Origin of the sequence: Mesorhizobium sp. LMG17149, from assembly GCF_024518695.1 — a bacterium.
In the GTDB taxonomy this organism is placed as follows: domain Bacteria; phylum Pseudomonadota; class Alphaproteobacteria; order Rhizobiales; family Rhizobiaceae; genus Mesorhizobium.
This window is the reverse complement of record NZ_JANIFL010000002.1, coordinates 109,513-166,003: the sequence shown is the minus strand read 5'-3', so window position 1 is coordinate 166,003 and position 56,491 is coordinate 109,513. Positions and strand designations below refer to the sequence as shown.

The window sequence follows — 56,491 nt, the reverse complement described above, 5'->3', positions numbered from 1 at the left end:
GAAGGGTTGTGTCGAGGCGCGGCCAGGCGCTTACAATATCTCCGACACGCCACCCGACACGGCCAAGCCCGACACGCTGTTCGTGCCGTACTTTGCGCCGGATGATCCCGAAGACGCCCAAAAACCGTCTGGCTCCTATGGCAATTCGGATAAATACTACAACAACTCCTATCTCAACGATGTCAGCGACAAAACCAGGCTTGCCCAGTCGGGCATCAACATCCTGGGCATCGATCTCAGCAACCTGCTCGGCAATCTCATCGAACTTCTGTCGCCCGATGACAGGGCTGCCAGGGAAAAGATTGCCAAATATGTTGCGCCCGCCAAGGAACTCATAACCGAGATCGGCTCTCCCATCACTATCGGTCCGAACCGTGCGTGTCCGACCCCGGTGGTCCCCCTGACCGACGATTTCGACAAGCTGCGCAAGGCTGCCAGTCAGATGACCGAGTGGAACGGTTCGGGCACCAATGTCTCCGAGGGCCTGTCATGGGGTATGCGGGTGCTGTCGCCCGCCGAGCCCTACACCGATGGAGCGCCGTGGAAGACGCCAGGCATCAGCAAGATCGTGCTGTTGCTCACCGACGGCGAGAACGTCGTCTATGGCGCCAGCCAACAGCCGACGAAATCTGACTACACATCGTATGGTTATCTGGCCGGCGGCCGTTTCGGATCAGATAACCAGACGACCGCTGCGCGCAATGTCGACGGCTGGACCAAGAACGTTTGCACGCAATTGAAGAACGAGGGTGTGCAAATCTACACCATGGTGCTGCAATCCGACACCGCAGCCAACCGCGCGCTTTACAGCGCCTGCGCTTCTGATCCGAGCGGCTATTATGCAGTCAACGATCCGACCAAATTGCCGGACGTTTTCCAGCAGATCGCCAACAAGTTCTCGAAGCTGCAATTGACGAACTGAACGCGCGATCCGACACAGACGAGCCTGAGGGATCGTTGGGCTCAACTCGTATGGGCGACAACTTTGTCCTTGTCGACCGTTTCGGGGAAGAAGTCAGGCGCTGCCTGACGCTTGCCGAACATCATATCGTACTGCAGCAGGCGGAAATCGCGGATCGCCGGATCGATCTCCTTCTGCCGCGCCCAATCGGGGGTGGCTTCGCCAGCCGGCGTCAGCAGAAGATTGCGGTCGACGACACGGTAGCGTTCGCTCATCTCGCCCAGGAAGCCGGTGTAGTAGGGATGGCTGATTCCGGCCGTTTTCAGGATATGATAGGGCAGGAAGGCTGGGCTGACGGCACCCATCTGCTCAGCCGGCCCGGTGCGGTTTGACCAGATGACCAGCGGCGTCTCGTGATGCTCGAGAGCAGCCTCGGGCGACGCTTCCTTGCGCGGCGCGACATTGTCCTTGAGGAAGCCGGTTTCGACATAGACCGGCCCCAGCGGCGGCAGATGGTCGCCGAAGAAGGCGATTACGGTGGGGCGGGAGCGTTTCTTGGCCCATTCGACGAGGCGTTCGAGGCCGCGATCGGCATCGGCTGAGCCCTCGGCGTAGCTGAGTAGCGATTCGCGCGCCCACTGGCTGATCGGCGCCTGCACCCTATGCGTGGGATTGTAATAGCGGTTCGGCTCGTAGGGACCGTGGTTTTGCAGGCTGACCGCAAAGAAGAACACCGGCTCGTCGCTGGCGTCGGCCTCGCTGATGATCTCGTCGGTCATCGCCGCATCCGATGCCAGTGGCCCGCGCTTTTGCATTGGCGGCAGCGTCTCTTCCGACTTGAAATCGTTGAAGCCGAAATCGGCATAGACCGCGCCACGGTTCCAGAACCAGTTGGTGCCGGGATGGATGGCGCGCGCCCGGTAACCCTGGCTCTTCAGGAAGGTCGCGAGCGAAGGCGTCGGCGTGCGCACATATTGCTGATAGGGGATGCTGCCTGCCGGCAGGAACGCGTTGGAGAAGCCGGTCAGCGCCTCGAACTCGATATTGGCGGTCATGCCGCCGAACTCCGGCGAGAACATCGAGCCCGAGCGCAGCGCCCGCACATTGGGGATTGGATCTGGCGTGATGGTGACGCCAGGCAACTTGGTCGGATCCCAGAAGGATTCGCTCATGACGATGATGATGTCCGGCTTCTCGGCCGGCACCGAGGCGGTCACATCAGGCCTGGCTATCGCTGCGATCGCCTTGTCGGAATAGCCCGGCGGCGCCGAGACATGCGCCATTGGCACGTTGAGGGCAAAGGCCAGCGCAAAGCCGTTGGAGGCATAGTTTTCCTTCTGGTCCCACATGATCGGGATGATCTGCAGCCGATCCCTGGTCCAGGAGAAGGTGGCGTAGTCCATGATCGAAACGAAGAAGGCGAGTAGCGGCACTGCCAGCGTCAGCCGCGCAAGGCGCCCCTTGCGGCTGAGTGCGGGAACCTTGCGGCGCCATAGCCGCCAGCCGTAGACGAGCAGCGACAGGCCGGCGACGATGCCGACGACCATGGCAAGCGCGGTCATCGGCCGTTCGCGTACCAAAAGCGGCAGCAGCGCGAAGATCTGGCGGGCATAGAGGAAATCGGTCGGATAGAGCGGATCGCCGAGATAGTGCGACTTCTGGTGACCGACGAAAGCAAGCGACAAGGTCAGCGGCGCGACGATCATCAGGCTCTGGTGGCTGCGGCCGAGCACCGCATCGAAGCCGATCAGGAGCAGCGCAAACACGACGATGGTGGTCCAGCCCGGCTTGAACGGCTGCAGGAAGAAGGAGATGGTTCCGGCAAAGTCGCCGCGCACGATCAGTTCGATGGCAAACACCAGGATAGCGGCAATCGCCAGGCTGATCAGCCCATAGCGCACGACCGGCCATCTCCTGCCCGGCAGATAGCCGGTGGAAGGGTCGTCTTCCAGGAACTGTGGCGCGGCCTTGCCGGTGCGTTTGTAACTCTTTGCCACTTTAACTTCCCCACCCAGCGACAAGCACGTCACTCGATTGTCATGGAATTGTCACGCAAAGCTAGCGCCTGTAACGGAAATAAGAAGAGCCAGCAAACGAATCGTGAGCGGTTTTCATCAGGAGTGATCGCCAAAAACCCTTTCGCAACAGGCACTCGGCGGACGAGGCTGCCCTCGGGCAGGGTCGAACCGGGCTTGACTTGGCGCCCCGCCATGCGTCACAGGCAGGAAAAACCCGTCTTCAGGCAAGCAAAACCAGCCCTTGGGAGCCCTCGCATGGCCGTTGCATTCACCTTTCCCGGACAAGGCAGCCAGGCGGTCGGCATGGGCAAGGATCTCGCCGACGCCTTCCCCGAAGCGCGCAGGGTCTTCCAGGAAGTCGACGATGCGCTCGGCGAAAATCTGTCGAAGCTGATCTGGGAAGGGCCGGAAGAGACGTTGACGCTGACCGCCAACGCGCAGCCGGCGCTGATGGCGGTGTCGCTGGCCGCGATCCGGGCGCTGGAATCGCGCGGCTTCTCGCTGAAAGGCAAGATCGCCTATGTCGCCGGTCATTCGCTAGGCGAATATTCGGCGTTGGCCGCTGCCGGCTTCGTTTCGGTTGCCGATGCCGCCCGGTTGCTGCGCATACGCGGCAATGCCATGCAGGCGGCGGTGCCGGCCGGCGAGGGCGCCATGGCGGCGATCATCGGATTGGAACAGGCCGATGTCGAAGCCGCTTGCGCGGAAGCCGCCAAAGGCTCTGTCTGCCAGATCGCCAACGACAATGGCGGTGGCCAACTGGTCATCTCCGGCGCCAAGGCCGCGGTCGAACTGGCCGCGAAACTGTGCACCGAGAAAGGCGCCAAACGCGCGCTGATGCTGCAGGTGTCCGCGCCCTTCCATTCCGCGCTGATGGCGCCGGCCGCGAACGTCATGCGCGAAGCCCTGGCCGGCGTGGCAAAGAACGCGCCGGTGGTTCCCGTCCTCTCCAATGTTACGGTCAGCCCGACCAGCGATCCAGACGAGATCGCCCGCCGCCTGGTCGAACAGATAACCGGCCGCGTGCGTTGGCGCGAGACGGTGGAATGGTTCGGCGCAAACGGCGTCACCACGCTTTACGAGATCGGCGCCGGCAAGGTGCTTTCAGGATTGGCGCGGCGCATCAACCGCGATGTCGCCACCGCGTCGGTCGGCACCGCGGCTGACGTCGAGGCGGCCATGGCGGCGCTTGCATAAAGCGTCATTTGATCCCATCCCTGTAAAGGGTGTTCTCTTCTCAATCAGGAGACAAAAATGTTCGAATTGACTGGCCGCAAGGCGCTCGTCACCGGCGCATCCGGCGGCATCGGCGAGGCGATCGCCAGGATGTTGCATGCGCAGGGCGCGATCGTCGGCCTGCATGGCACCCGCGTCGAGAAACTGGAAGCGCTGGCTAGCGAGCTTGGCGACCGGGTCAAGCTGTTCCCGGCCAATTTGTCCAACCGTGAGGAGGTCAAGGCGCTCGGCCAGAAAGCCGAAGCCGATCTCGAAGGCGTCGACATCCTGGTCAACAACGCCGGCATCACCAAGGACGGCCTGTTCGTGCGCATGTCGGATGCCGACTGGGACAGCGTGCTCGAGGTCAACCTGACCGCCGTGTTCAGGCTGACCCGCGAACTCACCCACCCGATGATGCGCCGCCGCCATGGCCGCATCATCAACATCACCTCGGTGGTCGGCATCACCGGCAATCCCGGCCAGACCAATTACTGCGCCTCAAAGGCCGGCATGATCGGCTTCTCCAAATCGCTGGCACAGGAGATCGCCACCCGCAACATCACCGTCAACTGCGTCGCTCCGGGCTTCATCGAATCGGCGATGACCGACAAGCTCAACGACAAGCAGAAAGAGGCGATCATGGCGGCGATCCCGACGCGGCGCATGGGCACCAGCGTTGAAGTCGCGTCCGCCGTCGCTTATCTCGCCTCCAACGAAGCCGCCTACGTCACTGGCCAGACCATCCACGTAAATGGCGGCATGGCTATGATTTGACGAGGTTCGGCAGCAACGCCGGCGGGTTGTGAAAAGAGACCATTTCGGCTTGGACCTCAGCTATTTTTCGTGTAATGCGGCCCGCAACCCGGCGGTTCGGGCAAAAACCGGTCCGTAGTCGTTGCGTTTCCGGCAGGACCATCTTTCAGCTTGATTAGCGGCATTCTGCCCGCTAACGAAGACAGACAAACAAAAGACGAGGATGCCCAAATGAGTGACACCGCAGAGCGCGTCAAGAAGATCGTCATCGAGCACCTTGGCGTCGATGCCGACAAAGTGACGGAGCAGGCGAGCTTCATCGATGATCTGGGCGCCGACAGCCTCGACACGGTCGAACTCGTCATGGCGTTCGAAGAAGAATTCGGCGTCGAGATTCCCGACGATGCGGCTGAGACCATCCTGACCGTTGGCGATGCCGTGAAGTACATCGACAAGGCTTCGGCCTGACGCTTTCCGCAGTCATCACCGGGGAGGACCTGCGATGAGGCGTGTCGTCGTCACGGGCCTTGGGTTGCTGTCGCCGTTCGGCATGGGCTTCGAGCACAGCTGGAAGGAGCTTCTGACCGGCCGCAGCGCTGCCAAGCGCATCACTGAGTTCGAGGTGGAGGATCTTGCCTGCAAGATCGCCCACGTCATTCCGCGTGGTGACGGCAGCAATGCCACCTTCAATCCCGAGGCCGTGCTCGAGCCCAAGGAACTGCGCAAGATCGGCGACTTCATCCTTTACGGGATTGCCGCCGCCGACGAGGCGCTGAAGGATTCCGGCTGGGAACCCAAGACGCATGAAGAGCGGTGTGCCACCGGCGTCCTGATCGGCTCCGGCATCGGCGGCATCGAGGGCATCGCCGAGAACGCGATGATCCTCAAGGAGCGCGGCCCGCGCCGCATCAGCCCTTTCTTCATCCCGGGCCAGATCATCAATCTCGTCTCCGGGCAGGTTTCGATCCGGCACGGACTGAAAGGCCCGAACCATGCCGTCGTCACGGCCTGTTCGACCGGCGCGCACGCCATTGGCGATGCTGCCCGGTTGATCATGTGGGGCGATGCCGACGTGATGGTCGCCGGTGGCGCCGAAGCGCCGGTGACGCGGCTGTCGATCGCCGGCTTTGCCGCATGCCGGGCACTGTCGACGGAACGCAATGATTCGCCGCAAACGGCGTCGCGACCCTATGATCGCGACCGTGACGGCTTCGTTATGGGCGAGGGCGCCGGCGTTGTCGTGCTCGAGGAGCTCGAACATGCCAGGGCGCGCGGCGCCAAGATCTATGCCGAGGTGACGGGTTATGGTCTCACCGGCGACGCGCATCACATCACCGCGCCCGCCGAGGATGGCGATGGCGCCTTCCGTTGCATGACGGCGGCACTGAACCGGGCCAAGTTGACGCCGGCCGATGTCGACTACATCAACGCGCACGGCACCTCGACCATGGCCGACACGATCGAGCTCGGCGCGGTCGAGCGGCTTGTCGGCAATGCCGCATCGAAGATTTCGATGTCGTCGACCAAGTCGTCGATCGGCCATCTGCTTGGGGCGGCGGGTGCCGCCGAAGCGATCTTCTCGATCCTTGCCATCAGAGACAATGTCGCGCCGCCGACCATCAACCTCGACAACCCGGAACGCGAAACCGCGATCGACCTGGTGCCGAACAAGCCGCGTGCCCGCCAGATCGACGTGGCGCTGTCCAATTCCTTCGGCTTTGGCGGGACCAACGCGTCGCTGGTCTTCCAGCGCTACAATGGCTGATCGTCCGGCTGCCGGGCGGCGCTTCGGCGTGCCGTCAATTTTGCCATATTCGCCCCTACTCTGCCGCTGGGGATTCGTTGGGCGATCAAACGGTAGGGCGAAATGAACACAAATCCGGCAGGCAACGGAGAATTCGGGCAACGGCCGCCGACATCCGGCCCGATCGTGCCGAAAACGGCCAGCGAAGCGTTGCGGCCGGAGGCTGGCACGCCGCCGCCGAAGCGCTCGCGTGCGTCACGCAGCCAGGTCGTCGTGTTCATGAACTTCGTCATCTCCTCGGTGATGCTGGTGGTTCTGGCGGCCGGCGTCGCGGTCTATTTCGGCAAGCAGGAATTCACCGAACCCGGACCTTCGGCCAATGGCGACACCTTCCTGGTCAAGCCGAGCACCGGCGTCCAGGATATCGCCGACCAGCTCGAACGCCGCGGGTTGATCAGCGACGCCCGGGTATTCCGCCTTGGCGTGCGGGCCTTCGGCAATGATTCCGCGCTGAAAGCCGGCGAGTACGAGATCAAGCCCAGGGCATCCATGCGCGATATCATGGAGCTTCTGAAGAGCGGCAAGTCGGTGATGTATTCGCTGACCATTCCTGAAGGACTGACGGTCAACCAGGCATTGCAGCGCATCGCCGAGGAGAATGCCTTGAGCGGCGACATGCCGGCAACCACGCCGCCGGAGGGCAGCCTCGCCACCGACACGCTGCGCTTCACGCGCGGAGCGACACGCCAGCAGATGGTCGACAAGCTGCTGGCGGATCAGAAGAAGCTGGTCGACGATGTCTGGCAGCGGCGCGCGCCTGACCTGCCGCTGGCCAACGTCGAGGAGTTCGTCACGCTGGCCTCGATCGTCGAGAAGGAGACGGGCAAGGGTGACGAGCGTTCGCGAGTTGCCGCCGTCTTCCTGAACCGGCTTGCCAAGGGCATGCGCCTGCAATCCGATCCCACCATCATCTACGGGCTGTTCGGCGGCAAGGGAAAGCCGGCGGACCGGCCGATCTACCAGTCGGACATCCAGAAACAGACGCCCTACAACACCTATGTGATCAATGGCTTGCCGCCGACGCCGATCGCCAATCCGGGTCGTGCAGCGCTGGAGGCGGTGGCCAATCCGTCGAAGACCGCCGACCTCTATTTCGTTGCCGACGGCACCGGCGGGCACGTCTTTGCCGCGACGCTGGACGAGCACAACGAGAACGTCGCCCGCTATCGCGCGTTGCTGAAGAAGCAGGCCGATGATGCCGCCAAAGCCGCCAAGACGACTGGCACCGGCGACAGCAATGCCGTCAAACCCGCTGGCAGTGGGCCGGCTGACGGTGCCGACGACAGCGGCGGTGACGCGGGCGCTGCCCAGTAAATGAAGAAAGGCGTTGCCCGGCAGGCAACGCCCTGACATTTGGAAGAGCGCCGCGCGTCCGGTTTCGACGCGCCTGCGGCGCAGTCTTTTTCAAGCCGCACTCGCTCTGTCCGGAAAGCCGGTTCAGGGCGATGTGCCAGGGACGTGTGGGCGATATGAATTTGCAGAGCATGACCGGTTTTGCACGTGCCGTCGCCGAGCACGAAGGCACCTCGATCGCCTGGGAGGTCAAGTCCGTCAACGGCAAGAGCGTCGAGGTACGGCTGCGGCTGCCGCAAGGCTTCGAGCGGTTGGAACCTGCTGTCCGGCAAATACTTCAGAAACGTTTTGCACGCGGCAATTTCCAGGCGACGCTGACCATCGGCCGTGCCGTTGGCGCGCAGGCGCAGCCGGTCGTCAACGAAGCCTTCCTGAAGGACCTTGCTGGGCTCGCCAAGCGGCTGCAGGAGCAATTCGGCGTTGCTGCGGCGACGTCGGATGGATTGCTTTCGCTGCGCGGCGTGCTCGACATTCCTGAAACCGTCGAAACCGAGGAGGCGAGGGCCACGCTCGATGCCGCGATCATGGCCGCGCTCGAAGTGGCCTTGAACGGGCTCGAACAGGCACGGCAGGGCGAAGGAGCCGCGCTGGCTTTGCTGTTGTCGGGTCATATCGACACGATCGAGGCGCTGACGCTGCGGGCAGAAGTGGATCCATCCCGCGAGACCGCGGTGATCCGCGAACGCATCGCCGAGCAGGTCAGGCTGCTGATGGACGCTTCCGCCAATCTGGATGCCACCCGACTGCATATGGAGGCGGCGTTCCTGGCCACCAAGGCCGATATTCGCGAAGAGATCGACCGGCTGAAAACGCATGTCGCATCCGGCCGGGCACTGCTGGTGGGCGGCGGCGCGGTCGGTCGCAAGCTCGATTTTCTGGCACAGGAATTTAACCGCGAATCGAATACGCTGTGTTCCAAATCGAATGCCGCAGCCATCACCGCGATCGGCCTGGACCTGAAGGCGGTGGTCGACCAGTTTCGTGAACAGATCCAGAATCTGGAGTAGCCGATGGTTGCCAAGGATTTGGGGTCCCGCATACGCCGCCGAGGCCTGATGCTCGTCCTGTCGTCGCCGTCCGGCGCCGGCAAGTCGACGATCGCGCGCAATCTTCTGGAAAGCGATTCCAGCCTCGAACTGTCGGTCTCGGTCACCACCAGGCCGCGCCGTGGAAGCGAGATCGAAGGCGTCCACTATCATTTTCGGACGATGCGCGAATTCGAGCGGCTTCGTGATTCCGACGCGTTGCTGGAGTGGGCCGAGGTGCATGGCAATTGCTATGCGACGCCGCGCGAACCGGCCGAACTGGCGCTGTCCGAGGGGCGCGACATGCTGTTCGACATCGACTGGCAAGGCGCCCAGCAGCTCAAGGAGAAGATGCGCGCCGACATTGTCTCGATCTTCATCCTGCCGCCATCGATGAAGGAGTTGAAGGCGCGGCTGAAACGTCGCGCTGAAGACCAGGAGGCGGTGATCGAGACGCGGCTGAAAAATGCCCGCAACGAGATCGAGCACTGGAAGGAATATGATTTCGTCATCGTCAATGATGACCTTGACCGCGCCTTCGCCGAAGTGCGCGGCATCGTCGTCGCCGAGCGGCTAAGACGCGACCGCCGGCCAGGCCTGTTCGATTTCGTCTCTGGACTGTTGGACGAGAAGACGGGCTGAGACCTCTTCCTTCGCCCCGTTCACGGGGAGAAGGTGGCCCGAAGGGCCGGATGAGGGGCGGTGCTGGCATTTCAAGGTTCGTGCTGCCCCCTCATCTGCCTGCCGGCATCTTCTCCCCGTAAACGGGGAGAAGAGAGCTACACCGCATTGGTCAGCCGCACGAATTCCTCGACGCTGAGCGTCTCGGCGCGGCGTGTCGGATCGATGCCGGCGCGTTCGAGCAGGGCCTCGCCGCCGAGGCTTTTCACGCTCTGCCGCAGCATCTTGCGACGTTGGCCGAAAGCGGCTTCTGTGACGCGGCCGAGTTTCTTCACTTCGGCGGGCAGGGGCGTCGGGCGCGGCACCAGATGCACCACCGAGGAGGTGACCTTTGGCGGCGGCGTGAATGCCTGTGGCGGTACGTCGAAGGCGATCCTCGCCTCCGTCCGCCAGCCGGCAAGAACCCCCAGCCGGCCATAGCTGTCGCTGCCGGCAGGCGTGACGATGCGCTCGGCCACCTCGCGCTGGAACATCAAAGTCATCGAGGTGTAGAAAGGCGGCCAGTCGCTGACCGTCAACCAGCGCACCAGCAGCTCCGTGCCGATATTGTAGGGCAGGTTGGCCACGATCTTGACCGGGCCGCCATTGCCGGTCGCTCGACTGGCAAGGCCTGTGAAATCCGTCTTCAGCGCATCGCCGGAAACAACCTCCAGACGGCCGGGATAGTGGTCGGACACTTCGGCAAGAGCAGCCAGGCAACGTTCGTCACGCTCGATGGCGATGACGTGACGCGCGCCGTTGGAAAGCAGGGCGCGGGTCAGCCCGCCGGGACCGGGACCGACCTCGATCACGGTTGCATCGGACAAGTCGCCGGCGGTGCGCGCGATCTTGCCTGTGAGGTTGAGGTCGAGCAGGAAATTCTGGCCGAGCGCCTTCTTTGCCTGCAGCCCATGACGCTCGATCACCTCGCGCAGCGGCGGCAGCCCGTCGATGCTCATGCCCGAGATCTCATACCGCAACCGCCTTCGTGTTCGTGTCGGCCAGCCGCCGGGCAAGCTTCAGCGCCGCTATCAGGCTGTCGGGCCGCGCCACACCCTTGCCGGCGATGTCGAAGGCCGTGCCGTGGTCGGGCGAGGTGCGGATGAAGGGCAGGCCGAGCGTGACATTGACCGCCTCGTCGAAAGCCAGCGCCTTGGCCGGGATCAGCGCCTGGTCGTGATACATGCAAAGGGCCGCGTCGTAGCCCGCCCGCGCCCGGACATGGAACAACGTGTCGGCCGGCAAAGGGCCGAAAGCGTCGATGCCATCGGCACGCAGGATGTCGACCGCCGGGCGCACGATCCGCTCGTCCTCGAGGCCCATGGCGCCGCCTTCGCCGGCATGCGGGTTGAGCCCGGCAATCGCCAGCCGTGGCTTGGCGATGCCGAAGCGGCCGGTAAGGTCGGCGGCGGTGATGCGCGCGGTGGCGACGATCAGCTCGGTGGTCAGTGCCTTCGGCACCTCGGCCAGCGCGATGTGGATGGTGACGGGAACGGTGCGCAGGTCGGGTCCTGCCAGCATCATCACCGGCATCGCCTCGACGCCGCTGTGCCGGGCCGCCAGATGCGCCAGATACTCGGTGTGGCCGGGGAAGCGAAAGCCGGCGTCGTAGAGCGGCTTCTTGGCGATGGGGCAGGTGACCACGGCCGAGGCTTCGCCGGCAAGGCAATCGGCGACGGCGCGGTCGATGGCCTCGATGGTGGCAGCCGCATTGGCCGGATCCGGCCGGCCGGGACTGTCGATGCAGCGGGCAGTCAGTGGAACGATCGGCAAGGCGCGGGCAAAGACCTGCGCCGCTTGCGCTGATGTCGTTTCGACGACCGGCAGCGAAATGCCGAGCAGGCGCGCCCGGGAGGCGATCAGCGCCGGATCGGCGAGCAGGTAGAAGGGGGGCAGGGCGGCAGCTTCGCGCGCCATAAAGGCGGCGATGGCGATCTCCGGCCCAATGCCGGACGGATCGCCGGCGCTCAACGCGAGCGCAGTCACTGCGTTGCTCACGTCAGCGCTTGACGATGCGGGCTTTTGCCTTCAGCTCGTCGACATATTTCTTGCTGAGCGCGTCGGCATCCTTGTCGCCGCCGGAGCCTTCGGCCTGAAACGCCATTTGGGCGACCTTGTCGTCGGACACTTCGCGCGACGAGCAGATGCCGATGAATTCGACGCCGCGTTCGGTTTCGCGCGTGGCGGTGGCACCGCCGACTTTGGTCGCCTTGATCTGCTCGGCCCAGTCCAGCGGCAGCTGCGGCGCCAGCACCCGGCCCAGATCCCGAACGGTGACGTCGATCAGGCCCTTGGCGAATTCGCGCGTCGTTTTGCAGCCGTTGAAGCGGGCGCGCATGGCGTCGGCCTCGCGCTTGCGTTTGCCCAGCGTCGCGCTGCGTTCAGCCGCCGGAACCACGAAGATGACCTGCTGCAGCATGTATTCGGTGGCGCTCGGTTTGGCGCCGCCTTTTTCGAGCATCTTTCTCACGAGATCCTGCTCGCTGACGGCACCGGTGCCGTCGCCGGAACGGTAGCGGGCGCTCAAAGCTTGGTTCCAGGCCATCTGGGCGCGGATGAATTCCTTGAAGTGGCTCTTGGTGACGCCTGACTTCTCCATGACGCCGTCAAGCTGGCTGAGCTGCATCTTGTTGCTAGAGGCAAAGCGCTGATATGCCGCCTCGACCTGTGCGTCGCTGATGCGGATGCCAAGCCGCTTGGCCTCGGCCATACGAAGCGTCTGGTCGATCATTTCCTGGCCGGCATCGCCCTTCTTGCGCTGCAGCTTCAGGAAGGCGGCGCGATGGGCTATGTCGCCGGTGGTGACCGGAATGTTGTTGACGACGTATTTGATCTCGCTGGCGAAAGCCGGCGGCGTCATTGCAGTGATCGACACGGAGGTCGCCGCCACGAGCAACGCGAAACCTGCTGAAAAGAGGTATTTCCTCATCGTTGGTATCCCAATTCTATCCCGGTCCCGCCCAATTTCATCTTTCCAGGTGCGCGAAATCCGTGCCAGCCCTATGCGGCGAAACGATGTCGCCGATTGTTACTGGATCGTGTCGATGGCACTGGTCGACGAGCCGAATTCGCCGAGGGTGCGGAACGACAGATTGAAGCCGATGGTCTGCGACACCTCCCTGGTGTTCAGATCGCGCGACTGCGAGTAGGTCATCAGATAAGTGAAGCAGGAATCGTTGTAGGCGAAGCCGACACCGTCCTTGACCAGCAGGCTTTGCTGCAGGTCGTAGGTTCCTGTGCCGAAGACGCGCCAGTTTTCGGCCAGATGCGTGGATGCACCAAGTGTGACTTCGTGACGGTCTTCCGTGAAACCGTACAGCGGCTGGGCCTGGATGAAGGCGTATTTGGCGCTCAGCGACACAGGCAGGCCGGAATAGGCGGCCTTCACCTCGGCACGGCGGACCTCGAAACTCTGTTCGTCGAAACGGCCGCTGACCGAGGCCGCGAAGCCGTTGGGGCTGTTGATGCCGAACAGGCCGACATAGTCGGACTTGGTCGTGTCGAGGCCGGAATTGGCGCCGACATTGACCAGATCCGGCGCGGCGAAAGAGTTCTCGCCGCCGATCTGATAGGATTGGCCGAAAATGGCATTGGTACCCCAGCCATTGTTGTACGAGCCGGAATAGCGGAGGCCGACATTGGCGCGCGAACCGCCTTCGACGCGGTCGTAACCGGAGAACTTGTCGCGCTCGAACAAGGTGGTCGCGTCGAAGACCATGCTTTGGGCGTCTTCGTTGGGCACTGAGAGGCCGCCGACATATTGCTCGTTCGGGCGCATGAAGACCTGCGCCATTGGCTCGATGACATGGCTGGACCCGCTGGCCATGGAAAACAGCACCGGCCAACGCATCTCGAGGCCCGCGGTTGCCATGTAACGGGCAAATGACGAGCGCATATCGTCCTGCTCGCCCAAATGCGTTGCCATTCGGTCGATGGCGTCTAGCGAAGCCGACGATGCGTTGAGGTAGTCCACATCGCCCTGCAGCGCGAGCAACGGCGTTAGCACCAGTCCGTCATCTGTGACGAAACTCCGCTTCCACTCGGCCTCGGCGGTGAGACGGCCCGATTCGCCTTCGATGCCGCGGACGCGCTGTGTGGGAGTGAGGGCATTGTAGGGCTGGACGAAGGTCTCGTCGACATCGTCGCGGCGGATGACACGCGCGTTGACATTGAGGGACAGCTGGCCGCCGGCCACCGAGGCATCAGGAATATAGGCGTAATCGAGCGACGGCAGCACCCAGGGCTGTTGTCCGCTTCGCGCAGAGATATTGTCGTCAGGCGTATCTTCCTGCACATCGAAATGCATGGCGCGCACGTCGAAATAGTTGCGGCCGTTGAGACCCGTCAAGTAGACCGACGACTGGTGGACGCTGCTATTGTACTTGTCGATGCCGTAGGTGTTCGAGAAGTTCTTGTCGGTCTGCAGTAGCACGTCCCAGCCGAAGTTCCAGCGTGAGTTGATGGCGAACTGCCCCTGGGTACCCATCATGCCGCGGAATTTGTTGGGATCGCCGGCGCTGCCCGAATTGACGTTGTGGCCAGAGCTGGATGGGAAGGCAGTGGTGTCGAGGAAGGCGTCGGGATTCTGCTGGTGTATCCCGGCGATCTTCAAGCTGTACTCGCCATTGTCGAAGCGCTGACGCCACTCGGCCTCACCGAGGAAGCCCTGCTTGGTATAGCCGGTGCCGGTGACCGTCAGGTCGTAGGTCGGCGCCAATGCGAGATAATAGGGGACTTTCACGCCGACGCCGAGATCGCTCTTGTAGATGATGCTCGGGATCAGGAAGCCGCTCTTGCGCTTCACCGTCGGGTCGGCAATTTCGAATGCAGGCAGATAAGCAAGCGGAAAACCGAAGAACTCGAAATTCGCATTCTCGAAGCGAACCGTCTTCTTCTCGCCGTTCCAGATGATCTTCTTGGCCTTGACGCGCCAGGTCGGCGCTTTATCCGGCTTATCCTCGCACGGCTCGCAGGCGGTGTAGACGCCATTGTGGAAGGTGGTCAGCACGCCGCCCATGCGTTCTGCGCTTTCGGCGGCGAAATAGGCCTTGTCGATGGTTTCGACCCGCAACGCATTGACGAAGCCGTCGGCGAAGTCATCGGTGATGTCGATATGTTGCGAATTGATCTTGGTGCCGTCGCTGTTGATGACTTCGACGTTGCCGCTCGCGACCATCCGCTTGGTGTTGCGGTTGTATTCGACTCGCTGAGCGACAAGGCGATTGCCACCATAGTCGATCTGCACACCGCCGACGGCGGTCACGGTCTGGTTGTCGTTGTTGTAGACCAGCGTATCGGCCGCCAGCAGCATTTGCGAGCCGGCTGGAACCGATGTCGCCATGTCGCCGACGTCCTGCGCAAGCGCCGGTGCCGGAACGGCGTAGGCAAGCACGCACGCCAAGGCGGTCGCCGCATAGAGGCGCGCCAAACCGGCCTGCCTGTTGCTGGGCAAAAACGCCTCCCTCACTAGCCGTCTTCCTTGTATAGCAGGAAAGTCACCCCGAAGAACATAGCCACCATGACCGGTACCCAGGCGGCTACGACAGTCGGCACGAATCCCGCCACGCCGAATGCCTTCACCAGCACCGAAACGACATAAAGCAGAAAGCCAGCGATGATGCCACCCAGAATCATCGTCGCCGACTGTCCCATCCTAGCAAATCGCATTGAAACCGTTGCCGCGATCAGCGTCATGGCGACGAGAAGGAACGGCAACGCCACGAGCGAATCAAACTGCATGGCAAAAGCATTTGCCTTGAGGCCGAAGGAGCGGGCAACCTCGATCTTTCCGGGCAGGTCGTAGAAGGGGATGGTTTCGGGGCGCGCCAGCCGCTCTTGCACGAATTCGGGCTTTAGATTGGTCGGTACGCGATCGGTTGCCGACGCCTGGATCGTGCCGTTCTGGAATGTCTTGACGTCCTGTAATTCCCAATAGCCGTCGCGCAGGAAGGCACGGGCGGCGTCCTTGCGCTCGACGATGTTGCCTTGCGGGTCGAGAATGAAAAATACGACATCGGCCATTTCCAGGCCCTGGTTCAGGATGGCCCGCGCACCGATGATGGTGTCGCCCGAACTGGTTTTCTGCCGGATCCAGGGCGCGGCATCGGCCGAGACCGTATTCGATTTGCCGGAACGCAGCTGGGTTTCGATCTGCTCCGACCAGGAGAATGCGTGCGCGGCGAGCGGATTGATGACACCAACCGACAGGACGCCGAACAGCAAGGCTCCGATGCAGCAGGGCAAGAGGAACTGCCAGGCGGAAACACCGGCGGAACGCGCGATGACCAACTCGTAGCGCCGGTTCAGCGACACCAGCGTCGCCATCGCCGAGAAGAGACCGACGAACGGCACCGTCTGCAGCATGATCATCGGCATACGGAGGCCTGAAATGGCTACCGCCGTGCCGTAGGTGAAGCCGGGCAGGCCGGTGGTGCGGCCGGACAGCTCGGTGAAGTCGATCAGGAACACCAATGCCAGGAGGCCGATGAAGAACCAGATGGTGATCGTCACATAGCGGAAGAAGAAGTAGCGGCCCAGTGTCCAGCCCATCAGCCGACCCCTTGCCCTGATGCGCCGCGCCTGGACAAACGCAATTTGAAAGCATTCCAGCTGTCAGCGATGCGCGTGGCGAAGTTTGTCATCCAGTCCGCCCAAGTCACGGGCAGTTCCAGTGTTCGGTTGGAGACGATGAACCAGATCGCCACCGCGGAAGCCACGATCGGCACGCCATAGACCATATACGCATATTGCGGGACCTCATCCGCCTTGCTGGCGGCAAAAAAGCCCAGCCAACGCACGAACAGCGATATCGTGATCGCCGTGATCAGCGGATTGACGCGCGCCTCGCGGTGCGAGCGCGCATCCCCGGCGACCGCAAGCGCGATCAGCGCGAAAACCATGGAATAGGTCCATTCCGAGAACCGTTGGTTGACCTCGGCCCGGTATTCGTAGGGGTTCTGCTGATAGTACTTGTCGTTGGCGCCCGGGTTGAGCAGGTACTGCGTCGTCTGGTCTTTGGGCAGGAGCGTCACCGCCGAAGCCGCCGCCATGAAGGCCGACATGTCGAAGGCATAGGAGGTGAAGCGGATGACGGAGAGATCGCCGGTCAGCGTTTTGCGATGGATGACGCCGTCATTCATCATCAGCACCTTTTCACCGCCGCGTTCGACGATGCTGCCGGTCTTGGCGTAGTAGACGAGGTTGACGCCTTCCTCGCGCGAATCGGCGACGAAAATGCCACCCAGCCGATTGTCGGGAAGGCGCTCACCGATCTGCAGGAACAGCCCGTCGTCAATCTTGCGGAAGGTGCCTTCCTGGATGATCAGCGACAACAGATCCGCGCGCGACGAGGCCACCAGTGCCCGGTTCTTCTGCCGTGCGTAAGGGTCGATGCCGTTGTCGACGGCAAAGGAAAAAACGGCGGCGGCGAGCGCCAGCAACATGATCGGCCGTACGATCGTCCAGCGCGAGGCCCCCGCGGCGTTGACGACGGCGAGTTCGGAATCCGAATTCATCACACTGAGTGTCTGTGCGACTGCTACCACCAGCGCAAAAGGCACCACGATCGGGATGATGGACGGAAGGATGAGGGCGGCGACTTCGAAGAAGGTCAACGCCGACTGGCCGCTGTCTGTCACCAGATCGATCTTTGCCAGCACCTGTGTCGTCCACACGATCGCCAGCGTCCACACAAGAGCGGCCATGAAGACCACGAAAGCGCGGCGCATGATGTAGCGTTCAACGACCTTCATGAAGGCTTTTCTCGATTTTTTCGAACGGCATCATGCCACCGAACAAGGTAGCTGTCCGGCAGCGCCTGCACAACTGGCTCCATCAGATGGTCGATCCGGGTTCTGTCCTACATTACGCCCCCCGGCTGGGCGGAGTGTCGGCGGGAATGGATAAGAAAGGGCGAACATCGATGGTTAACAACAGGTTGCGGCAAAAAGCGGGGCCGTGCCGCGACGAATCGTCATCGATTCCATAGGTCATATGGGATGCCAATTCGGCAAAGTCTTGCCAAATGCCGGAAAACGACCAAATGTCGCGCATCGTTTCGAACCGCTTCCCCAAAAGTCGCGCATTCCCTGAAAGCAGGACATGATGAATCAAAGACCGTCGATCGCCTTCGCCAAATTTTCCGGGTCCCAGAGCGCGGTAAACAAGAAGGGCACTGTCTTCGTGTTCGCGGCGGATGAGGGCGGCCTGAGCGACGTCGCCAAGGCCGGCGATCCCGGCAAGACATTGGAGCGGGCCTTTCCCGTGGCTGAGTTCATGGGCAAGTTCGCCAGCACGGTGGAAGTTCTGGCGCCGCAGGGAGCGTCGCTCGACAGACTCGTGGCGATAGGCACCGGCAAGGTGTCGGGACTGGACGAATATGCGTGGCTGAAGCTTGGCGGCACCGTTGCCGCGTCGCTGCGCAAGGCGACCGAAGTGGCGGTGGTCCTCGATGTGGCCGGCGCCTCGCCGAGTGCGAAGGATGCGGCAAACCTTGCCGCGGGCATTCTCCTGCGCAGCTATTCCTTCGATAAGTACAAGACCAGGAAGGACAAGGACGACAGCAAGGCAGAGCCGAAGAAGTCGGTCAAGGTGACCATCCACACCGCCGATCCGGCCGCTGCGAAGAAGGCCTTCGCCGATGCCGAGGCGGTGATAGACGGCGTCCTGCTGGCGCGCGACCTCGTCAACGAACCGGCAAACGTGCTTGGGCCGGTCGAGTTCGCTGCCCGCGCCAAGGAACTCGAGGCGCTAGGCGTCAAGGTCGAGATATTGGCTGAGAAGGAAATGAAGAAGCTCGGCATGGGCTCGCTGCTCGGTGTCGCGCAAGGCTCGCCGCGCGGCGCCCGCATGGCGATCATGCAGTGGAACGGCGGCAAACCGAAGGACAGCCCGATCGCCTTCGTCGGCAAGGGCGTCACTTTCGACACCGGCGGCAATTCCATAAAGCCGGCCTCGGGCATGGAGGATATGAAGGGCGACATGGGCGGTGCCGCCGCCGTCACCGGCTTGATGCATGCGCTGGCGGCCCGCAAGGCGAAAGCCAATGTCGTCGGTATCATCGGACTGGTCGAAAATGCCGTCGACGGTCATGCCCAGCGTCCCGGTGATATCGTCACTTCGATGTCGGGCCAGACCATCGAGGTGCTCAATACCGATGCCGAGGGCCGCCTCGTGCTGGCCGATGCGTTGTGGTACTGCAACGACCGCTTCCAGCCGAAATTCATGGTCAATCTGGCGACGCTGACCGGCGCCATCATGGTGGCGCTCGGCCAACATTATGCCGGCCTGTTTTCCAACAATGACGAGCTGGCCGAAAAGTTGTCGGCGGCGGGGCAGGCGACGCAGGAACGGCTGTGGCGCATGCCGCTCGGTGCCGAATACGACAAGCTCATCGATTCCAAGAACGCCGACATGAAGAACATCGGCGGCCGTTTTGGCGGCGCCACCATTGCGGCGCAGTTTCTGCAGCGCTTCGTCAAGGATACGCCATGGGCTCATCTCGACATTGCCGGCACGGCGATGGGGGCGCCGTCGAACGAGATCAACCAGTCCTGGGGTTCCGGTTTCGGCGTCAGGCTGCTCGACCGGCTGGTGCGCGATAATTATGAGCAGTGAACGGGTTCAATCACTATAGGCTGAAGCATGGCCGACGTCCTGTTCTACCACCTGACCGAATCGACGCTGGAGGATGCGCTGCCGGGTCTCCTGGAGCGCAGCGTCGACCGTGGCTGGCGCGCCGTGGTGCAGACAGGCACCGAGGAACGCCGCGATGCGCTCGACCAGCATCTGTGGACCTTCCGCGACGATTCGTTCCTGGCGCACGCAACCGATCGTGAGGCTCATCCCGGTGAACAGCCGATTCTGTTGACCACCGGCGACGGCAATCCCAACGACGCCAAGATTAGGTTCCTGGTCGACGGTGCGGTGCCGCCTGACCTTGGCGGCTACGAGCGCGCGGTGTTCCTGTTCGATGGCCACGATGCCGCCCAGCTCGAGGCGGCGCGAGGGCACTGGAAGGTGATGAAGAGCGCTGGCCACGCCGTCACCTACTGGCAACAGACGCCAGATCGCCGCTGGGAGCGCAAGGCTTAAGGCAGGTCGCCTGAACGTTCAGGCGACATGCTTGACCAGTGGCGTGTCACGACAATATCTACTGCTTTGCCTCGATCCGGTTATCTACTGCTTTGCCTTGATCCGGTTCATTTTCGTTGTGACATAGTCGCCGTATTTCAATTTCATCGACTCGTCCGACCGGTTTCGACGCGGGCTCTTGAAAACGTACCATTCGCCATCAGGCGATTTACGCTTGTAGATAACCTTGCCCACTTGGCGATGCTCGAAGCAGGTCATCGAGCCCTTCACACCCCAGGAGCCATGCCATTGCGCGCGGTAGCAGAGCTTGCCGCCGCCGGGAATGAACCACATGCCGTCGCCATAGCCCGACTTGCCCTTGTCGTGAGTCCAGGCATCGAACTGCCTCTGCTTGACGGCAAAGAACCCGGCGCCCTTCTTGCCCCACAGCCACGAATGGTTCTGATAAATCTGGTAGACGCCTTCGTCAGGAACGACTGTGGCTTTTTGCGCCTGCTCGGCGATCCTTGTCGCCGTCTTGGCCGTCGCAGGAACCTGAAAGGCAAGAACAAGAACGGAGCAGGCGAATGCCGCTCCGAGATAATTTCCCATTACCCGTTTCACGAAACTTCTCCACAGACTGATTTACGCCACGCCTCAACCCTCATCCCGAACCGCTGGTTCGAGATGGATCATGATCAAACAAGGAGATTGGAAATCGATCCCGATCGTGTCGGGATCGATCAGCACGATGCGTCTACGGCAGGACGTGCTGGGTCACCCTCCAGTCGGGCAGACCATAGCCACCCAGCCACGGCCACACTTCCTTCTGGTTGAAGTAGACGACCGAAGTCAGCGCCGGGAACTCCGCGTAGGATTTGCGGGAATCTTCCTGCCATTTCGAGACATAGTCCTGCTTGCCGACATAGCCGAGTTCCGCAACGACGATCGGCTTGTTGAACACTGCAACGCGGTCATAGCCGGGCTTCAGCAGCTCAGCGAAGGTACGGTCATGACCGGCCTCGTCATTGTCCTTTTTCTGCAGACCGAACACCGACAGGCCGATGACGTCGACATAGTCGTCGCCGGGGTAGTATTTTTCCAGACCCTCTTCGCCCTTGGGCGACCACATATACTTGGCGGCGGGGGCAGCCTTGCGGCAGATATCGACCTCGCGCTTGTAAGCGGAGATCCAGTCCTTGGGAGCCCAGTTGGCCCAAGTGAAGCGGCCGTTCTTGTCTTCCATTTCCTGAGCCCAGCGAATGGTCACCGGGCTCTTCATCTGTCCCACCAGGCCGCAGATTGCCTGCATGTTGGCGTCATATTTGCCGCTTAAAATGCCGTCGCGCAATTCGGGCGGGGTGATGCGCCAGTCCTTCGACCAGGTCCACGGCTCAACCGTAATCAGCAGCGAACGTCCGCGTTGCAGCGCATAGGCGTCGGCAAGCGGCAGCGTCGACAGGTCGACGTCTTCCCAAGGCAGGAACAGCTCTTCGATGCTGGCACTCTTGTCGGCGCTGAAGTCGCCGTAGGGATCATAGGATCCGAACGCCGAGGCGGCGCTGCTCGTTTGGACGGGGTCCGTCGCGGCTACCGAGCCAGCGCCTCCTGCCGTGGGGAACGCGGCGCTTCCGCCCAATGCCAGCGCGATTGCGAGTGCTTTTACTGTGGAGTATTTCATGTCGATCTCCCATGGCCCCAACCTCTTTCGGAAGTTAAGGCTTCGCCCGTGCGCATCGATGCCTGATCGACACGACTACCCAAAAACCGATCGGCTCTATTTGGCAGAATCTGCGGGATTTCGGAGCGACCCCATTGGCGGATGTGCGAACCTGGCACAGAGCCACCCAAAATTACCTCTCAAGCCCCTATACAGGGGGCGTTCGAGAGAAAGTTCGCCGCGATACTCACAAATTCGCGTCAAAATCCCGATATATCATCCCTAGCTAATTTAAGAGCCGGTCAGGGCCAAGAGTCAAGCACAATTAACGGTTGCTTAACCTTGACGACCGCAACATGGTTAACGGCTTTGGCCGGATCCCCTCCGACTGCCTCGACCCGTCGGTGAATTTCCAGCACCGAAGAGTTTACCGGCTCGCCGCCAGACTGACTGCTCGGTAGCGGCTATTCCTCCCCCGATACGCGTTAGGTTAACCAAATCCCAATAATCATATTCAACAAACAATTAATTTAGTTGACGCTAAGAAAGCGTTAGCTAATTCTAATCCTGGGATTTTGGGAGCTTCCAGCCACCTTGTCGGCGGAAGCCCAAAGTGGCGGGCGAGTAAGTGTATGAGTGCTTCCGTGCATGATGGCGTCGTCGGCCATAAGAGCCGACGGGCGCATCGATCTGAGGCGGCTCTGGCAGTCACTGCGCAGAAGGGACCCTTTCTGGTGCCCGTGCTGTCGGCCTTTCAGCAATGGATCCTGAGACTGGCGCTGGCTTTCTGGTTCTGCACACTCGGGTTTTTCTGGATCTGGTGGCTGAAGCCGGAGCATGTCGAACATCTCGGGCCATACACGTTCGCAACACTCATCCTGGTATGGCTCACGCTCATGCCGTTGTACTTTCTATTGAACGTGCATGCGTCGAAAAAACCGTCCAAGCTTCACACGATCCCGAAGCGTTCGCGGGTCGCGATGGTGGTCACCAAGGCCCCCTCCGAACCGTTTGCCGTCGTTGCGCGCACGCTCGAAGCGATGCTGGCACAGGATTACCCGCACGATACCTGGCTGGCCGACGAGGATCCCTCCGAAGAGACAGTTCGCTGGTGCGACGCTCACGGCGTGATGATTTCGACGCGGCGCGGCAGGCAAGACTATCACCGCACGACATGGCCACGCCGGACGCGCTGCAAGGAAGGCAATTTGGCGTTCTTCTACGACCACTATGGCTACGAGCGTTACGATTTCGTCGCCCAGATGGATGCGGACCATGTACCGACGCCAACCTATCTGAGGGAGATCCTGTTTCCCTTCGCCGATCCCTCGGTTGGCTATGTCTCGGCGCCGAGCATCTGCGACAACAACGCCGCCGAGAGTTGGGCGGCGCGCGGCAGGCTGTTTCCGGAAGGGATGTTTCACGGACCGCTGCAGTCCGGCCATACGGGCGGTGGAGCTCCGCTCTGCATCGGCTCGCATTATGCCGTGCGGACCAAGGCGCTGAAGCAGGCGGGCGGTCTCGGTCCTGAACTGGCGGAAGATCACTCCACCTCCATGTTGATCAACGCGGCCGGATGGCACGGCGTGCATGCGCTCGACGCCATCGCCCATGGCGATGGCCCGCAGACCTTCGCCGACCTCATCACCCAGGAATTCCAGTGGTCGCGCAGTCTGATGACGATCCTGCTCGAATATTCGCCGAGCTATCTCCCAAAGCTGTCGCCGCGGCTGAGATTCCAATTCCTCTTTTGCCAGCTCTGGTATCCGCTGTTCGCCGTCTTTGCGTTGCTGATGTACGTCATGCCGGTCTATGCGCTGTCTACCGGGCGCAACTTCGCCAATGTCATGTATCTCGACTTTTTGTTCTACTATCTGCCGAACGCGGTCGCGCTGGTTGGCCTGGTGATGCTGCTGAAGGCGTTCGGCCTCTCGCGCCCGATGACGGCCAAGACGATCAGCTGGGAAGGCACGCTGTTCCTCTTCTTCGCGCGTTGGCCTTGGGTGCTGGCCGGCACGTTGTCGTCGATCCGCGACTATCTGACCAAATCATTCGTCGATTTCCGCGTCACGCCCAAGGGCAGCGGCCCCAAGCACCTTCTGCCGGCTCGCGCCCTCACTCCCTATGTGGCGCTGGCCATCGGCGCGGCACTGCCTGTCCTGCTCGTTGAGAACCCCTTCGATGCCACCGGCTTCTACTGGTTCGCCGCCTTCAACGCCTTCCTCTACGGGCTGCTGGTTGTTGTGATTGTCGTAAGGCACGTCATCGAAAACAGGATTCCGTTGCGCGCCAATGCGGCGAAAGTCGCCTTTCAGGGGTCGCTTGCCGTGCTGGCGCTGATCGTGCCCGCCGCGGGCTTCTACGATCGCGGCATGGAAGGCGTCTACGGACTGCAGCAGGGCGCCGGTGGCCTGCGCATCGTGCGCATCGCCTATGTGGTTTCCGGCGCCGGCCAGGGCAACATCGGTGGCCGCAATTTCTACTTCGATCCAGGTTGGGAAACGCGGCGCTGAATGCTGGAGGCGTCCGCGTAGCGGGCCGGCACTCTGGACGGCTGCAGGCACGAGCCCAATAGATCAAACTTTAATTATATCCGATCGATTGCCGAAAGGCCGCGTTCATCGTGTCGTTTGCATGATCTTTAATAAGTTTCCCCTAATATATAATCCATGATGTGAGCGGCGATAGGCTGCTCGCGTGGCGCGGAAGCCAAAAAAGCAAATAGATCTCCGCGCTGAAACGAATTATATTCGTGGTAGGGGACAATGATGAACAAAGTTATGGAAAGAAGGGCAAGGATCGGCACGAAATATGCTTGTGCATTCGCCGCCGTTGCATTGATCTCGATACTCTCAGGTTGCCAGAGCAAGGACGCGACCAAGACCAGCTCGATCGGCACAAAGTCCGTGGTGCATACGCTCGGCAAGAAGGTGCACGACGTCAAGAAGAAGCGGCTGCATCTGTTCAACCGCAAGCCGCTCACACAGACGACCATGGTGACGCGTACGAGGGAGGAGGCCTATGCGGCCTTCGTGCGGCCGCAGCGTGTCGGCAGGCCGGCGCCGGTGAAGGTCTCCTACCGTCTGGGCAATGGCGGCCCGTTCCTGGGCCGTTCGCCTTGGATTTGTGGCCCGAGCGGTTTCGGCCAGCGCGCCAGCTGCCGTTCGCGCTACTAGACCATCAGACCTAAAAGTGGCGGCGCGATTTGAATGAAGGATCCGCCGCTCTTGTCTTCGCCAGGGGGCGCGAGTCGAGGGCGAGAGGTTGGCGCAGACGTTGCGCCTTGCCTCTTGCCCTCAGGCCGCCATTCCTGGGATCAATGAACCCTGCCAGTCCGCCGTCGGCCTGAAACCAAAATCCCTCCCAGCAAGCTATCGATGAAGCCACTGCCCCGGTCAACGCTGGGGACGGAGAGCCTCGATGGCGTCCCGATCACCTCATGATGGCCGGCGCGGGCGGAGCCAGCCGTCATTGTCACTGCGCGCCGGCTGCGGCCGTGCGACATAGGCCGATGCTCCATTCGCTTCGTGATAGACCCGTGCCAGCATTTCAGCCAGCACGCCCGACGTCACCATCTGCACCCCGGCGATGAGCAGGAAGAAGCCGGTGAACAGCATCGGTCGCGTTCCAATGTCTTCGGCGAAAAGCAGCTTCAGGCAAAGCAGGTAGGCAAGGATCAGCGAACCCAGAGCGCCAAGCACGATGCCGATGCCGCCGAAGAAGTGCCCGGGCCGCGTGCGATAACGCATGAAGAAGTACATGAAGACCAGATCGAGCACGACCCTGAAGGTGCGCGAAATGCCGTATTTGGATTGGCCATGGATGCGGGCGTGATGCGTCACCACTTCCTGCGCGATGCGTCTGGGGGTCGTCACCGTGGCCAGCCATGCCGGGATGAAGCGGTGCATCTCGCCATAGAGCTTGACGCTGCGGATGACGTTGCCGCGATAGACCTTGAGGCTGCAGCCATAGTCCTTCAGGCGCACCCCGGTGACGCGCGCGATCAGCGCGTTCGCGATGCGCGAGGGCAGCCTGCGCATGAAAAAACCTTCCTGGCGATCCTTGCGCCAGCCCACCACTAGGTCGAGATCCTCGCTCAACAGGCGGTAGACCATACGCGGAATGTCGTAGGGATCATTTTGCAGGTCGCCGTCGATCGTGGCGATGACGTCGCCGCGCGCTGCGTCGATACCGGCCTGCATCGCGGCGGTTTGCTTGTAGTTGCGCACCAGCTCGACCGCATGCACATGCGGGCCGTAATGCGCCGCCAGGCGCCTGATCTCGCTCACCGTCGCGTCGGTGCTGCCGTCATCGACCAGCACGACCTCCCACGGCTGGCCGTAGCGTTCCATCGCCTGGTGAATCCGCACCAGCAGCGGTTCGACGTTCTCGGCCTCGTTGTACATGGGCACGACGATGGACAGTGTATGGTCCGGCATCACCGCGCCGTCAGGCAGTCCCGAAGCAGGGATGGGCAATACGCTCATAGGGATGGCTTCCTTGCAGGGCCGACGGCCGGGTTCCCCGGCAGTGTCGATTTCGAGGGAAACAGCCAGGCGATCGCACCCGTGGCGATTGCCGAGCAGAAGATGAACAGATGCAATGCCAGCGCTGCCTGGAGGCCGCTCTTCATGGCAATGCCGGAGGTGAGCAGCGCCGCCGCTGCACCCGCTTCGTAGGTGCCGAAGCCGGCGACGCCTTGCACCGGTAGTATGGCGGCGCCTTCGGCCCCGACGACGCCTGGAAAGGCGGTCGAAAAGGATGTCCCCAGTAGCATTGCCAGCAACCATCCCTGCACAGTGAGCTTCAGCGACCAATTGGCGATCGTCCACCACCAGCCATAGCGCGATCGGCCGGTCGCCTCGGTGAAGACATCGCGCAGCCTGCCGAGTTTCGCCACGATCTTGCCGCGGCCTGCCCAGTCATGCGGCGCACGCGCCCAGCGCGGCAGACACCAGGCGGCAGCGATTGCCGCGGCCACGCCCGCGATTCTTATCGCCGGATGCAGGCCCGGCCACACAGCCAGGGCCAGCACGCCGACGACGAAGGCGTCCTGCAGCCTGAACCACAGCAGCGAGGCGCTGGCACGCATGATCGGTATGCCGAAGACCTGGCGCAGGAGCAGGGGAAATGCCGTCTCGCCGCCGCGGAAGGGCACGACGTTGATCATCGCATTGTGGATCAGAATGACGCGCAGGCAGGCGCCGAAACGGCCATGCACCTCCTCGCGGAACTCGTCGCAGACGCGCAGCGCGCGCAGCACGTAGGTGACGAACAACGCAAGCGCCACGGCCGCGAAAGCGCCGGGCGTGATGCTCGCGAAAGCATCGCCCACCATCTTCCAGCGCGAGTCGCTGGCGACCCACGCTAGTAGGGCCAGGGTCACGATTATTGAGATTGCTCTTTTCAACCAATTCTCCGCCGGTTTCCACCGCCGAGTTCAAATGGCAGCACCGCGTGGTGCCCGAGTATCCCTACCGCCATCCGGGATCGGTTCGCCTGGCCCACCGCCTTGCCGACTTTCGGTAGGAGAACGCGGGCCGCCGAACCGTCGGGACCATATCCTGTCCAAGGCCCACAGCCCCAGACTGTCGCAGTTCTATGGACGGCTGATCCTATAGACCAGCAAATCGTCCGAATCCACAAGCTTGGTTGCGGTCTTGTCGAGATAGTCGATGACCCCGTCATGATGCTCGAGGAACAGCCGGTCCTGCTTGTCGGCGGCGTTCTTGGCCGTGCCGAACAGGTCCGCGCCTTGCGCGCGCAACTCCTCGAGCTGCGCGATCGCGGTGGCATCGTCCGCTACGAATTTCGACCATTCGACATCGCCGCCGCCAGGCGGGAACACCCAGCCACGCGCTCTGCTGTAGTAGACGGCGACGGGATCGCCGACCTCGGGCGCAATGGCGACGACGAGGTCGCCCGGCTGCGCTAACCGCGCCAGTTCGTCGCCAAGCAGCTTGCCATTCATGGCGATCGGCGTCTTCATTGTCCTGACAAGGGGAAAAGTCGACCAGACCAGCGTGACGGCCGCGATGCAGATCGCGCGCAGCACGACCGCCGGGGACAAAACGGGTCCCGATGCAAGCGTTGCCAGGAGAAACGCGCCGCGGCCGCAGAACATCGCGAATGGCACATGGAAGATGTGGTAATTCCAGGGATTGCTGGTGATCTCGCGCGCTGCCGCCAGATAGATGACGATGGCCGCAGCCAGCCAAACATAAGGGATGGCCGAAAGAGTGCGTTGCTTGGGGTCTTCGACGGGTCTGGGCGGCAGCCAGAAGCCGATCGCGATCAGCACCATGAACGGATAGCCGTAGAACCACCAGACTGAGGTGTTCCATACGGATTTGAAGTAGAAGCTGTTCCTGAAGAATGTCCAGAAACCGGAATCCCAGATATAGCCGCTGCCCGCGACATGAAACGGCGGATAGCTGCGGCCGAGATAAATGGCCCAGCTGAAATAGGCGCCGATGATGGCCAAGCTCAAAAGCCCCAACAGGAAGACCTTGGCCGCCTGCTTTCGCTTGTTCTCAAGAACCCAGGAAACCATGAGGTAGAAGATGACGGCGCCGGCGGCGAGGCCCGGCGGCTTTGCCAGCACGCCGAGCGAGAAGCTCGCCGTGGCAAGCGGCAGGAGCCAGCCGCTGCCGCCGGCCCAGTATTTCGCGAACAGCCAGACGCCGAGCGTCACCAGGGCCAGCATCGCGGGATCGGGAAGAAACGAGCTGTCGATCATGATCGCCGCCGGCATCAGCGCGTAGGCAAGTGCTGCGGCGTGAGCGTGGGTCTCGTCCCAGCATAACGCCGTTAGCCTGTGCAGCGAAAACACCGTCACCAGACCGAAGAAGGCCGCTACCATGCGGCCGAACCAGTCGTGCCAGCCGAAGAGTTGATAGAGCAGGGCGGTCAGATAGCTGACGATCTGGAACTCGCGGCCCTGATAACTTGGCCCGGGTCCGGTCCAGCTGACCTCCGGGAAGAAGATGTTCCAGCTGCGCTGCTGGAAATTGTCGGCCATCATTGCCGTGCTTACCTCGCGCCAGCTGAAGGCATCGACGAGTGGCAAGGTGATGTTGTGGAACCTGAACACGACCGCAATGAACAGGATGCCCAGCAATATCGCCAGGTTGGGGCTCAGGGTGCTGGTAGCAGCCATCTCCCGGTCGCTTGGCTGCAGGTATTGCTGACCTTCGGCCTGATTCAACTCCGGGTCGTCCGTCATTTGAAACCGCGTCCTCCCTGACGTCTGCGGATGTTGCTTTTGAGCGCGATTGTCGGAGGTGGAGGAATATACGACGCAATTCTTAATTTTGACGATTGCGGCTGCGTGTGTCTCGAATAGTTGTTGTTTATCCGCTTGGCGAAGGTTGACATCACCGCTCTCGCGACTGTTAAATAGTTTCCTAGGCTGTCAGAGCGCTGATAGTGCTACCTTGGGCCAAACAGGCATGCGCACGCCAATTGTACCGACAGCTCTGACCAGATTGCCGCCGCTTTGCGTCGACCGTCGGCAACACAGACCCCGTCGGTTCGCAAGTTGCACGCAGCTTATGTTTCTCCTGGCCCTCTGCGGCCAGACGGCGCTTTCGGGAACAGCGTATGCGGCTGCCGCCAAAGACAGCGGACCTGCGCAAGCGGTTGTCGCCGCCGTTCCGACTGCCTACGAGCTGTCGCTTCTTTACGCCGATCGCACATGGGTGTGGAAAAACGGAGCAGCCTATTTCGCACAGGGCAATCGACGCCTCGAGGCCTGGACGTCCGGGCCGGACACGGCATCTTTCGCGGCGGGCAGATGGCTGGTCACCAGCAACGGTAAGATGTGCATGGAACTCGCCTGGCGGTCGAAGGGCTACACCGGCAAGCAAAAACGCACCTGCTACAGCCACCGGATTCAAGGCGGGAACATCGAGAAACGCGAGGATCCGGATGGAGAATGGTACAGTTTCAAGCGATCTCCCGAGGATACTTCCGACGAATACCGGAAATTCGAAGTCGGCAACCCGAAGGGCGCGCAGTTCGAAGAGACCCGCAAGCTGGTCGATTCCAAAAATTAGGTACGCAGCCGACCCATCCTGACGAGTTGAACAAAATCACTCAATCCCGCTTTCGAGAGCGGACTGCAATTGCAAGGCACCTGTCAGGGATCTGGCGAATCGCTTATGGTAGGACACCAAGCAGTTCGGCTGGAGCCGTAGGCGCGCGGATCGCTGGTTGATGGCATCCAACTTTATCTGACAGAACGACGAGACGATGGGCCCTACCATACGGTTTTGATGAAATTTAATAATTAGTGATGTCTAATATTTACGTGTGATGTGCGAGTGGTCACTCATGCGGCGTGAGAGCGGCGAAGCATAGTACGTCGCGATGCGCCCTTGGCTTATACTTGATAGCAAGGGACACATGATGAACAATTCAGCGATGGGTGCAGTCAACCCAAGCAAAAATATCGTATCTATTAAAAATATCGTGGCTATCGTTGCGGCCGCAGCGATGATCTCTGTGGTTGCAGGCTGTCAGAGTATGGATGCGACCGAAACCAATTCGGTCCTCGTCAAGCCTGTGGTCCACGCCATCCGCAGCCAGCCCGCGGTCCAGCCCGTGCAGGCCGGATTTCTCGTGCGCTCGCTCCGGGCCGACCTTCCGATCCAGATGACAAGCACAACAGGAACCGAAAGTGCCTACGCCTTTGCACCACCGCAACGGATCAGAGCCAGCACGCCGGCGCCGGTGAAAATCTCGTTCAATCCTGGCGATGGCGGCACGTTCTCCGGCGGCTCGCCTTATATCTGCAGCCCTAGCGGGTTTGGCCAGCGCGCGAGCTGTCGCCCCCGCTATCTCTGACCCGTCGAGCGGCGACCGACGTTGCCGCCCTGGCTGGCGGCAGTTTCATTGGCCTGGTCTTCAGTCCGAAAAAAGGAGCGGCTGTCCTGACAATCGTATCGATGTCTGAAAGTTCCGGCACAAAGCCAAGCTGTTCGCGTGCGGCTCCCGGATCGGCGTAGAGCTCCGCCGGATCTCCGGGGCGCCGGCTTCTGAACACTGCCGGGACCGGTCTTGACGTCATTCGGCCGACCGCCTTGACGATTTCCTTGATGGAGACGCCCCGCCCGGTGCCGAGATTGACCGCCAGGCTTCGCCCGCCACCCTCGAGATGCATGAGCGCTTTCAGGTGGGCGCGGGCCAGATCGGTGACGTGGATATAATCCCTTACACAAGTGCCGTCCGACGTGTCGTAGTCGGTGCCGAAAACCTCGATCGCGTCGATGATGCCCGATGCGGCCATGAGCACTCTGGGAACCAGGTGGGTTTCCGGCGAATGCCACTCACCAAGCTCGCCGTCGGGATCGGCGCCACAAGCGTTGAAATAGCGCAGGATAGCAAATTTCATTCCATACGCGGAAGCATAGTCGCCGATGATCTGTTCGCCCATCAGCTTGGAGCGCCCGTAAGGGCTGATCGGATTTTGCGAGGAGGTCTCGCGAACGGGTAACGCTTCCGGCACGCCGTACGTCGCACAGCTGCTGGAGAAGATGATGTTTTCGACCGAACAAGCGCGTGCGGCATCGAGCACCGCGATGGTGCCTGTCACATTGGTTGAATAATATTCGGCCGGCTCGCGAACGGACTCTCCGACATAGGCCAGCGCCGCAAAATGGATCACAGCCGTCGGCCGGTGCGTTTCCATCGCCCGCTTCAATGCATCCCGATCCCGGATATCGCCGACGACAAGCGGACCCCAGGCGACGGACCTCTCGTTGCCGCGGCTCAGATTGTCGAAAACCACCGGCATGTAGCCGGCGGAGGCCAACTGCTTGCAGGTGTGGCTGCCGATGAAGCCGGCTCCACCCGTCACCAGGACTGCCGGCCGGCTCATGAGGCGGCAGCTCCTCTGGCAATGCGGTTTCCGTAGAGCAGGGTGTCAAAATACTCGACGGTACGCGCGAGCCCCTGGCTCAAGCTGATTTTCGGCTCCCAGCCGAGATTGGCCTTGGCAAAAGAGATGTCCGGCTTGCGCTGCCTGGGGTCGTCGACGGGCAGCGGCCGATGCACGATCTTCGATCGGGCGTTGGTGTAATCGACGACCAGCGTCGCCAGTTCCATGATGGTGAATTCGGCAGGGTTGCCGAGATTGACCGGGTGGGTGGGCGCGCTCGGCGCGTTCATCAGCCGGACAAAGCCCTCGATCAGGTCGTCGGCATAGCAGAAGGAGCGCGTCTGCTGGCCGCTGCCATAGACGGTCAGGTCCTCGCCGCGCAGCGCCTGGACGATGAAGTTCGAAACCACACGCCCATCGTCGGGCTGCATGCGGCGCCCGTAGGTGTTGAAAATGCGGGCGACACGGATATCGAGGCCATAGGTTCTCGAATAATCGAAGAACAGGGTTTCGGCCGAGCGCTTGCCTTCATCGTAGCAGGAACGCGGTCCGTGCGTGTTGACGTTGCCGAAGTAGCTCTCGGGCTGTGGATGCACGAAGGGATCGCCATAGACTTCGGACGTAGAGGCCTGGAATATCTTGGCGTTGTTCTGTCGCGCGAGTTCCAGAAGGTTCAGCGATCCAAGCACGCTTGTCTTGAAGGTGTGGATCGGGTCTGCCTGGTAGTGCGGCGGAGAGGCGGGGCAGGCGAGATTGTAGATCTCGTCGCACTGAAGATCCCAAGGCAGTGCATCGACGATGTCGTGCTCGATACAGGTGAAGCTCGGGTTCCGCAGAAAGGTGTTGAGATTGTATCTTTTGCCGGTGTGGAAATTGTCCAGCGCGACAACGTCGTATCCGTCCCGCAAAAGACGTTCGCACAGATGCGATCCTAAAAACCCCGCTCCTCCGGCGACAAGGGCGCGTCGTCGGCTTTGGTTGGCACCCCTTTGGCTGCCGGATTCCAGTTTCAGAACCTTGACAAGCTTACCCATGCTTTCCTCGCACGCACCGCACACGCTACCGCCGGGGCCGGGACAAAGCATCGCCCGGCCACGTTCCTGAGAACGTGGCAAACCTCCGCGTCTGCGGAATCGCCATCACTGATGTGCGTTAATTGTTCTTTGGCTTTCGCGAAGCTGGTACGACTACACGACCTCCGTGCTGCCGCTCAGCATTCTCTGCGCCCCGAAAACGCGGTCACCCGCTCGGTGTCACCATCGCCGATTGCTCGCCCAAATTGCACATCCCAACATATCGAAAATATACCTGTGGAAATTATAGTCAACTAAATTAGTGATTTCTTAACCAAGTGCGCTCGCGGATGGTTAACATGAGGGGGCGACGGTCTCTCGGGCTGAAACATGGCGCGTACGGAAAATCCTCTTTACTAATCAGCATATTGGCTCGATCGACGACAATGTATGACCGGACGCGGAAGCTGTCCCTTGAGGTAGAATCGAAACTTGACAGCAAGGACGGCCGAGAATGAGCCGGCAGCGATGTCAGCGCAGCGCGCGAAATACTCGGCTTAATTTTTGAGCGCATAGGTAGAACCTTGAATTGTTGCGCGGCCACGCCGCCAATCTGGTTGCGCTCGCACCCGCACGGCCCACCTCCAGGTGGCTGCCCGCAACTGGCCATCGCCTTTTGGCCGTCGGGGCGCTATTGGCAAGGTCACGATACGCCATGGTGATCTGAATGCGCTTTCTGTTTGTCCTGATCCTGCTCGTCGGCGCCGGCATCGGTGTCGTCTATCCCTGGGCGATGAGCAACTTCTCCGGCCATGAGATCGGCACCTGGCGGGTCTATGAGCAGGGCCGCTTCAAGCCGCTGACGGTGCCGCTCTCCGGCCGCGACGCGCCGGTGCGGGTGCTGGTCGACCTGACCGCAAGAGCAGAGCGCATCGTTTCGCAGCAGCGCACCGTCCTGACGCTGACCGCTGCAAGCAATGGCCGCACGGTGCTCGCCTCGACGCTGCAGTTCAACCATTCCGACAATCCTCGCCAGGCTAGCCCGCAACTGACCGACAAGATCTTTCGCGACGAGGCCGGCGTGATCGCGACCGTCAGCCCTGGCCCCTATATCTTCACCGTCGGACCGGGTGACGCCGACGACATACCGATGCGGGCGGTCGATCTCATCCTGCGCTCCGGCGCCGGCGAGATCGACAGCCGTGCACGGCCGGTCGGCTTCGCGCTGATGGCGATCGGCCTGATCGGATTCTTGCTGACTTTGCGCACTCGTGGCGGCCGGCCGGAAAATCCGAACTCGCAGCCGCCACCGCCGCGTTGGGGCAGGGGCTGATGCATGTCGCCCAAAAGTGTGCAGCGGTTTTGGGACAACGACATGCATAACGGCACAAAACCATGAACTACCGCCACGCCTATCATGCCGGGAATTTCGCTGACGTCGTCAAGCATGTCGTGCTGACGCGCTTGCTCGAGTATCTGAAGCAGAAGGATAAGGCGTTTCGGGTCGTCGACACCCATGCCGGCATTGGCCGCTACGACCTGTCATCCGCCGAGGCGCAGAAGACGGGTGAATGGCAAGGCGGCATCGGCAGGCTGATCGATGCCCCGTTCGCCGCTCCGGTGGCGGCGCTGCTCGCGCCTTATCTGGAGACAATACGGTCGCTCAATCCTGAGGGTGGCATCCAGAAGTACCCGGGCTCGCCACTGATTGCACGCCATCTCATGCGCAAGCAGGATCGGCTGACGGCGATCGAGCTGCACCCCAAGGATGCCGCGAGGCTGAGGACGTTCTTTGCCGGCGATTTCCAGGCCCGGATCATCGAGCTCGATGGCTGGCTGGCGCTCGGCGCGCATCTGCCGCCGAAGGAAAAGCGCGGCCTTGTCCTCATCGATCCGCCATTCGAGGAAGCGGGTGAGTTCGAACGCCTCGTCGACGGGCTGATAAGGGCGCACAAGCGGTGGCCCGGCGGCATCTACGCGCTCTGGTATCCGATCAAGGACCGCAAGGCGATCATCGCCTTCCGCAAGGCGCTGAAGCAATCCGGCATTCCGAAGCTGCTCGACATCGAGTTCGAGATCAGGCCGGCCTCTTCGGAACCCAGCCTCGACGGCAGCGGTCTGCTGGTGGTCAACCCGCCGTTCACGCTGGAGGGCGAGATGCGGACGCTGCTGCCGGCCCTGCACAGGCTGCTTGCGGTGGGGCGGCCGGCGCACTGGTCGCTGGAATGGCTGGCCGGCGAGCAGGCTTGAGGCGGGCTCATCGACGACCCAGGGACCGTGCTCTTTTGGGTCTCGATATGAACGTGCCAGAGCCATTCCGGTGCGTGCAAATTCGGCTTTGGTCAAAAAGCGGTTTCAAACTGGGAAACCATTGTCAACGCAACCGCTTGACCGCCGCCGAGCGAATCCGCACAGTGCGCGCAATCGACCTTGAGAGGCTGCCATGACTCGCTTCGCCAAATCCGCCCTTGCCGCCCTGATTTCGCTCTGCACCCCGCTTGCCGCGCCTCTCGGTATCACCCAGAGCGTGCAGGCCGCCGATCTTACGGTCTATTCCGACGAAGACAGCGGGGTCTGCGGTCAGCCCTGGGTACTGAACAAGATCACCAGCCGCTTTTCCTATCAGGTGCATCACGTGCCGCATCTGCCTGACGTGCAGATCACCGATTTCCGGCGCATCCACCAGCATCGCTATCTGGCGGCCAACGATACCTGGCCGATCGGTCGCCGTTATTGCGGCGCCACCGTCAGCCTGTCCGACGGCCGCGATCGCACCATCTGGTACCTGATCGAGGAAGGCCAGGGCTTTGCCTCGATCGGCGACAATGTCGAATTCTGCGTCTCGGGCTTCGACCGCTGGATGGTCTACAACGGCCGCTGCCGCATTCTGCGCTAGACCCCGTTTCCCCTTCCAATCTCTTTCGCGCCTGTGGCCCGATCGGCCGCAGGCGTTTTTTCGTGCCGTTGACAGCAGGTTCGATCCGTCGCATAGAGATGAGACAGACCTGTCTCACTACTAGGTAATCTCCATGACGCCATCGTCCGCTTCCGGCAAGCGCCAACACGTCGTTGACACGGCCTACGTGCTGTTCAAGCGCGCCGGCTTCCATGCCACCGGTATCGACCGGATCATCGCCGAAGCCGATGTGGCCAAGATGACGATGTATCGCCACTTTCCCAGCAAGGACGAACTGATCGTCGAGGTGCTCGACTATCGCGCTATGCGTTTCGACCGCCAACTCGACCGGCTCGCCCAGGAGGACGTTCCGCCGGAGCAGAAAATCGGAAAAATCTTCGACTGGCATGCACGCTGGTTCCGCAGCCCGGATTTCCGTGGCTGTCTGTTCGCACATGCGCTGGCCGAGTTCGGCGATCCCGGGCATCCGATTTTCGAGGCCGTTGTCAGGCAGAAGAACGGCCTCAAGCGGCGCATGCAGTCTATCCTCGAAGAGATGATGCCGCACGGCCGCGCCGAGAGCGTGGCGGCGACGCTGCTTATGCTGATCGAAGGTGCGACCTTGCTGGCGCAGATGGGGCAGGCAGAAGCCGCCATTCGCGACTCCCGCAAGGCGGCCATGGGCATCGTCGCCGCCTCGCGCCGGCCGCAATGAGCCCGCTGGTCATCGGGCTCGCATTGTTTGCGGCGATCCTGCACGCAAGCTGGAACGCGTTCCTGCGCACGGGGGCCGACAGGTTGTGGACCGTCACCGTCATGAGCTTTTCAAGCACGGCGCTCGCCATCCCCTTCGCCTTCTTTCACGCCCTTCCGGCCGCGCCGGCCTGGTCCTATATCGTGCTCTCGGCGTGCCTGCAGGTTGGCTACAGTCTGTTTCTCGTGGCCGCCTACAGATATGGCGAACTGGGGCAGGTCTATCCGATCGTTCGCGGCAGCGTGCCGCTGCTTGTCACGCTCGGCGGGTTCTTCCTGGCCAACCAGCAGCTCACTCTGCCGCAGACCGTCGGCGTCGCGCTGGTCGCTGGCGGCATCATGGGCCTTTCACTCGGACGGGGCAGGGCCGCCACGACATCGATATTCTATGCATTGGCAACGGGAGCGATCATCGCCGCCTATGCGACGGTCGATGCGCTCGGCGTTCGGGCGGCGGGAAATGCCGGCGCCTACACCGCATGGGTCCTGCTGATCTACGGCGCGTTGCTGCCGGCGGCCTTCGTCGCCTGCCGTGGCCGGCTCATTGTCGATCTGCGCGCGCCTGAAACCTGGAAGGCGCTGGGCGGAGGCCTGTTTGCACTTCTGGCCTACGGTGTCGTGGTCGCGGCCTTCGCGCTCGGACCAGCAGGTCCGATCACCGCGATCCGCGAAACCAGCGTCGTCTTCGCGGCCTTCATCGGACGCCTGTTCCTCGGCGAGATGCTGACGCCGCGGCGGGTCGGCGCCTGCGCTATCGTCGCGCTCGGCGCCATCTGCCTCGGCTATCAGCCGTGACGGAAATGCGGATCGCGAAGATTCTGGACTGCAGCCCGTCTCAGGACGGCGAGGGCTGCTGACGATTTTTGCCACCGGCATCGCGCTCAATCTTGGCAATCCGAAGATGCCGTTGTTCTACGTCGCGCTGTTGCCTAGCGGCGTCGGCGCATCGCTCAATGCTGCTCATCTTGGTGTGCTGATGATGGTGATCCTGGCTGTTGAAGCGGTGGTGATCAGCGTTCATGTCATCCTCGCCGGCCGCGCCCGCAACCTGTTGCGCACGCCAAGGATCGTACGCCGGGTGACCGCGCGGCGGGCGGTGTGATGATCGGCGCCGGCGTTGCCGTTGTTGCCGCGCGCTGACCGGATTGCCCAGTCGCCACGCTATTTCCTGCGCGGCATCGCCTGATCGAGGATCTTGCGCAGGAATGCGGCGTGGCCGCGGAACGCGCGCCGTCCACTTGTGGTCGCCCTGACGCGCGTCTGCGGCCGGCGGCCGACGAACAGCTTTTCGATGTCGACATAACCGGCCCTGGCCAGCGTATCGAGATGCGCGCCGAGATTCCCGTCGGTGACGTCCACGATGGCCTTCAGCCCGGTGAAGTCCAGCGTTTGGCGCCTTTCCAGCATGTTCAGCGCGGCCATGATCCTGAGCCGAGTGCTCTGGTGGATGATTTCGTCGGCACTCATCGATTGGCTCCGGTGCAGCCAAGCCGGAGGCCACCGACAACCATGCCGCCGCCGTGGCGGACCGTCTTGGCAATCTCGAACGGCGACAGCGCCGTTTGTCCCTGTGCGATGGACATCGAAGTACTCCGGCCTTCTGTGCAGAATACTCTGCCATATAGAGTTGTCTGTCAATTCACGAGCAATCGGGTCTGCGATCGCGCTTGACAAGGTGATGCATTGGCCGGCTGGCGCATTGCAGTATAGATCGTCCGCCTGCATGAGATGATCGCACCGCTGAGGCTGTGGTCATGATATTGGCGGACGAAGATCGACACGCAAAGCTGTTCGCTGATCTTCGGAGCTTCACGAGAAGAGCGCTCCCGCGGAGTGTGGAGAATGTCGGCGACACATTCTAGCCGATGGTCGAAGATCAGCAGTGAATTTCTGCGACGATCAGCACGATCATGTGCCGATCGTAACCGAAAGTTAAGTTGCGAAAATCAGTCTATTGCTTCGCTGGCTAGCAAGCCGCGAGTCAGATATGCATGAGCGCGCCGGGTCATTACGGCCGTCGGCACAACGGAAGGGGCATCGCATGGCTAAGCAGTCATCCAAAGCGCCGGCGTCGAAGGCACCGGCAAAGAAAGCACCCGCAAAAGCAGCGACGGCGAAGGTCGCAGCTGCAGTGAAGAAAGCAGCACCCGCTGCCAAGCCGAAGGCCGCGGCGGCCAAGGCAAAAGCAGCACCGGCCAAGAAGCCGGCAGCGAAAGCTGCTGCGAAACCGGCAGTGAAGAAAGCAGCACCCGCCAAGGCAGCGGCAAAGCCGGCGGCGAAGGCGGCACCAGCCAAGAAGCCTGCAGCGAAGGCTGCGGCGAAACCCGCAGCGAAGAAGGCAGCACCTGCAAAAAAACCGGCTGCCAAGGCTGCACCTGCCAAGGCTGCACCGGCCAAGAAGCCGGCTGCGAAAGCTGCTCCGGCAAAGAAGGCTGCGGCAGCGAAATCTTCAGCACCGGTGAAGAAAGCGGCACCTGCGGCCAAGCCGAAGGCAGCACCCGCGAAGGCCGGCAAGAAGTAGTCGCGTCTTCCCTCGCCGGGGGCGGTGCCGAAACAGTCAAGGGCGGGTGCCCGACAGGCGCCCCGTTCGTTGTTTGGCAGTCGGAAGGCGAGAACAGAGGCGGACGGAGGATATCTTTTCGCAGCTCCCAGGACTTCGCCATAGGGCGGAGTCCGGTGGGGCTTTTTGTGTCATTCATGCGCTTGATGAAATATCGGCGCCAGGCCCTTCGGTCTTGGCTGTCGGCTGAGTGATCCCTGCGATTCTGGCAACTCGGCGACTATGTGATGAAGCACCGTCTTCATGGAGCGCTCGCCAAACGGCCCCGGCCGATGAGTCGCTGGCGGCCGGGTTTTCCGCTTCTGGCCATTGCTCGATCGCGCTTGATCGGTCAACACTGCCGGCCTGCAAAACAGGAAACCGATCATGCCCAGACTGCTCTATGCGTCCTCCTCTCCCTACAGTTCCAAAGTGCGCATGGCAGCCGCCTATGCCGGCATCGACATCGAAACGGTGGCGGTCAAAACGGACGACAAACCGGCCGAACTGATCGGCGCCAACCCGCTCGGCAAGATCCCGGTTCTGGTGCTCGACGACGGCCGCTCCATCCACGACAGTCGCGCCATCACCCAGCATCTCAACCGTTTGTCGAAGAGCGCGCTTTTTCCACGCAATCCCGACAAGCGGCTCGAGGCTGAAGTGCTGGAGGCGTTGGCCGACGGCATTTGCGACTGCGCGCTGTCGATGGTCTATGAACGGCGCACGCGGCCCGAGGAGATGGTCTATCAGCCTTGGCTCGATCGCCAGTGGGCGAAGATCACGGCGGCACTCGACCTGCTGAATGCCAACCCGCCGAAGCTGCCGAAGAAGATCACCGCCGGCCAGATGGCGCTGCGCGCCTGCCTTGGCTATCTCTCGCTGCGTTTTGCCGGAAAATGGGAGAAGGGTCGCGCCCGGCTGACGCGATGGGCGGCACGCTTCGACGAGAAGTTTCCAGAACTGAAGCCCTGCATTCCTGGTTGATAGCCGATTGCCCGGAATTGATTTCCCGGGTTATCGATTCGATCACCGGGAAAATCACTCAGATACAAAAAAAGCCGGGCGCGAGGCCCGGCTTTTTCGTGTCGTGGCTTGAACGACTTAGAACTTCATACCGACGCCGAAGGTGACGCGGTTGTCGGTGGCCTTGACCTTGCCGATGCCGTCGAAGCTCTTGCTGCCGAAGTCGGTGTAACGATACTCGACGCGGCCGAAGACATTGTCGGTCAGCTTGATGTCGGTGCCAACACCAGCGGTCCAGCCGAGCATCGTTGCGCGATCGCTGGCCCCAAGGACGGTGTCTTCCACCTTCAGGCTTCTGCCGGCGAGACCGCCGGTGCCATAGAGCAGGATTTCTGGGCTGACCGCGTAGCCGAGACGGGCACGCAGCGAACCTTCAAAGCCGGCCTTGGAGTCGATGCCGTTGTCGTCGCCCTTGACGCCGTTGTAGCCGAGTTCGGCTTCAGCGCCGTAGACGAAGTTCTCCTGCTGCCACTGGTAGCCGCCGAAGACACTGCCGACGAAACCCTTGGTGTCGGTTTCAACGTCGAAATCCTTTTCTTTGGTCCGGCCGCTGAAGCCATAGCCGACGTTGAGACCGGCGTAGGGGCCGGCCCACGAAGCGACCGGAAGTTCAGCGATCGGCGCAGGTGCCGGCGGCTCTTCCGAAACCACGTCAGCAGCATAGGCAGTTCCGCTGAGGGCGAAGAGCCCAAGCGCAACGGCCAGCGGCCGTGCGAATTTGAGATTGGCTTGCATTGTTCTTTACTCCTTAAGCCACAGGACACAGGCTTGTTTCTCACGATCGCCATCTACCCGTCCGGGGGGTGAAACGGATCTGGCGTTCGTCGGTTCCAAATGTCGTGTCAAAATGCGGCTGAAGCGAACCTGAACTTGGGTCATTCCCCGGCACGAATGAGGCAGAACCTTGACGTTGCATCTTCGCAACAGCGAAATGGCAGGAACCATCCCATGCTGCGCTGCACACCGCTTGGTGCAAGGACTCCAGCACCCTATATTGCGGTCGTGCGCGCCCGAGTCCAGGGCGGGCCGGGATGTCCAAACGGCCGTTTCGCCACAATGCTGCCCAAGGTGCGAACACCATTTAACGCATGCCGGGCCATATTTCGCCGGCACCGCTTTTTCGGGCCGAAATTGAGGATTGACACCATATGAGCAAAGCCACTGTCACGGCGCTGGTGACGGGCGGGGCCAGGCGGATCGGCAGGGCGATCGTCGAGGATCTCGCCGCGCACGGTTTTGCCGTCGCCATCCATTGCAACCGCTCGCGCATCGAGGCCGATGCGTTGGCTGCCAAAATCATCGCCGGAGGTGGCCGCGCCGCCGTGGTCGCCGCCGACCTGACCGATATGGACGCCGTCGACGATCTCGTCGGCCAGGCGCAAGCAGCGCTCGGGCCGATCCCGCTGCTGGTCAACAATGCGTCGCTGTTCGAGGACGATTCGGTTCTGGATTTCGACTGGCGGGCCTGGGACCGGCACTTTGCCGTCCATGTGAAAGCGCCCGCGCTGCTGGCGCAGAATTTCGCCCGGGCGTTGCCGGCAGGGCAGGAGGGCCTGATCGTCAACATGATCGACCAGCGCGTATGGCGTCCGACGCCGCGCTACTTCTCCTATGCGCTGTCCAAATCGACGCTGTGGACGGCAACGCAGATGATGGCGCAAGCGCTCGGCCCCAGCATCCGCGTCAATGCCATCGGCCCGGGGCCGACACTGAAGAACGCGCGTCAGGACGACAGCGATTTTGCCGCACAGGTGGATGGCTTGGTCCTCAAGCGCGGCCCGGAATTGCCGGAATTCGGCGCCACAATCCGCTATCTCTGGGAAGCGCGCTCGGTCACCGGCCAGATGATCGCGCTTGATGGCGGCCAGCATCTTGCATGGCAGACGCCCGATGTGACAGGCATGACGGAATGAGTCCTGTAGACCACAAAAGCACGCCGCGCGGCGGCGCCGACGATCTGCCCCCCGATATCGACCTCGAGGACGAGGCGGTCGAGGAGATCGTTGAAACCGTCGGTCCCGATGTCGCCTTCACCGCCATCGACTGGACACCGCATGCCGGCGACGCGGAAGGCATGATCGGCGCCGAGGTGATCCAGACGCTGGTCAAGCGGCTTCCCAATGCGCCCGGCGTCTACCGCATGATGAACGCTGCCGGCGATGTGCTCTATGTCGGCAAGGCGCGCAGCCTGAAGAAGCGCGTCACCAACTACGCGCAAGGCCGCTTCCACACCACCCGCATCGGCCGCATGGTGCGTGAGACGTCGACGATGGAGTTCGTCGTCACCCGCACCGAGATCGAAGCGCTGCTGCTCGAAGCGAACCTTATCAAGCGCTTGCGGCCGCGATTCAACGTCCTGATGCGCGACGACAAGTCGTTTCCCTACATTCTCTTGACCGGCGACCATGTCTCGCCGGGCATCTACAAGCATCGCGGCGCGCGCTCGCGCAAAGGCGATTATTTCGGCCCGTTTGCCTCGGCCGGTGCCGTTGGCCGTACCATCAACTCCCTGCAGCGCGCCTTCCTGCTCAGGAGTTGCACCAACTCGTTCTACGAAAACCGCACGCGGCCATGCCTGCTTTATCAGATCAAGCGCTGCGCTGGTCCCTGCACCGGCGAGGTCTCGCATCAGGACTATGCGGAACTGGTCGGCGAGGCGAAGGACTTCTTGTCCGGCCGCAGCCAGAAGGTGAAGACGGAAATCTCGGCCGCCATGCAGCAGGCGTCGGAAGCTCTCGATTTCGAGCGCGCCGCGATCTATCGCGATCGACTTGCGGCCCTGTCGCATGTGCAGAGCCACCAGGGCATCAATCCGGCGACCGTCGACGAAGCCGATGTCTTCGCCATCCATCAGGAAGGCGGCCAGGTCTGCATCCAGGTGTTCTTCTTCCGCACCGGCCAGAACTGGGGCAACCGCGCCTATTTCCCCAAGGCCGATCCGGCGTTGGAAGCAGCCGAGGTGTTGGGTTCGTTCCTGGCGCAGTTCTATGACGACAAGCCGACGCCGCGGAACATTCTTCTGTCGCATGGCGTCGAGGATCAGGAACTGCTGGCCGAGGCGCTCTCCACCCGAGCTGGCCGCAAGGTCGCGATCTCCGTGCCGCAGCGCGGCGAGAAGAAGGACCTGACCGACAACGCTTTGCAGAATGCCCGCGAAGCGCTCGGACGCCGGCTGGCTGAAACCTCCACCCAGGGACGCCTGCTTGCGGGTTTCGCCGAGACATTCGGCCTGGCCAAGCCGCCGGTGCGCATCGAGGTTTACGACAACTCACACATCATGGGCACCAACGCGGTCGGCGCCATGGTCGTCGCCGGACCGGAAGGGTTCGTGAAGAACCAGTACCGGAAATTCAACATCCGCTCGACCGAGATCACACCTGGCGACGATTTCGGCATGATGCGCGAGGTGATGGAGCGACGTTTTTCGCGGCTGCTGAAGGAGCATGGCGATGTCCCGGCTGGGGATGCGGCTGATGGTTCGGCGGACGATATGGAGGACGATATCTCCGGCAGCTTCCCGGCCTGGCCCGATGTCATCCTGATCGACGGTGGCCAGGGCCAGATGACTGCGGTGCGCAAGATCCTCGCCGATCTCGGCATCGAGGACCGGGTGGTGGCCATCGGCATCGCCAAGGGCCAGGACCGCGATGCCGGCCGTGAGCGTTTCTTCGTCAAAGGCAGGGACTCGTTTTCGCTGCCGGTTCGCGATCCCGTGCTCTATTTCGTCCAGCGCCTGCGCGACGAGGTCCACCGTTTCGCCATCGGTTCGCATCGGGCGCGCCGCAAGAAGGAGATGGTCAAGAGCCCGCTCGACGAGATCAGCGGCATCGGTCCCGGCCGCAAGCGGGCATTGCTGCTGGCATTCGGCACCGCCAAGGCGGTCAGCCGCGCGGCCATCGAGGATCTGCGGAAAGTCGACGGAATTTCCGAACAGGTGGCGAAACTGGTCTACAATCATTTCCACGAGAGTTGAAAAATCCGGCACTTTCATCTGGCCTGTCGAATCTGGCCTGTTGACCCCCTACATTCGCATCTGATTTGAGTAGGCAGGCAGAAAGAGTTTCCCAGACATGGCCAAGCGCGCGTTCAACCTGCCCAATATGCTCACCTACGCCCGCATCGTCGCGGTGCCGCTGGTGGTGCTGTGCTTTTTTCTCGAAGGACATCTGAAGTCGAGCGACTTTGCCCGCTGGTCGGCGCTGATCATCTTCCTGCTCGCCTCGATCACCGATTATCTGGACGGCTATCTGGCACGCGCCTGGCAGCAGACCTCCAACATCGGCAAGATGCTCGACCCGATCGCCGACAAGCTGCTGGTCGCCACATGCCTGCTGCTGCTGGCCGCCGATACCGATCGCCATGCGGGCATTGCCGGCTGGTCGTTGTGGGCGGCGATCATTATCCTGTGCCGTGAAATCCTGGTTTCGGGCCTGCGCGAGTATCTGGCGGCGCTGAAAGTCTCGGTGCCGGTGACGCAGTTGGCAAAATGGAAAACCGCGATCCAGATGGTCGCCATAGCGTTCCTCTTGGCCGGACCGGCCGGCGACAAGATCTTTCCGCTGACCACGCAGACCGGGCTGGTTCTGCTGTGGATCGCGGCGTTGGTCACGCTCTACACCGGCTACGATTATTTCCGCGCCGGCCTCAAGCACATCATGGACGAGTGAGATGACGACACGGCTCATCTATTTTGCCTGGGTGCGCGAACGCATCGGCATGGCTGAGGAGGATGTCGACCTGCCTGCGGGTATCGAGACGGTGACCGATCTCCTGCGCTGGCTGAAATCGCGCGGCGATGGCTACGAGCACGCTCTGCAATATCCCGACGTGATCCGCGTCGCCATCAACCAGGAACATGTCGAGCACCGCGAGAAGATCGCGGGCGCCCGCGAAATCGCGCTGTTCCCGCCGATGACCGGGGGCTGACATGAGCGGCGCGGTCTTGCCTGTCGTGCGCATTCAGCGCCAGGATTTTGACGTCGCCGCCGAGATCGCCAGACTGACGCAAGGCCGCGCCGATATCGGCGCCGTGGTGACCTTCTCCGGCCTTTGCCGCGACGAGCAGGGCGCGCTCTCAGCGCTCGAGCTCGAACACTACCCCGGCATGGCCGAAGCGGAAATCGCCCGCATCGCTGTTGAAGCGGTCGAGCGTTGGCCATTGCAGGGGCTCACCGCCATCCACCGCCACGGGAAGATCGCGCCCGGCGAGAACATCGTGCTGGTGGTGGCAGCCTCGGCGCATCGCCATGCGGCGTTCGAGGCGGCGAATTTTCTGATGGACTATCTCAAATCGCGCGCGCCTTTCTGGAAGAAGGAGCATCGGGCTGACGGCTCGGAGGGTGGCTGGGTCGAGGCCAAGGAAGCCGATGCAAACGCCGCGCAACGCTGGTATCAGTCCGAATAAGATCCGCCGCAGCCATGCATTGACCGCAATCCTTTGGCCAATTGGCGGGATTGGTCAGCCTCGGCATTGGCAGCCCGGGGCATTGGCAGCCCGGGGTGAGGGAGATGGTCATGCTGGACAGGATCGCGGAGTTCTTGATCTTCGGTTTCGTGCCTCTGGTCGTCGGCATATTGGCCGTTCCGGAGCAGTCTGTTGCCGCTGAAAGGGCCGTGAGAGGCGAGGTGATCTATCGCGAGCGCATTGCCTTGCCGCCCAGTGCCGTGCTCTCCGTCCAGCTGGCGGACGTGTCGCTGGCCGACGCGCCGGCCACCATCATCGGTGAGCAGCAAGTAAAGCCGGCAGGCCAGGTGCCGATCAGCTTCGAGATCAAATTCGACCCTTCGGTCATCCGGTCGCAGATGACTTACGCGTTGCAAGCCCGCATCACCGTCGACGACAAGCTGCTGTTCATCTCCGATATGCGCCATCAGGTCGATCCGTTGGCCGACGTGCCGCAGACCATCATGCTGAAGATGGTCACCCCGAGTGCCGAGCCGACGGCTTCCGTCTTCGACCAGCTCTGGCTGGTCGACTATATCGACGGCATCGGCGCTATTAGTGCCCCGCAAGCGACGTTCAGGGTCAGCGGGGCCGGCAAGGCGGGCGGCAGCGGCCCCTGCAACACCTATTTCGCCACCGCCAAACTCGATGGCCAAACGATCGCGATCAGGGACATCGGCTCGACCTACAAGGCCTGTGCGCCCGAGGTGATGGCCGAGGAAAAGGCGCTGTTCGATGCGTTGGCCAAGGCGGCGTCATACCGTGTCGATGCCGGGAAGCTCATCATTGTCGACAAGGATGGCCGCGAGATCCTGCGCTTCAGCGCGGCGAGCTGACCCCGACGAAAAAGGCCGGCGAAACGCCGGCCTTTTCACGTAATCCAAGGTCTGGATTATCGGCTCAGCCGACGATCTCGGTGTCCGAGAACCAGTACTTGATCTCTTCTGCCGCGGTCTCCGGCGCGTCGGAGCCGTGCACCGAGTTTTCGCCGATCGACAGCGCGTGAACCTTGCGGATGGTACCTTCGGCGGCGTTGGCCGGGTTGGTGGCGCCCATCACTTCGCGGTTCCTGGCAATGGCGTTCTCGCCTTCCAGCACCTGGACGACGGTCGGTGCCGACGACATGAATTCAACCAGTTCGCCGAAGAAGGGGCGGTCCTTGTGGACGGCATAGAAGCCTTCCGCTTCGCGGCGGCTCATCCAGACCCGGCGCGAGGCGATGACGCGCAGGCCTGCCTCTTCCAGCATCCTGGTGATGGCACCAGTGAGATTGCGCCGGGTTGCGTCCGGCTTGATCATGGAAAATGTGCGTTCGAGCGCCATGGGTCGTCCTTGTCTGAGAATGGAATTGAGAGTGGCGGGCTCTATACAAGCCGCCCGGCCCATTGCCAAGGGGTGAGGCCAAAGGGGTGAGGCCAAAGGGGTGAGGGATGGTCCGCGAAGCGGACGGAAAGCCAATTGCTTGGCTTTCCGAGCGACGAACGGTGAAAGCCCGGTCCGCCTTCGGGCGGATTGAAAGGTCCAGTGGACCTTTCAAAGGGTTTGAACGCCCGAAGGGCAGGGAGCGATAGCGAAGGGCAGGCCGCTGCGCTTTTCTGTGCTCCCGAAGCCGAGATCAGACGGCTACACAGCAACGCGTTGCTTGCTATACTCGCGTGTCGGCGCCGCGCTGAGGTCGGGCCGTATGGAGACACCATGACCATGACAGACGATCGTCAGGAACGCATTCGCAACCGTGCGCACCAGCTCTGGCTGCAAGAGGGCCAGCCGGCTGGACATCATGAGCGCCATTGGCATCAGGCGGCCGCCGATGTCGACCAGGAGGATGCCGCGGGCAAGTCGGCAGCCAAAAAGCCAACGAAGAAGGCAGCTGGCGCCGCCGAGGCAAAGGCCGCCCCCAAGGAGGCAAAGGCTGCCACGAAGGCCGGCAAGCCAAAGAAGGCGGCGGCCAAGTAAGCTTTACGGCGTCAAGCCGCGGCGGCGATCTTTCGTCCCAGCCCGCCATGCAGGTCGAGGCAGCGGGCGAACCACTGCGCCACCACGTCGCCGTCGTCGAGCAGTTGGTAGGGCGAGGCTATGCGCGCCCATTGCAGGGCGCCGAAGACGATATAGTCGCTGAACAGCGGCGCCGCGCCGCCGATGAATGGCTGATAGAAGAGCGTCGAGCGCAATGGCTCCAGCGAGGCTCTGAAATTGCCGAGCCCGGCCTCCCTGGCGGCCATCACCTCCTCCAGCCGTTTGCCAAGACGCTGCTCCCGGCTCTGGCGGAAATAGACGGCGTTTTCCGCGTCCTGCATGGCATGGAGGTCCATGATCGCCGCGGTGGTCACGTAGGGATGAATGGTCACTTGCGACCAGCGTTCGATGAAGCGCGCCATCGCCTTGCCGCCTTCACCGCCAAACAGCGTCGGCCGGTCCGGATAGGCCTCATCGAGATAGAGCGCGATGGCGAACGAATCCGCGACGACCGTCTCGCCGTCCCGGATCACCGGAACGGTTTTCGAAACGCCGCCCTCGACAGCGGGCACCTCGAGAAAGCGCGTCGGTACGGTCGATATGTCGAGCCCCTTGTGGGCAAGCGCCATCACCACCTTCCAGCAATGCGGGCTGAACGGACGTGTGGTGTCGCGTCCGACGAGATCATAGAGCAGAATGGTCATTGGCGGCGGCGTTCCTGCGGGTTAGGTAGGCCCCGCATCGACGTGAGCCGAGGGAAGCCATGAGACAGCATTTCATGATGTTTGCGGCCTATAATCAATGGGCCAACGGTCGCATCTATGATGCCGCCGCCGAACTCGATGATGAGGAATTCAACCGCGATGTCGGCGCCTTCTTCGGCTCGATGATGGGCACGCTCAACCACCTTTTGACGGCCGACCGGATCTGGATGAAGCGCTTCACCGGCGAGGGCGACGCGCCGACGACACTGGATGCCATCCTGCATCGGGGGTTGACCGGCCTGCGGGCGGCGCGTGAAGCCGAGGACAGGAGGATCATCGATTGGGTCGGCGGCCTCAATGACAAGGCGTTGACGGGCCGCTTCACCTACATGACCGTTTCGGACATGCGCACCGTCTCGCAAAGGCTGGCGCCGGCGCTGGATCATGTCTTCAACCACCAGACCCACCATCGCGGCCAGGCGCATACGATCCTGACCATCCTGGGACGGCCAAGCCTGGGGTTGGACCTGATGCTTTTTCAGCGGACCGAGGAGGGCCGAGCTTTCGCCTGATTCGGTGCCGTCCGAAGGTCGAAGAGCTTGCGCCTACTATCGCTGCATTTTGTGCTGCAGCATTGTCTGTGCATCAGAAATTAGCCGGCACACCGGATACTTGCCCGAGATTCAGGCGGCCGTCGAAGCCTCGCCCCTGATTTCGCTGTCCAGTTGGCACTGCGTCAGAGCCGCTTCCGCCATCACCCACTGCTTGAACAACTGGACCTTGCGTGCGGCAAGGCCTCTCAGCGGGGAAACAAAATACCAACCAGCCGTGTTCGGGTGGTGGACGGCGAAGGGAGCCACCAGCCTTTCGGCGCGGATGTCGCTGGCCATATAGGCACGGTTGGCCACCGCAAAACCCATCCCGGAGTTGGCTGCCTCGTAGGACATCATGCACGAGTCGAAATAGATGCTCTTGGTCTCGCTGAGCACGAAGCTGGCGCCGGCGAAACCAAGCCAGGATTGCCAATTCTGGGTGCAGGTGTCGGAATGCAGCAGGGTGAAGTGCTTGAGGTCGTCCGGTGTCACCTTCGACAGCCGCTTATCGCCGAGAACTTCGTGGAACAGCTTGCGGCTGCACACCGGTGTCAGGTCTTCGCGAAACAGCAGATCGGATTGCAGCCCGTGAAAGTGACCGTCGCCATAACGGATTTCGAGATCGAATTCCGAGGCCGTGAACTCATGCGTCGCGTAGGAGGTCGAGACCCGCATCACGATATCGGGATATTGCTGCTGGAACAGCGGCAGGCGCGGAAACAGCCAGCGTGCCGCAAAGGTCGGAAGCACCGATATTTTTAGCACATGCTCCTGCGATTGCCCGGTCGCTTCCATGCTGGCGGCGACGATTCGCTCCAGCGCCTCGCGAACGCGCGAGACATAGGTCTCGCCCTCCGGCGTCAACGACACCGCATTGCCGCCGCGCTGGAAAATCTTGAAACGAAGCTGATCCTCAAGGCTTTTCACGCGCTGGCTGACCGCTGAAGCGGTAATAAACTGTTCTTCGCCGGCACGCGTGAAATTACCGTGCCTCGCAGCACTCTCCACGATTTTAAGCGAATTGAGGTTGACCTGACTGAGCAGACGCACGGTTTCGACCTTAAGCTTGGCTTACACTAGCACCAGCATTCCTAATTTTACAGGGGTGGGTGAATTAATCGACTGTTTACCAAGTGTTGCCCCCATCCTGGAGAAGTACAATGAACGCCCATACCATTCCCGAACTGCGTTATGCGATGAGCCGCGAAGCCATTATCGGCCATGAAACCGCCTGGAAAGTGTCGAGTTTCGGTGTCGCGCAATATCTGCACGGCTATGACCCGGCACTGCTTGCAGCTATCGAGGAGGCTGCCCTGAAGCTCAAGGCCAGCCATGCCGTGCACAAGCACCTCGATCTGACCTTCATCACCGGGGCCGACCGTTTCATCCCCGAGATCAAGGAATTGCTGCATGACAAGCTGCGCCTGGAGCGGCTGTCCGACATGACGGGCACCAAGCTGGAGCCCTATCCGCTGTCGATCGTCGGCTCGACGGTCACCTTCATGAATCCCAACGACGGCGCCGTGGAGTGGCATTGCGATGGCGTTCCGGTGACCGAGCTCATTCCGCTGTCGATCAGCAATCCGCTGGTCGGCGGCCATCTCGAAATCTTCTGCGACGACTCCGAAACCGGCCGCGCCATTCTCGAAGCCGGCCGCGAGATCCCGCGCAACAGTGTCATGCGCATCGATCACAAGATGAACTACGCGACGCTCGGCCAATTCCTGGGCGTCCTGCATCGCACCGCTCCGATCCGGTTCGGCGAGCGCGTCACGCTGGTGCTCAACCAGCGCTCGGTGGCCAAACCCTATGTCGACGATAACAGAATGTTCTATCTCGCCGCCGACAACGACCACGACCGTGAGTGGGTCAGCGAACTGGCCGAAGATGTCTGGACCAATCAGCTGCCGGCCTATCGTCGGTTCGAGGCGGAGCATCCCGTGCCCACCGCCGTCGAGGCACCGGTTCCGGGCGGCGCCAGGGAATCATGGTAATGAACCATGACCCCGAAAAGTCGGAACCGGTTTTCGGACAGGATCATGGTCGAACAGCAACATAGAGTCCCATGCCGATTGTTTCGGCAGGGATCCGGCTCGATATCTGCGTTGGTCTTCGCTGCCGGTGCGGTGGCGTTGTGGTCCACCAATGCCCTGGTCGGCAAATCCCTGCTGGCCAGCCAACCGGTTTCGCAGGTCCAGTTCCTGCAATTTGCAGGCGCAGCACTCGTCTTCGCCGCCATCCGATTGATGAGCCGCGAAAGAGTAGCACCGGTCACCGCCGGGGCGGCGCTCATCTCTCTCGCGATCGGCTTCATCGGCCTGGTCGGCACCATGGTGCTGCAATACATCGCCTTCGCTTCGATGCCGGTGATCGAGGCCAATCTGGTGGCCTACACCTGGCCGCTGATGGTCGCGGCGGCAGTCATTGCCTTGGAAAATCCGCGGCGTCCGGCACTGTTGGGTCTCGCCGCGGTGGTGGGCTTCATCGGCGTTGCACTGGTGATTTCGGGAGGGCGCAACCAATCCTGGTTCGAGGGCGATCTGGTCGGCTATCTCGCCGCATTCGGGTCAGCGCTGTGCATGGCCTTCTATTCGCTCATGGTGGGACGGGTGGCCACTCCAGCGGATCGCCTGTTGCTGCCATCGTCTTTGATTGGCGTCGCTTTGATGTTTCTGTGGTGCGCTCGCGACGGTTTCACCTGGCCCGTCGGCGCGGACCTGGCCCTCGGCCTTTATCTCGGCGCCGGTCCGATGGGCCTGGGCTACTATTTCTGGTCGCGCGCCTTGAAGCTTGAAGGCAGCGACAGGGTCGCGGTGGTCGCCTATCTCACGCCGATCGCCTCGACCCTGCTTTTGACCTTGTCCGGCGAACGGCTGACGGTGACGGCCATTGTCGGAGCCATCCTCGTCATCGGCAGTTGTGTCGCGGTCGGTGTGGAACGTTCGGAGGTCGAAAACCATGTTTGACGAGAATGAGCGTCTGGCCATTCAGGAAGCGCATTGGCTGATCGACGAATTCGGCGCCGAGGCACCGCTCTACGCCGCGATGAGGGCCGAAAAGGCGATAGAACAAAAGGATTTCGCGCGTTGCGCCCGCTGGAAGCGTATTCTGGAGATATTGGACGAAAGTCCTGCCGCTAAGTCTGCTGGTTCCAAGTATTAGATTTTCTAATTTGCACGGCGTCGATTTCGCATGAATGCTATTTTTGCCGATTCTTCATTCTTTTATGAGACTTGGCGGTCCGTTGGGGGACGCGGTTAAAGAGATACATCGACACAAGTCTTCGCTGGGGTGGAGGATTTTGTCGCAAATAAGGTGAAAGAATTGTCAAATATCGATGATAAGACCGTTATCGAGCTGACGGCCGATATTGTCTCGGCCTATGTAGGCAACAACCCTCTTCCGGCTGCCGGCCTGCCTGAGTTGATTGCCAGCGTCAGTGCTTCGGTTCGCAAGCTCGCTGGTGCAGTTGTCGCGGAAACTCCAAACCTGGTTCCCGCAGTCAATCCGAAGAAGTCGGTGTTTCCCGACTACATCATTTGCCTTGAGGACGGAAAGAAGTTCAAGTCGCTCAAGCGGCATCTGCGGACCGACTACGGCCTGAGCCCGGACGATTATCGGGCCAAATGGGGCTTGCCGCCGGACTATCCGATGGTTGCGCCAAACTACTCGGCGACGCGATCGGCGCTGGCAAAGTCGACGGGACTTGGCCGCAAGCCGGCAGCAGCGCCGGCCGCTGTCGCCAAGGCAACGAAGCGCAAGGCGACTGCCTGAGAGCAGGCAAGCCACTGTTCGGCTGCTTTGACGACGCCCTCGCTGGCGTCGTTTCGAGGCCTTGTGCGGCCAACTGGCCGGCAAGGCCTTGCGAAGCGTTGATGTCCGGTGCAAAAGCGCGGCCATGCTGATCATCAACGACCTATCGCTCCGTATGGCCGGACGCCTGCTTCTCGACCATGCCTCGCTGACCTTGCCGGCCGGCACCAAGGCCGGCCTTGTCGGCCGCAACGGTACCGGCAAGACGACGCTGTTCAAGGCCATCACCGGCGATTTCCCGTCCGAGACAGGCTCGATCAGCCTGCCGAAGAGCACCCGCATCGGCCAGGTGGCGCAGGAAGCGCCGGGCACCGAGGACGCGCTGATCGAGATCGTGCTCAAGGCCGATCTCGAACGCACGGCGCTGCTCGAAGAAGAAAAGACGGCGACCGATCCGCACCGCATCGCCGACATCCATATGCGGCTGGCCGATATCGACGCGCACTCAGCCGAATCCCGCGCCGCCACCATTCTCGCCGGCCTCGGCTTCGACGACGCTGCGCAACGGCGTCCGGCCTCGTCCTTCTCCGGCGGCTGGCGCATGCGCGTGGCGCTTGCCGCGGTGCTGTTTGCCGAGCCCGACCTGCTGCTGCTCGACGAGCCGACCAACTATCTCGATCTCGAAGGCACGCTGTGGCTGGAAAACTACGTGTCGAAATATCCGCACACCGTGCTTTTGATCTCGCACGACCGCGACCTGCTCAACCGCGCCGTCAATTCGATCGTCCACCTCGACCAGAAGAAGCTGACCTTCTGGCGCGGCGGCTACGACCAGTTCGAACGTCAATATACAGAGCAGAAGGAATTGCAGGAGAAGGGCCGGGTCAAGCAGGAGGCCGCGCGCAAGCACATGGAATCCTTCGTCGAGCGGTTCCGCGCCAAGGCCTCCAAGGCGAGACAGGCGCAGTCGCGCATCAAGGCGCTGGAGAAGATGAAACCGATCGCGGCCCTCGTGAACGATTCGGTGCGGCCGTTCTCCTTTCCCGAGCCGGTGAAGACGGTGGCCTCGCCGATCGTGGCGCTGAACAACGTCAATGTCGGCTACACCGAGGGTCAGCCGATCCTCAAGAAGATGACGCTGCGCATCGACGCCGACGACCGCATCGCGCTGCTCGGCGCCAACGGCAACGGCAAGTCGACCTTCGCCAAATTGCTGTCCGGCCGGCTCAAGCAGGAGAGTGGCACCATGACGGTGGCGCCCGGGTTGAAGGTGGCGATCTTCGCCCAGCACCAGCTCGACGACCTCCGGCCGGACGAAAACGCCTACGAGCATGTCCGCCGGCTGATGCCGGAGGCCCCGGAATCGAAGGTGCGCGGCCGCGTCGCCCAGTTCGGCCTCACGACCGAGAAGATGAACACCGCCGCCAAGGATCTGTCGGGCGGCGAGAAGGCGCGGCTGCTGATGGGGCTGTCGGCCTTCGAGGGGCCAAACCTGTTCATCCTCGACGAACCGACAAACCATCTCGACATCGATAGCCGCGAATCGCTGATCCATGCGCTGAACGAGTTTCCCGGCGCCGTGATCCTGATCTCGCATGATCGCCATCTGCTGGAGGCAACCGCCGACCGCCTGTGGCTGGTCAAGGACGGCGCGGTCAACCCCTATGACGGCGATCTCGAGGACTACAAGACGCTGGTCACCGGCGTCTCCGGCGACCGCCGCGGCAAGCGCGAGGCCGACAAGGCGTCAAAAGCCGACCGCCGCCGCGATGCGGCGGCTCGCCGCGCCGCCTTCGAGCCGCTGGCCAAGGAGATCCGCGCCACCGAAGCGCTGATGGACCGCATTCGCAAGCGCATCGACGGCATCGAGGACGAACTGTCCAATCCGGCGGTCTACGAGAAGGATCCCTCGACGGCGACACGGCTGGCGAAGGAGCGCTCGCAACTGGCCCAGACGCTGGCCGGCCACGAGGAAAAGTGGCTGACCATGTCGGCAGAGTATGAGGAAGGCACGGCGGAGTGATTACCCTCCCCCTTGTGGGGAGGGTCGATCCGCGAAGCGGAGCGGGGTGGGGGTCTGCGCCACACCCCACCCCGGCGTTACACGCCGACCCTCCCCATCAAGGGGAGGGTAAGATCTGGCCCTACACGCCGCGTCCGGAACCGGTTAACCTCGCCCCATGAACCAACACGCCAAGCTTCGCATCGGCCATTCGGCCTGTCCGCATGATTGCCCCTCGACCTGCGCGCTCGAGGTCGAGCTGCTTGACGGCAACCGCATCGGCCGCGTCCATGGCGCCAAGTCCAACAGCTACACGGCCGGTGTCGTCTGCGCCAAGGTTGCCCGCTATGCCGACCGCGTCCATCATCCCGACCGTTTGCTGAAGCCGCTGATCCGCGCCGGTTCCAAGGGCGACGGCGCCTGGAAAGAAGCAAGCTGGGAGGCGGCGCTCGACCTCGTCGCCGAAAAATTCATTGCGGCCGAGGAGAAATACGGCTCGGAGACGGTCTGGCCCTATTATTATGCCGGCACGATGGGGCTGGTGCAGCGCGACGGCATCGACCGGCTGCGCCACGCCAAGAAATACTCCGGCTTTTTCGGTTCGATCTGCACCAATCTCGCCTGGACCGGCTGGATGATGGGCGCCGGCGCCTTGCGCGGGCCGGACCCGCGCGAGATGGCGAAATCCGATTGCGTGGTGATCTGGGGCACCAATGCTGTGGTGACGCAGGTCAACGTCATGACGCACGCCATCAAGGCGCGCAAGGAGCGCGGCGCGAAGATCGTCGTCATCGACGTCTATGAGAATGCGACGATGAAGCAGGCCGATCTCGGCCTGATGCTGAAGCCGGGCACCGATGGCGCGCTGGCCTGCGCGGTCATGCATGTGCTGTTCAGGGAAGGCATGGCCGACCGCGCCTATCTCGAAAAGTACACGGACGACCCGAAAGGGCTGGAAGCGCATCTCGAGACGCGCACGCCGGACTGGGCGGCCGGGATCACCGGCTTGACGGTCGCCGAGATCGAGGCCTTCGCCCGCCTCGTCGGCACGACGAAAAAGACCTATTTCCGCCTCGGCTACGGCTTCGCGCGCCAGCGCAATGGCGCCGTCAACATGCATGCAGCGTCCTGCATCGCGGCTGTCACCGGCAGCTGGCAATATGAGGGCGGCGGCGCCTTCCATTCCAACTCCGGCATCTTCAAGCTCAACCAGGAAGTTCTGGAAGGCACCAGGATGCGCGATCCCTCGATCCGCCATCTCGACCATTCGCGCATCGGCCCGGTGCTGACCGGAGCCAGCGACGCGCTTTATGGCGGCCCGCCGGTGACGGCGATGCTGATCCAGAACACCAACCCGGTAAATGTCGCGCCGGAACAGCGGCTGGTCACGCAGGGCTTCCTGCGCGACGACCTGTTCTCTTGCGTGCATGAGCAGTTCATGACCGACACGGCCAAGCTTGCCGATGTCGTGCTGCCGGCGACGATGTTCCTCGAGCACGACGACGTCTACAAGGGCGGCGGCAATCAGCACATCACGCTCGGCCCCAAGCTGATCGAGCCGCCGGAAGGACCGCGCACCAACCATTTCGTCATCGAGGAATTGGCAAAACGCCTTGGCGTCGCCGATCGTCCGGGCTTCGGCCTCACCGAGCAGCAGCATATCGACATCATCCTGGGCAAGCGCGGGCTGGGCAGCTTCGACAGCTTGAAGGAAGACAAGTGGATCGACCTGCAGCCGGATTTCGAGGCAGCACACTTCATCAATGGATTTGGCCACGCGGATGGAAAATTCCGCTTCCGCGCCGACTGGACCGGGCAGGCGGCGCCCAACCGGCCGCCGAAAAGCATGGGCCTGTTCGGCCCGGTGGCGCTTCTGCCGGAATTTCCCGACCATGTCGACTTGATCGAGGTCGCCGACGAAGCGCATCCGTTCCGGCTGACCACGTCGCCGGCGCGCAATTTTCTCAACTCGACCTTTTCGGAAACGCCGGTGTCGAAGGCCAAGGAGGGCCGCCCGGAACTGCTTCTGCATCCCGACGATGCCGCAGCCCTTGGGTTGGCCGACGGCGATCGCGTCGAGGTCGGCAACACGCGCGGCGAAGTCGTGCTGCATGCAAAGCTGTTTGACGGGATCAAGCGCGGCGTGGTGATCGCCGAAGGCATCTGGCCAAACAGCGCCCATGAGCGTGGCGAAGGCATCAATGTGCTGACCGGCGCCGATGCGCCGGCGCCCTATGGCGGTGCTGCCTTCCACGACAACAAGGTCTGGCTGCGCGCGGCAGGCTGAGGTCGGCGAGAACTCCGCTCGTCTCGCGCCAGATCAGACCGTGCAGGATTTTTCGGCCGCCTGACGCTAGCCGGGTAAGGGCACCGTCAGCCCGACCTTGACCCGGTCCATCGCAACAAAAGTTCGGAACTTGCGGACATTGTTGCTGTCGAAGAACAGTTTTCGCGTCAGCGCCTCATAGGCGGC

General features: G+C 62.0%; 55 protein-coding genes and 1 pseudogene (2 of these 56 running past the window's edge). 35 read left to right on the top strand and 21 right to left on the bottom strand.

The features are described from left to right. Positions 1-922: the 3' portion of a pilus assembly protein gene (locus NP945_RS04110; RefSeq protein ID WP_256745644.1), read on the top strand. 737 nt of this gene lie to the left of the window's left edge; 922 of the gene's 1,659 nt are visible here — the last part of the coding sequence; the start codon falls outside the window, past its left edge; it ends in the stop codon at positions 920-922. A 41-nt stretch (positions 923-963) separates the two neighbouring features. Here the strand turns inward: NP945_RS04110 and NP945_RS04105 are convergent, their stop codons facing one another. Then, entirely contained in the window at positions 964-2,922 is a 1,959-nt protein-coding gene (locus tag NP945_RS04105; protein WP_127331793.1) for an LTA synthase family protein, read from the bottom strand. Positions 2,923-3,174: 252 nt separating this feature from the next. On the opposite strand from NP945_RS04105, the gene fabD reads away from it, so the two are divergent. From fabD to gmk, 7 genes are all read left to right on the top strand, one after another. Beyond that, entirely contained in the window at positions 3,175-4,116 is a 942-nt protein-coding gene (fabD, locus tag NP945_RS04100; RefSeq protein WP_128363606.1) for an ACP S-malonyltransferase, read from the top strand. A gap of 57 nt (positions 4,117-4,173) precedes the next feature. Then, a complete protein-coding gene (gene fabG, locus NP945_RS04095; protein ID WP_127271122.1) occupies positions 4,174-4,911 on the top strand; it encodes a 3-oxoacyl-[acyl-carrier-protein] reductase in 738 nt (245 codons plus the stop codon). Positions 4,912-5,121: 210 nt separating this feature from the next. Continuing rightward, positions 5,122-5,358 (top strand): acyl carrier protein, encoded by a 237-nt coding sequence (locus tag NP945_RS04090; RefSeq protein ID WP_006203723.1) that lies wholly within the window; start codon positions 5,122-5,124, stop codon positions 5,356-5,358. Positions 5,359-5,392: 34 nt separating this feature from the next. Next, a complete protein-coding gene (fabF, locus tag NP945_RS04085; RefSeq protein WP_127273339.1) occupies positions 5,393-6,655 on the top strand; it encodes a beta-ketoacyl-ACP synthase II in 1,263 nt (420 codons plus the stop codon). Between the two features lie 102 nt (positions 6,656-6,757). Further along, entirely contained in the window at positions 6,758-8,008 is a 1,251-nt protein-coding gene (gene mltG, locus NP945_RS04080) for an endolytic transglycosylase MltG (RefSeq protein WP_256745643.1), read from the top strand. 155 nt (positions 8,009-8,163) lie between these two features. Beyond that, positions 8,164-9,054 (top strand): YicC/YloC family endoribonuclease, encoded by an 891-nt coding sequence (locus NP945_RS04075; RefSeq protein ID WP_256745642.1) that lies wholly within the window; start codon positions 8,164-8,166, stop codon positions 9,052-9,054. A 3-nt stretch (positions 9,055-9,057) separates the two neighbouring features. Then, a complete protein-coding gene (gmk, locus tag NP945_RS04070) occupies positions 9,058-9,714 on the top strand; it encodes a guanylate kinase (RefSeq protein ID WP_013532512.1) in 657 nt (218 codons plus the stop codon). Between the two features lie 137 nt (positions 9,715-9,851). Here the strand turns inward: gmk and rsmA are convergent, their stop codons facing one another. The 6 genes from rsmA to lptF all read right to left on the bottom strand — a co-directional run bounded on the left by rsmA (position 9,852) and on the right by lptF (position 17,483). Continuing rightward, complete coding sequence (rsmA, locus tag NP945_RS04065) at positions 9,852-10,691, bottom strand: 16S rRNA (adenine(1518)-N(6)/adenine(1519)-N(6))-dimethyltransferase RsmA (RefSeq protein ID WP_256745641.1); 840 nt, start codon at positions 10,689-10,691, stop codon at positions 9,852-9,854. A 10-nt stretch (positions 10,692-10,701) separates the two neighbouring features. After that, positions 10,702-11,730 carry a 4-hydroxythreonine-4-phosphate dehydrogenase PdxA gene (gene pdxA, locus NP945_RS04060; protein ID WP_127268605.1) on the bottom strand — a complete coding sequence of 343 codons (1,029 nt, stop codon included), beginning with the start codon at positions 11,728-11,730 and terminating at the stop codon, positions 10,702-10,704. Between the two features lies 1 nt (position 11,731). Beyond that, positions 11,732-12,661 (bottom strand): peptidylprolyl isomerase, encoded by a 930-nt coding sequence (locus NP945_RS04055; protein WP_256745640.1) that lies wholly within the window; start codon positions 12,659-12,661, stop codon positions 11,732-11,734. A 99-nt stretch (positions 12,662-12,760) separates the two neighbouring features. After that, positions 12,761-15,199, bottom strand: coding sequence for an LPS-assembly protein LptD (locus NP945_RS04050; protein WP_164761802.1), 2,439 nt, complete (start codon positions 15,197-15,199; stop codon positions 12,761-12,763). Then, positions 15,199-16,284: an LPS export ABC transporter permease LptG gene (lptG, locus tag NP945_RS04045; RefSeq protein ID WP_174299091.1), complete on the bottom strand. Its 1,086-nt coding sequence runs from the start codon at positions 16,282-16,284 to the stop codon at positions 15,199-15,201. Before lptG ends, NP945_RS04050 begins: the two co-directional genes overlap by 1 nt. After that, positions 16,281-17,483, bottom strand: a complete 1,203-nt coding sequence (lptF, locus tag NP945_RS04040) for an LPS export ABC transporter permease LptF (RefSeq protein ID WP_127267686.1) — start codon at positions 17,481-17,483, stop codon at positions 16,281-16,283. Before lptF ends, lptG begins: the two co-directional genes overlap by 4 nt. Before the next feature lie 352 nt (positions 17,484-17,835). Here lptF and NP945_RS04035 point away from each other — a divergent pair, with 352 nt between their 5' ends. Together NP945_RS04035 and NP945_RS04030 are read left to right on the top strand one after the other, a co-directional pair. Continuing rightward, entirely contained in the window at positions 17,836-19,347 is a 1,512-nt protein-coding gene (locus NP945_RS04035; protein ID WP_256745850.1) for a leucyl aminopeptidase, read from the top strand. 27 nt (positions 19,348-19,374) lie between these two features. Continuing rightward, entirely contained in the window at positions 19,375-19,824 is a 450-nt protein-coding gene (locus tag NP945_RS04030; protein ID WP_023813773.1) for a DNA polymerase III subunit chi, read from the top strand. 84 nt (positions 19,825-19,908) lie between these two features. Here the strand turns inward: NP945_RS04030 and NP945_RS04025 are convergent, their stop codons facing one another. Then, on the bottom strand, positions 19,909-20,427 hold the full coding sequence (locus NP945_RS04025) for a DUF995 domain-containing protein (protein ID WP_256745639.1): 519 nt from the start codon (positions 20,425-20,427) through the stop codon (positions 19,909-19,911). A 133-nt stretch (positions 20,428-20,560) separates the two neighbouring features. Then, positions 20,561-21,484 (bottom strand): glycoside hydrolase family 26 protein, encoded by a 924-nt coding sequence (locus NP945_RS04020; RefSeq protein WP_127319805.1) that lies wholly within the window; start codon positions 21,482-21,484, stop codon positions 20,561-20,563. 611 nt (positions 21,485-22,095) lie between these two features. Between NP945_RS04020 and NP945_RS04015 the strand changes: the two genes are divergently transcribed. Both NP945_RS04015 and NP945_RS04010 read left to right on the top strand, forming a co-directional pair. Further along, a complete protein-coding gene (locus NP945_RS04015) occupies positions 22,096-23,976 on the top strand; it encodes a glycosyltransferase family 2 protein (protein ID WP_256745638.1) in 1,881 nt (626 codons plus the stop codon). 255 nt (positions 23,977-24,231) lie between these two features. Beyond that, the gene (locus NP945_RS04010) at positions 24,232-24,639 is read left to right on the top strand and encodes a hypothetical protein (protein ID WP_256745637.1); all 408 of its coding nucleotides are present in this window, start codon (positions 24,232-24,234) and stop codon (positions 24,637-24,639) included. A gap of 261 nt (positions 24,640-24,900) precedes the next feature. On the opposite strand, the gene NP945_RS04005 is transcribed toward NP945_RS04010, so the two are convergent. The 3 genes from NP945_RS04005 to NP945_RS03995 all read right to left on the bottom strand — a co-directional run bounded on the left by NP945_RS04005 (position 24,901) and on the right by NP945_RS03995 (position 28,688). Continuing rightward, the gene (locus tag NP945_RS04005; RefSeq protein ID WP_256745849.1) at positions 24,901-25,902 is read right to left on the bottom strand and encodes a glycosyltransferase family 2 protein; all 1,002 of its coding nucleotides are present in this window, start codon (positions 25,900-25,902) and stop codon (positions 24,901-24,903) included. A gap of 44 nt (positions 25,903-25,946) precedes the next feature. Next, positions 25,947-26,873, bottom strand: a complete 927-nt coding sequence (locus tag NP945_RS04000; protein ID WP_306283061.1) for a lysylphosphatidylglycerol synthase domain-containing protein — start codon at positions 26,871-26,873, stop codon at positions 25,947-25,949. Between the two features lie 189 nt (positions 26,874-27,062). Then, positions 27,063-28,688: a glycosyltransferase family 39 protein gene (locus NP945_RS03995; protein WP_256745635.1), complete on the bottom strand. Its 1,626-nt coding sequence runs from the start codon at positions 28,686-28,688 to the stop codon at positions 27,063-27,065. A gap of 226 nt (positions 28,689-28,914) precedes the next feature. Here NP945_RS03995 and NP945_RS03990 point away from each other — a divergent pair, with 226 nt between their 5' ends. Beyond that, positions 28,915-29,520, top strand: a complete 606-nt coding sequence (locus tag NP945_RS03990) for a DUF995 domain-containing protein (RefSeq protein WP_256745634.1) — start codon at positions 28,915-28,917, stop codon at positions 29,518-29,520. Between the two features lie 349 nt (positions 29,521-29,869). Beyond that, positions 29,870-30,310 (top strand): hypothetical protein, encoded by a 441-nt coding sequence (locus tag NP945_RS03985; protein WP_256745633.1) that lies wholly within the window; start codon positions 29,870-29,872, stop codon positions 30,308-30,310. On the opposite strand, the gene galE is transcribed toward NP945_RS03985, so the two are convergent. Together galE and NP945_RS03975 are read right to left on the bottom strand one after the other, a co-directional pair. Further along, a complete protein-coding gene (gene galE / locus NP945_RS03980; RefSeq protein WP_256745632.1) occupies positions 30,264-31,343 on the bottom strand; it encodes a UDP-glucose 4-epimerase GalE in 1,080 nt (359 codons plus the stop codon). The genes NP945_RS03985 and galE overlap by 47 nt on opposite strands. Then, positions 31,340-32,377, bottom strand: a complete 1,038-nt coding sequence (locus tag NP945_RS03975) for a UDP-glucuronic acid decarboxylase family protein (protein WP_256745631.1) — start codon at positions 32,375-32,377, stop codon at positions 31,340-31,342. Before NP945_RS03975 ends, galE begins: the two co-directional genes overlap by 4 nt. Before the next feature lie 706 nt (positions 32,378-33,083). Between NP945_RS03975 and NP945_RS03970 the strand changes: the two genes are divergently transcribed. From NP945_RS03970 to NP945_RS03945, 6 genes and pseudogenes are all read left to right on the top strand, one after another. Next, the gene (locus NP945_RS03970) at positions 33,084-33,689 is read left to right on the top strand and encodes a hypothetical protein (protein ID WP_127268682.1); all 606 of its coding nucleotides are present in this window, start codon (positions 33,084-33,086) and stop codon (positions 33,687-33,689) included. A gap of 62 nt (positions 33,690-33,751) precedes the next feature. After that, a complete protein-coding gene (locus NP945_RS03965) occupies positions 33,752-34,606 on the top strand; it encodes a 23S rRNA (adenine(2030)-N(6))-methyltransferase RlmJ (protein WP_256745630.1) in 855 nt (284 codons plus the stop codon). 193 nt (positions 34,607-34,799) lie between these two features. After that, the gene (locus NP945_RS03960) at positions 34,800-35,252 is read left to right on the top strand and encodes a hypothetical protein (RefSeq protein WP_127380799.1); all 453 of its coding nucleotides are present in this window, start codon (positions 34,800-34,802) and stop codon (positions 35,250-35,252) included. Between the two features lie 133 nt (positions 35,253-35,385). Beyond that, positions 35,386-35,967, top strand: coding sequence for a TetR/AcrR family transcriptional regulator (locus NP945_RS03955; RefSeq protein WP_256745629.1), 582 nt, complete (start codon positions 35,386-35,388; stop codon positions 35,965-35,967). Next, complete coding sequence (locus tag NP945_RS03950; protein WP_256745628.1) at positions 35,964-36,800, top strand: DMT family transporter; 837 nt, start codon at positions 35,964-35,966, stop codon at positions 36,798-36,800. Before NP945_RS03955 ends, NP945_RS03950 begins: the two co-directional genes overlap by 4 nt. 28 nt (positions 36,801-36,828) lie before the next feature. Then, a pseudogene (locus tag NP945_RS03945) lies at positions 36,829-37,145 on the top strand (LysE family translocator); the annotation flags it as partial. Between the two features lie 21 nt (positions 37,146-37,166). On the opposite strand, the gene NP945_RS03940 reads toward NP945_RS03945, so the two are convergent. Beyond that, positions 37,167-37,472 (bottom strand): transcriptional regulator, encoded by a 306-nt coding sequence (locus NP945_RS03940; RefSeq protein ID WP_256745627.1) that lies wholly within the window; start codon positions 37,470-37,472, stop codon positions 37,167-37,169. A 465-nt stretch (positions 37,473-37,937) separates the two neighbouring features. Continuing rightward, a complete protein-coding gene (locus NP945_RS03935) occupies positions 37,938-38,519 on the bottom strand; it encodes a hypothetical protein (RefSeq protein WP_256745626.1) in 582 nt (193 codons plus the stop codon). Positions 38,520-38,931: 412 nt separating this feature from the next. Between NP945_RS03935 and NP945_RS03930 the strand changes: the two genes are divergently transcribed. Then, entirely contained in the window at positions 38,932-39,528 is a 597-nt protein-coding gene (locus NP945_RS03930) for a glutathione S-transferase family protein (RefSeq protein WP_127319025.1), read from the top strand. A gap of 117 nt (positions 39,529-39,645) precedes the next feature. On the opposite strand, the gene NP945_RS03925 is transcribed toward NP945_RS03930, so the two are convergent. Beyond that, entirely contained in the window at positions 39,646-40,302 is a 657-nt protein-coding gene (locus tag NP945_RS03925; RefSeq protein ID WP_023812630.1) for an outer membrane protein, read from the bottom strand. 413 nt (positions 40,303-40,715) lie between these two features. Between NP945_RS03925 and NP945_RS03920 the strand changes: the two genes are divergently transcribed. From NP945_RS03920 to NP945_RS03895, 6 genes are all read left to right on the top strand, one after another. Next, a complete protein-coding gene (locus NP945_RS03920) occupies positions 40,716-41,480 on the top strand; it encodes an SDR family oxidoreductase (RefSeq protein ID WP_256745625.1) in 765 nt (254 codons plus the stop codon). After that, the gene (gene uvrC, locus NP945_RS03915) at positions 41,477-43,540 is read left to right on the top strand and encodes an excinuclease ABC subunit UvrC (RefSeq protein ID WP_256745624.1); all 2,064 of its coding nucleotides are present in this window, start codon (positions 41,477-41,479) and stop codon (positions 43,538-43,540) included. The genes NP945_RS03920 and uvrC overlap by 4 nt, the downstream gene beginning before the upstream one ends. Positions 43,541-43,637: 97 nt before the next feature. Further along, positions 43,638-44,234: a CDP-diacylglycerol--glycerol-3-phosphate 3-phosphatidyltransferase gene (pgsA, locus tag NP945_RS03910; RefSeq protein WP_023673449.1), complete on the top strand. Its 597-nt coding sequence runs from the start codon at positions 43,638-43,640 to the stop codon at positions 44,232-44,234. 1 nt (position 44,235) lies between these two features. Next, the gene (moaD, locus tag NP945_RS03905; RefSeq protein WP_127267618.1) at positions 44,236-44,493 is read left to right on the top strand and encodes a molybdopterin converting factor subunit 1; all 258 of its coding nucleotides are present in this window, start codon (positions 44,236-44,238) and stop codon (positions 44,491-44,493) included. A gap of 1 nt (position 44,494) precedes the next feature. Beyond that, positions 44,495-44,971 carry a molybdenum cofactor biosynthesis protein MoaE gene (locus NP945_RS03900; RefSeq protein WP_127267617.1) on the top strand — a complete coding sequence of 159 codons (477 nt, stop codon included), beginning with the start codon at positions 44,495-44,497 and terminating at the stop codon, positions 44,969-44,971. A gap of 110 nt (positions 44,972-45,081) precedes the next feature. After that, positions 45,082-45,846 (top strand): YbaY family lipoprotein, encoded by a 765-nt coding sequence (locus NP945_RS03895; RefSeq protein ID WP_127267616.1) that lies wholly within the window; start codon positions 45,082-45,084, stop codon positions 45,844-45,846. A gap of 64 nt (positions 45,847-45,910) precedes the next feature. Here the strand turns inward: NP945_RS03895 and ndk are convergent, their stop codons facing one another. Continuing rightward, positions 45,911-46,333: a nucleoside-diphosphate kinase gene (ndk, locus tag NP945_RS03890; protein ID WP_013532476.1), complete on the bottom strand. Its 423-nt coding sequence runs from the start codon at positions 46,331-46,333 to the stop codon at positions 45,911-45,913. Between the two features lie 372 nt (positions 46,334-46,705). On the opposite strand from ndk, the gene NP945_RS03885 reads away from it, so the two are divergent. Further along, a complete protein-coding gene (locus NP945_RS03885; RefSeq protein ID WP_256745623.1) occupies positions 46,706-46,966 on the top strand; it encodes a DUF2934 domain-containing protein in 261 nt (86 codons plus the stop codon). Positions 46,967-46,977: 11 nt separating this feature from the next. On the opposite strand, the gene NP945_RS03880 is transcribed toward NP945_RS03885, so the two are convergent. Next, complete coding sequence (locus tag NP945_RS03880) at positions 46,978-47,670, bottom strand: glutathione S-transferase family protein (RefSeq protein WP_256745622.1); 693 nt, start codon at positions 47,668-47,670, stop codon at positions 46,978-46,980. A 59-nt stretch (positions 47,671-47,729) separates the two neighbouring features. On the opposite strand from NP945_RS03880, the gene NP945_RS03875 reads away from it, so the two are divergent. Further along, a complete protein-coding gene (locus tag NP945_RS03875) occupies positions 47,730-48,242 on the top strand; it encodes a DinB family protein (RefSeq protein WP_013532473.1) in 513 nt (170 codons plus the stop codon). 111 nt (positions 48,243-48,353) lie between these two features. Here NP945_RS03875 and NP945_RS03870 read toward each other — a convergent pair whose 3' ends face one another. Beyond that, the gene (locus NP945_RS03870; protein WP_027037936.1) at positions 48,354-49,313 is read right to left on the bottom strand and encodes a LysR substrate-binding domain-containing protein; all 960 of its coding nucleotides are present in this window, start codon (positions 49,311-49,313) and stop codon (positions 48,354-48,356) included. 110 nt (positions 49,314-49,423) lie between these two features. Between NP945_RS03870 and NP945_RS03865 the strand changes: the two genes are divergently transcribed. The 6 genes from NP945_RS03865 (at position 49,424) to NP945_RS03840 (ending at position 56,305) form a co-directional block, all read left to right on the top strand. Further along, positions 49,424-50,257 carry a hypothetical protein gene (locus tag NP945_RS03865; RefSeq protein ID WP_164749112.1) on the top strand — a complete coding sequence of 278 codons (834 nt, stop codon included), beginning with the start codon at positions 49,424-49,426 and terminating at the stop codon, positions 50,255-50,257. A gap of 45 nt (positions 50,258-50,302) precedes the next feature. Continuing rightward, a complete protein-coding gene (locus tag NP945_RS03860; protein ID WP_127270635.1) occupies positions 50,303-51,229 on the top strand; it encodes a DMT family transporter in 927 nt (308 codons plus the stop codon). Continuing rightward, positions 51,222-51,425: a hypothetical protein gene (locus NP945_RS03855; protein WP_024504288.1), complete on the top strand. Its 204-nt coding sequence runs from the start codon at positions 51,222-51,224 to the stop codon at positions 51,423-51,425. Before NP945_RS03860 ends, NP945_RS03855 begins: the two co-directional genes overlap by 8 nt. 162 nt (positions 51,426-51,587) lie before the next feature. Further along, on the top strand, positions 51,588-52,037 hold the full coding sequence (locus NP945_RS03850) for a MucR family transcriptional regulator (protein ID WP_127268153.1): 450 nt from the start codon (positions 51,588-51,590) through the stop codon (positions 52,035-52,037). 124 nt (positions 52,038-52,161) lie between these two features. After that, the gene (locus NP945_RS03845; RefSeq protein ID WP_127268152.1) at positions 52,162-54,039 is read left to right on the top strand and encodes an ABC-F family ATP-binding cassette domain-containing protein; all 1,878 of its coding nucleotides are present in this window, start codon (positions 52,162-52,164) and stop codon (positions 54,037-54,039) included. Between the two features lie 157 nt (positions 54,040-54,196). Further along, positions 54,197-56,305, top strand: a complete 2,109-nt coding sequence (locus tag NP945_RS03840; protein WP_256745621.1) for a molybdopterin-dependent oxidoreductase — start codon at positions 54,197-54,199, stop codon at positions 56,303-56,305. A 66-nt stretch (positions 56,306-56,371) separates the two neighbouring features. On the opposite strand, the gene NP945_RS03835 is transcribed toward NP945_RS03840, so the two are convergent. After that, a protein-coding gene (locus tag NP945_RS03835) for an Lrp/AsnC family transcriptional regulator (protein ID WP_164749052.1) crosses the window boundary here: on the bottom strand, positions 56,372-56,491 show its final stretch. Its footprint extends 360 nt past the window's final position; the window shows 120 of its 480 coding nt (coding positions 361-480); its start codon lies beyond the right edge, outside the window; its stop codon occupies positions 56,372-56,374.

What these genes read in the sequence shown, in the direction of transcription:
- fabD (WP_128363606.1), top strand. Translation starts at nt 3,175, where the DNA reads ATGGCCGTTGCATTCACCTTTCCCGGACAAGGCAGCCAGGCGGTCGGC.
- fabG (WP_127271122.1), top strand. Translation starts at nt 4,174, where the DNA reads ATGTTCGAATTGACTGGCCGCAAGGCGCTCGTCACCGGCGCATCCGGC.
- NP945_RS04090 (WP_006203723.1), top strand. Translation starts at nt 5,122, where the DNA reads ATGAGTGACACCGCAGAGCGCGTCAAGAAGATCGTCATCGAGCACCTT.
- fabF (WP_127273339.1), top strand. Translation starts at nt 5,393, where the DNA reads ATGAGGCGTGTCGTCGTCACGGGCCTTGGGTTGCTGTCGCCGTTCGGC.
- mltG (WP_256745643.1), top strand. Translation starts at nt 6,758, where the DNA reads ATGAACACAAATCCGGCAGGCAACGGAGAATTCGGGCAACGGCCGCCG.
- NP945_RS04075 (WP_256745642.1), top strand. Translation starts at nt 8,164, where the DNA reads ATGAATTTGCAGAGCATGACCGGTTTTGCACGTGCCGTCGCCGAGCAC.
- gmk (WP_013532512.1), top strand. Translation starts at nt 9,058, where the DNA reads ATGGTTGCCAAGGATTTGGGGTCCCGCATACGCCGCCGAGGCCTGATG.
- rsmA (WP_256745641.1), bottom strand. Translation starts at nt 10,691, where the DNA reads ATGAGCATCGACGGGCTGCCGCCGCTGCGCGAGGTGATCGAGCGTCAT.
- NP945_RS04055 (WP_256745640.1), bottom strand. Translation starts at nt 12,661, where the DNA reads ATGAGGAAATACCTCTTTTCAGCAGGTTTCGCGTTGCTCGTGGCGGCG.
- lptF (WP_127267686.1), bottom strand. Translation starts at nt 17,483, where the DNA reads ATGAAGGTCGTTGAACGCTACATCATGCGCCGCGCTTTCGTGGTCTTC.
- NP945_RS04035 (WP_256745850.1), top strand. Translation starts at nt 17,836, where the DNA reads ATGAATCAAAGACCGTCGATCGCCTTCGCCAAATTTTCCGGGTCCCAG.
- NP945_RS04030 (WP_023813773.1), top strand. Translation starts at nt 19,375, where the DNA reads ATGGCCGACGTCCTGTTCTACCACCTGACCGAATCGACGCTGGAGGAT.
- NP945_RS04020 (WP_127319805.1), bottom strand. Translation starts at nt 21,484, where the DNA reads ATGAAATACTCCACAGTAAAAGCACTCGCAATCGCGCTGGCATTGGGC.
- NP945_RS04015 (WP_256745638.1), top strand. Translation starts at nt 22,096, where the DNA reads ATGAGTGCTTCCGTGCATGATGGCGTCGTCGGCCATAAGAGCCGACGG.
- NP945_RS04010 (WP_256745637.1), top strand. Translation starts at nt 24,232, where the DNA reads ATGAACAAAGTTATGGAAAGAAGGGCAAGGATCGGCACGAAATATGCT.
- NP945_RS04005 (WP_256745849.1), bottom strand. Translation starts at nt 25,902, where the DNA reads ATGCCGGACCATACACTGTCCATCGTCGTGCCCATGTACAACGAGGCC.
- NP945_RS03995 (WP_256745635.1), bottom strand. Translation starts at nt 28,688, where the DNA reads ATGACGGACGACCCGGAGTTGAATCAGGCCGAAGGTCAGCAATACCTG.
- NP945_RS03990 (WP_256745634.1), top strand. Translation starts at nt 28,915, where the DNA reads ATGCGCACGCCAATTGTACCGACAGCTCTGACCAGATTGCCGCCGCTT.
- NP945_RS03985 (WP_256745633.1), top strand. Translation starts at nt 29,870, where the DNA reads ATGATGAACAATTCAGCGATGGGTGCAGTCAACCCAAGCAAAAATATC.
- galE (WP_256745632.1), bottom strand. Translation starts at nt 31,343, where the DNA reads ATGAGCCGGCCGGCAGTCCTGGTGACGGGTGGAGCCGGCTTCATCGGC.
- NP945_RS03975 (WP_256745631.1), bottom strand. Translation starts at nt 32,377, where the DNA reads ATGGGTAAGCTTGTCAAGGTTCTGAAACTGGAATCCGGCAGCCAAAGG.
- NP945_RS03970 (WP_127268682.1), top strand. Translation starts at nt 33,084, where the DNA reads ATGCGCTTTCTGTTTGTCCTGATCCTGCTCGTCGGCGCCGGCATCGGT.
- NP945_RS03965 (WP_256745630.1), top strand. Translation starts at nt 33,752, where the DNA reads ATGAACTACCGCCACGCCTATCATGCCGGGAATTTCGCTGACGTCGTC.
- NP945_RS03960 (WP_127380799.1), top strand. Translation starts at nt 34,800, where the DNA reads ATGACTCGCTTCGCCAAATCCGCCCTTGCCGCCCTGATTTCGCTCTGC.
- NP945_RS03955 (WP_256745629.1), top strand. Translation starts at nt 35,386, where the DNA reads ATGACGCCATCGTCCGCTTCCGGCAAGCGCCAACACGTCGTTGACACG.
- NP945_RS03950 (WP_256745628.1), top strand. Translation starts at nt 35,964, where the DNA reads ATGAGCCCGCTGGTCATCGGGCTCGCATTGTTTGCGGCGATCCTGCAC.
- NP945_RS03940 (WP_256745627.1), bottom strand. Translation starts at nt 37,472, where the DNA reads ATGAGTGCCGACGAAATCATCCACCAGAGCACTCGGCTCAGGATCATG.
- NP945_RS03930 (WP_127319025.1), top strand. Translation starts at nt 38,932, where the DNA reads ATGCCCAGACTGCTCTATGCGTCCTCCTCTCCCTACAGTTCCAAAGTG.
- NP945_RS03925 (WP_023812630.1), bottom strand. Translation starts at nt 40,302, where the DNA reads ATGCAAGCCAATCTCAAATTCGCACGGCCGCTGGCCGTTGCGCTTGGG.
- NP945_RS03920 (WP_256745625.1), top strand. Translation starts at nt 40,716, where the DNA reads ATGAGCAAAGCCACTGTCACGGCGCTGGTGACGGGCGGGGCCAGGCGG.
- uvrC (WP_256745624.1), top strand. Translation starts at nt 41,477, where the DNA reads ATGAGTCCTGTAGACCACAAAAGCACGCCGCGCGGCGGCGCCGACGAT.
- pgsA (WP_023673449.1), top strand. Translation starts at nt 43,638, where the DNA reads ATGGCCAAGCGCGCGTTCAACCTGCCCAATATGCTCACCTACGCCCGC.
- moaD (WP_127267618.1), top strand. Translation starts at nt 44,236, where the DNA reads ATGACGACACGGCTCATCTATTTTGCCTGGGTGCGCGAACGCATCGGC.
- NP945_RS03900 (WP_127267617.1), top strand. Translation starts at nt 44,495, where the DNA reads ATGAGCGGCGCGGTCTTGCCTGTCGTGCGCATTCAGCGCCAGGATTTT.
- NP945_RS03895 (WP_127267616.1), top strand. Translation starts at nt 45,082, where the DNA reads ATGCTGGACAGGATCGCGGAGTTCTTGATCTTCGGTTTCGTGCCTCTG.
- ndk (WP_013532476.1), bottom strand. Translation starts at nt 46,333, where the DNA reads ATGGCGCTCGAACGCACATTTTCCATGATCAAGCCGGACGCAACCCGG.
- NP945_RS03885 (WP_256745623.1), top strand. Translation starts at nt 46,706, where the DNA reads ATGACCATGACAGACGATCGTCAGGAACGCATTCGCAACCGTGCGCAC.
- NP945_RS03880 (WP_256745622.1), bottom strand. Translation starts at nt 47,670, where the DNA reads ATGACCATTCTGCTCTATGATCTCGTCGGACGCGACACCACACGTCCG.
- NP945_RS03875 (WP_013532473.1), top strand. Translation starts at nt 47,730, where the DNA reads ATGAGACAGCATTTCATGATGTTTGCGGCCTATAATCAATGGGCCAAC.
- NP945_RS03865 (WP_164749112.1), top strand. Translation starts at nt 49,424, where the DNA reads ATGAACGCCCATACCATTCCCGAACTGCGTTATGCGATGAGCCGCGAA.
- NP945_RS03860 (WP_127270635.1), top strand. Translation starts at nt 50,303, where the DNA reads ATGGTCGAACAGCAACATAGAGTCCCATGCCGATTGTTTCGGCAGGGA.
- NP945_RS03855 (WP_024504288.1), top strand. Translation starts at nt 51,222, where the DNA reads ATGTTTGACGAGAATGAGCGTCTGGCCATTCAGGAAGCGCATTGGCTG.
- NP945_RS03845 (WP_127268152.1), top strand. Translation starts at nt 52,162, where the DNA reads ATGCTGATCATCAACGACCTATCGCTCCGTATGGCCGGACGCCTGCTT.
- NP945_RS03840 (WP_256745621.1), top strand. Translation starts at nt 54,197, where the DNA reads ATGAACCAACACGCCAAGCTTCGCATCGGCCATTCGGCCTGTCCGCAT.